We start from the raw sequence: 56209 nt of genomic DNA, 5'->3' as shown, positions 1-56209 counted from the left end.
GTTCGATCAGCGGAGCCATCGGGTACCGAGAGGAACTCCGTGGCCAGCGCCGCCGCATCCTGAAGTGGAGCGCCGGCGCCCTGCTCGGCGGGGTCACCGGCGCCGCGCTGCTGCTGGCCCTGCCCGCCTCGGCGTTCGAACGAATCGTGCCGGTCCTGGTGGGGCTCGCCCTCGTGCTGGTCGTCCTCCAACCGCTGATCAGCAGGAACCTGCGCGGTCGCCGGGCACGCGAGGGGCGGTCCGTACGTCCCGACGGCGGTCCCCTGCTGCTCATCGGACTGACCCTGGCCAGCGTCTACGGCGGCTACTTCTCCGCTGCCCAGGGCATCATCTACGTCGCCCTGATGGGCATGCTCCTCGACGACGGTCTGCAACGCCTCACCGCCGTCAAGAACGTGCTCGTCGCCGTGGTCAACTCCGTCGCCGCGCTGTTCTTCCTCGTCGTCGCGGACTTCGACTGGACGGCCGTCGCCCTCCTCGCCATCGGATCCGCGGTCGGCGGCCATCTCGGAGCCAGGACGGGCCGCCGCCTGCGTCCTTCCGTCCTGCGCGCGCTCATCGTGGTGGTCGGCACGGTGGCCATCGTCCAGTTGGTGCTGCGCTAGGCCTTGTTGGTCCTCGCCGGAGCGGGGCCCCGGGCGTGTACCGCGCGGCTCAGTCGCCGGCCCAGCAGGAGGTAGCCGATCAGGGCTCCGGTGGTGTTGAGGATGACGTCGTCGATGTCGAAGGCGCGCCCCGTCACCAGCGCACCCTGCGCGAACTCGACGAGAAGCATGACGGTCGCCGTCAGCAGAAGGACACGCAGGACGCCGCGCGTCCGTGGGGCGAGAACGGGGACCAGGATGCCGAACGGGACGCCCAGCAGCAGGTTCCCGCCGATCTGCCGGACGGCGTCGCGCAGTTCGGGCTGGTCCAGATAGGCCCGCAGGGAGCGGCCCGGATGCAGGTTGGTGTGGGTCAGGGCCGCCGAGGCGGGGGAGGGCTGGAGGGTGAGCTTCGCCAGGACGACGGCGAAGGCGACCATGAACGCGAAGGCGCACAGCATCGCCAGGAGGCGGGCGAGGAAGCGCAGGGGGTTTTGCTTGGGGCGCGGGGTGCGCCGGGGCTTGGTGGCGCGCTCGGACTTGGCGCCGCGCTCGGACTTGGCCCCGCCTGTGGGCTTCGCGCCGCCCGAGGATTTGGCGCCGCCCGCCGACTTGGCGGCGCCTGGGGTCTTGGAAGTGCCGGGGCGTATCGCGGCGCGCGAACGTGAGGTTCCACGGGCCATGCGGTCCTCCAGTCTTCAACTTCCCTTTGTAGTAGTGGGATTACCCAGGTACCCCGATGAGATGCCGCCCGCGCCGCTCCCGGTCACGGCCGCCCGCGGTTTCCCCTCATGCTGTCGGGGCACTCCGGCCGGAGACCCGCGCGTCCGCCGCGACTGTCGCCCAGGGTGGTGTTTGGATGACGCGGAACCGAAGTAACGGAAGTAGCGGACATCTGGACATCCGGCCCGCGGAGGTGGCGTATGGACCGGCGTGCGACGCTTCCCGCCGCGGCCGAGTTCCTGGCCTGGTGGGCCGCGCTCGCCCTGCTGTGGCTGGTCCTCATCAGCGCCGTCGACGCCCTGGAACTCGCGGTCGGCGCGGGCGTCGCCGGCGTAGCGGCGCTCGCGGCCGTCGCCGCACGCCGGGCGGTGACCGGACGATGAACGGCTGGCTCCTCGCGGCGACCGTCGTACTCGGCGGGGGAGTGGGCGCCGCCCTTTGGGGCATCGCCACCGGACCCCTGCGGCGCCGCGTCGTGGCCCAGAACCTGTCCACCGCCCTGGCCTGCCCCGGACTGCTCCTGCTCGCCCAGGGGTACGAGCGCCCCTCGTACGTCGATGTCGCCCTGGTCCTCGCCCTGCTGGGCCCCGTCGGCACCCTCGTCTTCGCCCGGCTGCTCGCCGCCGAACTCGCCGCCGACCCGCCGCGCGCCTGGGGCCTGACCTGGCCGGCCGCAGGCCTCGTCGCGGTGGTGGTCCTGGCGCTGTGCGTGGCGGTCGGGCCGAGCCGGGCGATGGTGAAGCTCCTGCTCACGGGCGTGCTCCTGATCGGCGGGAACGTCGTCGCCTCCCATGCGCTGTCCGGCGGTTTCGCGGGGGTGCGCGGTGGCTGACGCGGTGATCGCCGCAGCGCTGCTGCTCGTCGCCGTCTGTGCGACCGTGGCGGTGGCCGTCCGCGACCCCGTGCGCCAGGCCCTCGTGCTGGCCGTCCTCGGCGTCGTACTCGCCGACGAACACGCGCTGCACGGCCGGGCCCGGGAGCTGCGCGGTGTCGCCGTGCTGTTCGCGGTGGCCGGGCTCGCGCTCGCCGGACTCCCGCCGTTCGGGACGTCGTTCGGGAAGGCCGTCACCGAGGAGGCCGTGGGCGGTCCGCTCACCGTGCTGTACGTCGCCGCGACCGCGGTCACCGCCGGAGCGGTACTGCGGGTCGCGGCCCGGGTGTTCCTCGGGCTCGGCCCCACGCCCGAGGACGACACCGACTACGAGACGACCGGCGCCGGTGAGCGGCCCGAGACCCGGCATCGGCTCAGCCGGATCCCCGACACCATGACCGCGGTCCTCGCCCTGCTGCTCGCCGGCTCGCTCGCCGTCGGCGTGGCCCCCGGCTTCGGCGAGGTCGTGGCACACGCCGTCAACGAGGCCGGGTCCGGCGGTGCCATGGTGCCCGCACCGCACTGGAGCCCGGCCGGCGTGCTGCTCGACCTCGCCTCCACCGCGCTGGCCCTGGGCCTCGCCGCCCTGGCCGTCACCCGGCCGGGGCTCCTCACCGCCCCGGACCGGGCCCGGCCGCTGCGGCGCCTGCAGTCCGGGCACGTCGGGGACTACGTGGCCTGGGTGCTGGTCGGCGCGACCGTGCTCGGCGCGCTGGCCCTGCCGGGCCTGCTGTCGTAGGTTCGCCCAGCGTCCCAGCGTCCCAGCGTCCCAGCGTCCCAGCGTCCCAGCGTCCAAGAGGCTCAGGCCCCGTACGTCACCTTCACCTCCTTGAAGCCGAGGGAGTGGAGCAGGCCTTCGAGCATGCCGGTGGTGTTGGTCTCGGCGCGGGCGGTCAGCTCGCTCTCCTTGGCCGCGTCGCCGATGTGCCTGACCGCCAGCTGCTGCACGGCCTGTTCGCTGTTCGGGTTGTCCGAGAAGAGGTCGCCGAGGCGGTCGAGGAGACCGCGCTCCTTGGAGACGGCGTAGGAGCGGTCGGGGTCCAGGGCCGGTTTGCCGAGGGCCGCGTGCGGGAGACGGAGTGTGGCGGACGTACGGTCGTCGTTGACCGTGACGTCGTCCTCACCGACCTTCCCGAGGTCGACATAGGCGTCCACGGTGCCCGCGCCGACGTACAGCGTGCGGGTGCCGCGGATCGCGTCGGGCAGGAACTTTGCGTCCTTCTCCAGATCCACGACGATCTGGAAGTTGCCGGAGGCGGCGTCGTAGCGGCTCATGTCCTGGATGGACTGGAGCAGTGCGGGACCCGAACGGTCGTTGGTCTCCGTGCCGAACAGGTCCTTGAGGCCGGGGATCACGCTCAGCCGGATCCCGGCGAAGAAGACGACGAGCACCAGGATCAGGGCGCTCACCGCCTTCGCCCAGCCGGGCATACGCTTGTCGATGCGTTTGATGGGAGTCGTCATGGCGACGGTCCTCCTTCCCTATTCAACGAAGTACCCCCAAATCCCTTGCCGGACCTGTCCGTTGGCCGATTGCCATCCCGGTGTGGCTCGTGGCCCAGTGCGCCGAGGTGCGGCAGGTGCTCATGGACCCCCGGTTCAACCGGAGTTCGCTGCGTGCCCCGGACGCCCCGCCCCTGCTCGTCGTAAGGGACACGGAGGCGGCGACCACCGCGGCCGAACAGCTGCTGCGCACCGTCCCGCTCAGCGAGGGCCGGGTCCCGCCCGGGCTGATCCGTCGCGCCGTCGAGGACACCGAGGTGGGAGACGTGCTGATCCCGGCGGGCAGCGTGGTCGCCGTCCAGACCAACTCCGCCGGGCGCGCCCCGGACGTCTTCCCGCCCGGCGAACCCGACCTCTTCGCACCCCTGCCCTCGTGACGCGGAGCCCGCTCCGGTTGCCCGTGTCGTGGTCAGGCCATCACCACGGATGCCGTCACCACTGACGCCATCACCACTGAGGCCGTCACCGCAGGTCCTCGCCCTCGCCTGAGCCGCAACGTTTCTGCCGAGGTCAGTAGCATGAGTCCGCCACCCGTAATGATCATGCGAGGAGCGGATCGTGCGAGAGATCGCCGTGTTCAGCGGTAGTGCCCACCCCGAACTGGCGGCGGAGGTCTGCGCTCACCTGGGGGTGCCGCTCAGCCCCAGCCGTGTCAGCCGGTTCGCCAACGACTGCCTGGAGGTACAGCTCCAGGCCAACTGCCGGGAACGGGACGTCTTCCTGATCCAGCCGCTGGTCCGGCCGGTCCAGGAGCACCTGGTCGAGCTGCTGCTCATGTGCGACGCCGCGCGCGGGGCCTCCGCACGCCGGATCACCGTCGTCATGCCGCACTACTCCTACGCCCGCTCCGACAAGAAGGACGCGCCCCGCATCTCCCTCGGCGGCCGGCTCGTCGCCGACCTGATGGTGGCGGCCGGCGCGAGCCGGGTCCTCGCCATGACGCTGCACTCGCCCCAGGTGCACGGCTTCTTCACAGTGCCGGTCGACCACCTGCACGCGCTGCGCGAACTCGCCGCGCACTTCCGGCAGTACGACCTCTCGCGCACCACGGTCGTCTCGCCGGACCTCGGCAACGCCAAGGAGGCGGCCGCGTTCGCGCGGTTGATCGGCGCCGGGGTGGCGGCCGGTGCCAAGCAGCGGTTCGCGGACGACCGGGTCAGCATCAGCTCGGTCATCGGCGATGTCGCCGGGCGGGACGTCATCGTCCTGGACGACGAGATCGCCAAGGGCAGCACCGTCCTCGAACTCCTCGACCGGCTGCGCGAGTTGGGTCCCCGGTCGATCCGGGTCGCCTGTACGCACGGCCTGTTCGCGTCCGGCGCCCTGAAGCGGATCGGCGAGCAGCCCGACGTACTGGAGATCGTGTGCACCAACACCGTGCCGGTCCCGGCGGAGGAGCGCACCGAGAAGCTGCGGATCCTCTCCATCGCCCCCGCGCTCGCCGAGGCCGTGCGCCGCATTCACAACGGGGAGTCCGTCAGCGCCCTGTTCGACGCGCCGGGAACCGAATAGACAGGAGGGAGCGGAGCAACGCTCGGCATTCACCCGGATGCACGGCTCGGCATCACCGGATGCTCAGGAGGGCTCGCCATGGCGAAGGCGAAGTTCGAACGGACCGAGCCGCATGTGAACATCGGGACCATCGGGCACATCGACCACGGGAAGACCACGCTCACGGCGGCCATCACCAAGGTGCCGCACGACCGGTATCCCGATCTGAACCCGTTCACGCCGTTCGACATGATCGACAAGGCTCCTGAGGAGCGGCAGCGCGGAATCACCATCTCCATCGCACACGTCGAGTACCAGACCGAGCGCCGGCACTACGCGCACGTCGACTGCCCGGGGCACGCCGACTACATCAAGAACATGATCACCGGCGCGGCGCAGATGGACGGCGCGATCCCGGTCGTCGCCGCCACCGACGGGCCGATGCCGCAGACCAAGGAGCATGTGCTGCTCGCCCGGCAGGTGGGCGTGCCGTACATCGTTGTGGCCCTCAACAAGACCGACATGGTGGACGACGAGGAGATCCTGGAGCTCGTCGAGCTGGAGGTGCGCGAGCTGCTCACGGAGTACGAGTTGCCGGGTGACGACGTCCCGGTCGTCAAGGTCTCCGCGCTCAAGGCCCTGGAAGGGGACCCGCAGTGGTCGCAGTCGGTGCTCGACCTGCTGGAGGCCGTCGACACAGCCGTCCCGGAACCGGAGCGTGATGTCGACAGGCCGTTCCTGATGCCGATCGAGGACGTGTTCACGATCACCGGTCGCGGCACGGTCGTCACCGGCCGGATCGAGCGCGGCAAGCTGCTCGTGAACAGCGAGGTCGAGATCGTCGGCATCCACGACCGGAAGACGAAGACCACGGTCACCGGCATCGAGATGTTCCGCAAGCTCCTCGACGAGGGCCGGGCCGGCGAGAACGTCGGGCTGCTGCTGCGGGGCGTGAAGCGGGAGGACGTGGAGCGCGGTCAGGTCGTCGTCAAGCCCGGCTCGGTCACCCCGCACACGGAGTTCGAGGCGCGGGCGTACATCCTGTCGAAGGACGAGGGCGGCCGGCACACGCCGTTCTTCCAGAACTACCGTCCAGCTGATCCAGCCCATCGCCATGGAGGAGGGGCTGAAGTTCGCCATCCGCGAGGGCGGCAGGACGGTGGGGGCCGGTCAGGTGACCAAGATCCTCAAGCAGCCGCCGTCATCAGGAGGTTGAAGACCTGAGGGAGAAGGCGTCATAACGTGCCGGACGTGGTCTCGGGCTGCCCCAGGGCCGCGTCCGGCGTCGGATGCGGGGGCAGCAGCCGGGACAGCCCGGTGATCCTGAGGACGCGCAGGGTGAGCGGGTGGGTGCAGACCAGGTGCAGCTGCCCGCCGTGGTCGAGCACCCGGGCGCGGGCCCGGTACAGCAGCCGCAGCCCCGAGCAGTCGAAGAACTCGACGCTCCTGAGGTCGATCACGATCCGGGCGTCGGGGTGTGTCGTCACCCGGTCCAGGTATGGCGCGATCTCCACCGCGGCGGCGATGTCGATCTCGCCGCGGAACTCCAGCACCGTGTGGTCCCGGTGCCGGTGGACGCGCAGATGCCGACTGAACGGCGCAGGTTCCTGCTGCACGACGACATCGCCTCCAACCTGCTCACTCGCGGCGGGCTGCTCAAATCCAGTCCCTGCACGGCAAGTTACCCTCGATCGAGCGAATCTGAGCATGTTCGATTGACATATGTCTTCGATTTGCGACAGAGGTTTCGTGAGATGTCCGGGACGCGGCTACGACAGCGCGTGCCAGGCCTTCGTGAGCGCCTGGCGGAACTGCTCGGTCTGATGGGCCGTGAGGTCCCGCATCATCCGCTCCTCCAGCTCCCGCACGGCATCCTCGTGCCCTGCGAGCAGCTCACGCCCCGCGGCGGTGAGCAGGATCAGCAGCTCCCGGCGATTGCGCGGGTTGCGCTCCCGGCGGACCAGCCCACGGCTCTCCAGGCTCCGTACCAGATCGGCGATCGACTGCGCCGTGACGAACGAGTCGCGTGCCAGTTGCGCGGCCGACAGTCCGTCGTGCCGCTGCAGCACGGTGAGCGCCGTGTACTGCAGCGCGGTGATCCCGGACGGCTTGACCAGCTCGTCCAGATGGGAGCGCACGACGAGCTCCACCTGCTTCACCATGTAGAGAAGCGACGGAGGTGCCTTGGTTGCCTGGGTGTCGAGCATGAGTTCAGCCTAGAGCATTGACAGGAAACCTGTCCGTACTGAGACTGCGGACAAACAGGAATCCTGTTGGTTGAAATCTTGGCGATGAGGCTGAGGAGTGGTGATGACCACCTTCGAGATCGAACCCGGTCGGTTGTTCATCGGGGGCCAGTGGCGTGAGGCCGCCGACGGAGCGCGCACCGAGGTGGTCGACCCGTCCCGCGGTGCGGTCGTCACGACCGTCGCGGACGCCGGCGCCGCCGACGTGGACGCGGCCGTACGCGCCGCGCGGGACGCCTTCGACGACGGCGTCTGGTCCGGGCTGAGCGGCCGCGAGCGCGGCAGGGTGCTGCACCGCATCGCCGAGCTGATCCGGGAGAACGCGGACACCATCGCCGAGCTGGAGAGCCGCGACGTCGGCAAGCCGATCACGCTCGCCCACGCCGTCGACGTCACCAACGCGGCCAACGACTACGAGTACTTCGCCGCCCTCGCCCACGCCCTGGACGGCTCCGTCCGGGACACGCCCATGAACGCCCTCGCCTACGTCCGGCGCCGGCCGCTCGGCGTGGTCGCGGCGATCACCCCGTACAACTTCCCGCTGATCCTGGCCGGCTCGAAGATCGCCCCGGCGCTCGCGGCCGGCGACACGGTGGTGCACAAGCCGGCCGAGGAGACTCCGCTCAGCGCCCTGTACATGGCCGAGCTCTTCAAGCGGGCCGGTGTCCCCGACGGCGTGGTCAACGTCGTCACCGGCGGCCCGGCGGCCGGCGAGGCACTGCTGCGGCACTCCGGGGTGGACAAGGTCGCCTTCACCGGCTCGACCGGGGTGGGCCGGAAGGTCGCGGGCATCGCCGGTGAGGCGCTCAAGCCCGTCACCATGGAGCTCGGCGGCAACGCGGCCCACGTCGTCTTCGAGGACGCCGACCTGGAGAAGGCCGTCGGCGCGATCATCAAGGGGTTCGTCTTCAACACCGGCCAGTTCTGCATGGGCGGACCGCGGCTGCTGGTGGCGCGCCCCGTCTACAGCACCCTGCTCGGCATCCTCGCCGACGCCGTGCCGGGCGTACCGCTCGGCGACCCGCGCAAGCCCGAGACCGTCGTCGGCCCGATGGCGGGGGAGCGGCATCTGCGCAAGGTCGAGGAGTACGTCGAGCTGGCCCGCAAGGAGGGCGGCCGTATCGTCTGCGGCGGTGAACGGCTCGACCTCGACGGCGGCTACTACTACAAGCCCACCGTGATCGCCGACCTGCCGAACGACTCCCGCGTCATCCAGGAGGAGATCTTCGGCCCGGTCCTCACCGTCCAGCCCTTCGACTCCGAGGACGAGGCCATCGAGCTCGCCAACTCCACGCCGTACGGGCTGGCCTCCGGCGTCCAGACCGGCAACCTGGCCCGCGCCCACCGCGTCGCCGACCGGCTCCAGGCAGGCATCGTCTGGGTCAACGACTGGGCGATGCTCGACCCCGCGGTCCCCTTCGGCGGCGTCAAGGACTCCGGCTTCGGCCGCGAGTACGGGCCCGAGGCGCTCGACGCCTACACCACCACCAAGTCCGTCGTCGTCTCGCTCGACTGAGCCCACCGCCAAGGAGATTCGCCAGATGTCCATCCCCACCCGTGCCGCCGTCGTCGAGTCCGGCGGAGCACCCTTCACCCTCTCCGACGTCGAACTCGACGAGCCCGGACCGCACGAGGCCGTCGTCCGCATGGTGGCGACCGGCCTGTGTCACACGGACCTCGGCGTGGCGAGCGGCGGACTGCCCTTCCCCCTCCCCGGCGTCCTCGGCCACGAAGGCGCGGGCGTCGTCGAGGCCGTCGGCCCGTCCGTGACCGGCGTCGCGCCGGGTGACCACGTCGTGCTGTCCTTCACCTCCTGTGGTGACTGCCGAAACTGCCGGGGCGGCCACCCCGCCTACTGCGCGACCTGGCTGCCGCTGAACCTGATCGGCGGACGCCGGGCCGACGGCAGCAGCACGATCAGCCGGGGTGGCGAGGCGCTCGGCGGTCACTTCTTCGGGCAGTCCTCCTTCGCCGAGCGGGCGCTGGTGGACGAGGCCAGCCTGGTGAAGGTCGACCCGGAGGTGCCGCTCGCCTCGATCGCCCCGCTGGGCTGCGGCGTGCAGACCGGAGTCGGCGCCGTCTGGAACGTGCTGAAGCCGGTCACCGGCAGCACGGTCGTCGTCCTCGGCGCCGGAGCCGTCGGCCTGTCCGCCGTCATGGCCGCCGCCCTCACCCCCGCCACCAACATCGTCGCCGTCGACCGCGTCGCCGAACGCCTGGCGCTGGCAAAGGAGCTGGGCGCCACCCACACCGTCAACGCCGCCGAGGCCGACCTCGCCGAGGCGCTCGCCGGGATCACCGGCGGGCAGGGCGCCGACGGCGTCGTGGAGACCACGGGCAACGTCGGCGTCCTGCGCCAGGGCGTCGACGCGCTCGCCGCCCGCGGCACCCTGGTCGTCGTCGGCGCCCCGCCCTTCGGCACCGAGGTCGCCCTGGACGTCAACGGGCTGCTCGGCGGCAAGCAGGTGGTCGGCCTCACCCTCGGCGACGCCGAGACGCAGACCTTCATCCCCGCCCTGGTCCGCCTGGTGAAGGAGGGGCGGCTCCCGCTGCACCGCCTGATCAGCACCTATCCGTTCGCGGAGATCGACCAGGCGGTGGGGGACATGGGGGCGGGGAAGGCGATCAAGCCCGTGCTGACGTTCTGACTCAGTTGACGAGCAGTACCAGCTTGCCCGTCGTCCGGCCGGTGTCGCCCAGCGCATGCGCCTCGGCGGCATCGGCCAGCGGGAACGTACCGGCGATCTCGGCGCGCAACTCGCCCTTCTCGACGAGGTCCACGATCGCCCGCATGTCGGCGCGGTCGGCGTCCACGAGCATCCGCACGCCCCGAACGCCGAGCCGCTCGGCCTCCTCGTAGAACTCGTCCGACCCGAGCGGCAGGATCGAGACGACCAGGCCGCCCGGGCGCAGCACCTTCAGCGAGCGCACGGACGTCTCACCGCCCAGGGTGTCCAGTACGACGTCCACGTCCTTCACGGCTTCGGCGAAGTCCGTCTCCCGGTAGTCGATCAGCTCGTCCGCGCCGAGGCTCCGCAGGAACGCGTGCTTGCCCGCGCTCGCCGTGCCGATCACATACGCGCCCCGCGCCTTGGCGATCTGCACGGCCACGTGCCCGACCCCGCCCGCGGCCGCGTGGATCAGGACCCGCTGCCCGGGCCGGAGGTCGGCGTACTCGACCAGGGCCTGCCAGGCGGTGAGGGAGACCAGCGGCAGCGCGCCCGCCTGCGTGTGGTCGATCGAGGCCGGCTTGTGCGCGAAGGCGCGCGCCGGCGCGGTGACGTACTCGGCGTGCGAGCCGTGGCCGAACGGGTAGGACAGCATGCCGAAGACCTCGTCGCCGGGCTGGAACCGGGCGACGCCGATGCCGACCGCCTCGACCACGCCGGAGACGTCCCAGCCCAGGACGAAGGGCGGCTCGCCCAGGAAGCCGCCGGTCGCGCGGTGCTTCCAGTCGGTCGGGTTGACGCCGGCGGCGCGGACGCGGACCAGCACCTCGTTCGGGCGCGGCGCCGGGCGCTCGATTTCCACTTCCTTCAGGACCTCGGGACCGCCGAGGACGTCCTGGCTGATGGCTCGCATCGTGTTCACAGTGCTCATGGGGAAACAGCCTGCCGGGGACCGCCGCACAGGGAAATGGCACGATTGCCAAGCTTCGATAGGATCGTGCCATGAGTGGAGTGCGAAGCGGTGAACGGCATGTGGAACGGGTCGTGGTGCTGGCCCTGGACGGCGTCTACCCCTTCGAGCTGGGCATTCCGAGCCGGATCTTCGGCGCGGCCGACGGCCGGTACGAGGTGCTGACCTGCAGTATCGACGGCCGACCGGTGCGCAGCAACGCGGACTTCACGATCGGCGTGCAGCACGGCCCGGAGATCCTCGCCACGGCCGACACCGTGGTGGTCGCGTCCATGGCGGCCCCATACATCCCCGTGGAGTTGCCTGCCGAACTCGCCGACGCGCTCGCGCTGATCCGCCCGGACGCCCGCATCGTGTCGATCTGCACCGCCGCCTTCGTCCTCGCCGCGGCGGGCCTCCTCGACGGCCGCAGGGCCACCACGCACTGGCAGGTGACCGAACCGTTCCGGCGTCGGTACCCGCACGTCGACCTGGACCCGGACGTCCTCTTCGTGCACGACGGCCGCATCCTCACCTCGGCCGGCGCCGCCTCCGGCGTCGACGTCTGCCTGCACATCGTCCGTACCGACCACGGCCATGAGCTCGCCAACGCGGTGGCCCGGCGCTGCGTCGTGCCCCCTTTCCGGGACGGCGGCCAGGCCCAGTACATCGAGCAGCCGGTCCCGGAGAGCGGAGCGGCGAGCACCGCCGCCACCCGCGGCTGGGCCCTGGAGCGCCTCGACGAACCCCTCACCCTGGCCGACCTCGCCGCCCACGCCCGGATGAGCCTGCGCACCTTCGCCCGCCGCTTCAACGACGAGGTCGGCCTCAGCCCCGGCCGCTGGCTGATCCAGCAGCGCGTCGCCCGCGCCCGGCATCTGCTGGAATCCAGCGACCTGCCGGTGGACCAGATCGCCGGCCAGGTCGGCTTCGCCACGGGAGCCTCCCTGCGCCAGCACCTGCATGCCGCGATCGGGGTGTCGCCGCAGGCGTACCGGCGCACGTTCCAGGCGGCTGCCGCCAGGTAGACACGAACGTTCCCGTCCACCGCCGCGTCGAAGGATCAAGACAGCAAGGGCACAGGGGGGCAGGAATGCGCAGAGGGCTCGTGGCGGTGGCGGTGCTGGTGGCGACGGCGGCCGTGGGATGCGGTGCCGAGGAGGAGAGCGCGGTCGTCGAGGGCACACCGCCGGCCAAGCCGTACGACGGACCGCTCTACGTCCCCGTCCGGAACCTCGACGAGGACGGCCCGCGGGCGACACGCATCGAGTCGGGCGCCGCGGGCCGGGCGCTGGAGTGCGACGGGGAGGTCTACTCCGGCGGCGGCAGTGAAACGTGGAGCGAGGGGGACGGCGGATCCACGCCCGAGGAGGGCCTGACGGCGTACTTCGACATCGAGCAGCCCGATGTGCCGCGGTCCGGCTACCGCGTGGAGCGGGAGGAGAACGGCCGGGTCCTGTTCTCCTACGACGTCGACGGGCGGACGAAGGTAGCGGTCGTCGTCGCCGAGGACCGCAAGGAACGCCCCGGTTGGGGCCCGGAGACCAGCGCCTCCTGCGACCCCGCCGAACTCCCGGAGAGCTTCACGGCCACCCAGGAGTACGAGATCTGGAGCGACGGGGACAGCCGCCGCGTGCCGATCACCGAGATCAGCAGCTCCGCCGGGTCGGCCCACTGCGACTGGCAGAAGGCGCACTTCCTCGAACTCGGCACGTACCGGGACCGCAAGCTGTACGCCCGCGATCCCGACGGTGTACTCGACCCCGGCATGCTGAACGCCGCCTACGACGGCGACGTACCCATGCCCGGCGACGCGCACGACACCGGATACCGGCTCGGCGACCGGCGGTTGTGGCTGACCGACGACATGTCGACGGCGTACGTCCGCACCCCCGACGGTGTCGAGGCCTGGCCCCGGGTGAAGGACGGCGCGGGCTGCAAGTGAACCCCGCGAACCCAGGCGTCGTTTCTCCAACTGTGCAGGTCGGTAAAGTTATTTGTCGATGTTTGTACCCTTGGGCGGAGAGTGGTGGAATCCTCACTTCCGCCAAGCTGTCAGGTTGATCCTTTTGCGTTCAAACCCGATAAGCTCCCGTTCGGCGCTGCGAGTTGACTCGGTCGCGATCGATCATCTCGCGGTGCGGACTCATGAGTGCGATCGCCTTGCACACCCCCCCTTGATCGATCGTCGCCTCGAAGGATGCAGATGGAACTCGCCACTCCGCCGCCGGCGGCGCGGCCCCCTGTCGCCTGGTACAGCTGGTGGCTGATGCCGCTGGCTTTGGGAGGTGGGACGGTTGCCGCCACGTTCATGAGCTCGGAGCGAATAACCGTCGGCGTCGCGGGCATCGCGGCGACCGCGGCCGGCGCCGCGTGCGTACGCCTCCTGTTGCGCACCCGGGCCCAGCTGAGCCGGGCCGAGGTCGAATTCCGCACCTCGCAGGCCGAGCACTCGCAGCAGTGGCAGCAGCATGTGGCGGGCCTGGAGCGCAAGTTCAGCGCCGATCGCGCCGCCCTGGAGAGCCGGCTCGGTGACCAGTCGGGCGCCTACGAGGCCCAACTGGCCGAGCAGGCGCGGGCGTACGAGGAGCGGCTGGCCGAGGCGAGCGGCTCCTACGAGGAGCGGATCGCCGCCCAGGCCCAGTCCTACGAGGCCCAGCTCGCCGACCAGGCCGAGGTCTGGCAGGAGCAGCTGGCCCACCAGCTGGCCGCGGTCGCCCGGCTCGCCGACGAGCAGCTGCCCGAGGCACTGCGGCAGCTGCGCGCGGGCGACGCCATCGACGACGTCCTGCCGACCGTCAACCAGTGTGCGAAGGTCAGCGCCGAACTGCAGGCGAACCTGCGCAAGGTCCTGCGCACCGCACTGATCGGCGTCGAGGAGGAGTTCAACCGCTCGACCTCCGCCGAGCAGGCCGTGATCAGCGTCGGCAACCGCATCCACGTCCTGACCAGCAAGCTCCGCGGTCGTCTGCACGAACTGCAGGGCGAGCACGGCCGGCTGCCGGCCGTCGCCCGGGGCCTGATGGAGCTCGACCAGGCGATCGGCCCCGCCGACTGTCTCGCCGCCAGCATCAGCGTCCTCGGCGGCTCCGACCGTCCCGGTCGGCAGTGGCAGGAGCCGCAGCGCCTGCTCAGCGTGGTTCGCGGCGGCATCGGCCGGATCAAGGACTTCCACCGCATCGACGTACGCCATCTGCCCGAACTCGGCGTAGACGGCGGCCTGGTGGACCACCTCACGCTGATCTTCGCCCACCTCCTGGACAACGCGGCCCGCTACTCGCCGCCCACCGAGCCGGTGGTCGTCTCCGGCAAGGAGGTCCCGAACGGCGTCGGCATCGAGATCCAGGACTCCGGCAAGGGCCTGAGCGAGGAGAAGAAGCGCGAGGCCGAGCACGCCCTCGACGGCACCGCGCCCGGCGCGGGCCTCGGCGGCATCTCGGAGGACGCGAACATCGGCCTGCGCGTCGTCGGCATCCTCGCTCGCCGGTACGGCATCCGCGTCACCTTCGCGGACTCGCCGTGGCTCGGCACCTCGGTGGTGGTCGTGGTTCCGCACAAGTACTTCAGCCCGCTGCCCGCGGCCGCCTCCGCCACCCCGGCGGCGTCCGCCCCGACGGCACAGGCCGGCGCGCCCACCCCGGCCCGCGAGCCGGGCGCCACCGAAGTGGCTCCGGCCGACACGGCCGACGCCGTGGACACCACGCCCGGCGGCCTGCCCCGGCGCCGCGGCAAACGGCACGAGGCGGCACGCCACGAGCCGGCCGAGCACCCGGAGCGGACCGCGGAGACGACCACCGTCGCCGCCGTCCCGCCCGACGCGTCCTTCGCCGGCCTGGCCGCCTTCGCCACCGCGGGCCGCGAGCCCGGTGAGCAAGGCGCGCCGGCCGCCGGCCGCGAGTCCACCGAGCAGCACAGCACTGAAGAGAGCGACTAGTCCCCATGACGCAACAGGGAACCGACGTGAGCTGGGCGCTCCGTGACCTGGTGGAGAGCATCCAGGAGATCAACTTCGCCCTCGTGGCTTCCAGCGACGGCAAGGCCATCACCTCCTACGGCGCCGAGGACCCCGACGACGTGGACCGCTTCGCGGCCGTGGTGGCCGGACTGCAGGCGCTGGCCCAGCCGGTCGCCGAGCAGTTCCCCAGGTACGCGGGACAGCTCAGGCTGGCGATGATCGAGGTCGACGGCGGCCACCTCTTCGTCGTACGGGCCGGTGTGGAGACCTATCTCGGCGTCCTTGCCCGGGAAGGCCTCGACCAGGGCCTGCTCGGCCACCAGATGAGGGACCTGGCGCGCAGGATGGGCGAACTGCTCGGCACCACTCCGCGCCTGGAGGAGCACTCTGGATGAGTGCTCCCCGCCGGTCCACGAACCCGTCCGGTCTCGAGCGCTACTACGTCCTCACCAAAGGGCGTAGCGGACCGGGCGGTTCGGCATCGAGCCTCGACGTGGCGACCCTCATCGTCTCCCGCACCACTCCCGTACCGGGGCTGCAGTACGAGCACGAGGAGATCCTCCGGCGCTGCCGCGATCCGCTGTCGGTGGCCGAACTCGGCGCCCACCTCGGATTGCCCTTCAACATTCTCGCGGTGCTGTTGACGGATCTGCTGGAGGCAGGCCACGTCGAAGCCCGTGACCCCATCCCGGCGCATGGTGCCGGCCGCGGGCCCGACCTCGCGCTCCTTGAGGAGGTACTCAGTGGACTTGAAAGGCTTTGACCAACCCGGCGGGCCGAACGCCGGGGGCATCCGCTCGGTGAAGGTGATGATCGCCGGCGGATTCGGCACCGGGAAGACCACCATGGTCCGCTCGGTCAGCGACATCAAGCCGCTCACCACCGAGGAGACCCTCACCCAGGCCAGCGCCGACGTCGACCACCTCATCGGCGTCGCGGACAAGACGCAGACCACCGTCAGCCTGGACTTCGGCAAGATCAGCCTCAACGACAGCCTGATGCTGTACCTGTTCGGCACGCCCGGCCAGGAGCGCTTCTGGTTCCTGTGGAACGGCCTGTTCAAGGGCGCGCTCGGCGCGGTCGTCCTGGTGGACACGCGCCGGCTCGCCTCCAGCTTCCGGGCGATCGAGGAGATGGAGCGACAGAACGTCCCGTTCGTCGTCGCCCTGAACGTCTTCCCGGACTCCAAGCACTATCCGGTGGAGGAGATCCGGGACGCCCTCGACATCTCCCCGCACATCCCCGTCGTGGCCTGCGACGCCCGCGAGCGGACCTCCAGCCGTGACGTACTCGTCGCGCTCATACGTCACTTGAAGGAACGCTCTGCCGTCGCTCTGGAGTCCCGATGAACGCCCAGCCCTCAAACGATCCCGACGCACCGCGCGGCTGCCCCGTGGCCCACGGTTCGGCCGAGCTCACCCGGCTGTTCGGGCCCGATGCGGCGACCGACCCGCTCGCCATCTACGAGCGGCTGCGCAAGGAGCACGGCGCCGTGGCTCCGGTGCTGCTGGAAGGTGACGTCCCGGCCTGGCTGGTCCTGGGCTACCGCGACATCCGGCGGGTCCTCGACAACCCCCGCCAGTTCACCCGGGACGCGCGCAACTGGCGGGACTGGCGGGAGGGCCGGATCGAGGACACCCACCCCCTGATCCCCATGATCGGCTGGCGTCCCGACTGTGTGTCCCAGGACGGCGAGCCGCACCGCAGGCTGCGCGGCGCGGTCACCGACGGGCTGCACGCCGCGGCCGGCCGAGGGGTCCGGCGGCATGCGACGCACTTCGCCAACAAGCAGATCGACGCCTTCGCCGACGCCGGACAAGCCGACCTGGTGGCGGACTACGCCGAGTACCTGCCGATGCTGGTCCTCACCCGCATCCTCGGGCTGCCGCAAGGCGAGGGCCGTCAACTGGTCGAATCCAGCGCCCATGTCCTCAAGGGCGGCGAGGACGCGATCGTGCACAACGACCGCATCATGGAGATCCTCGGAGAGCTCGCCGAGCGCAAGCGCACCGAACCGGGCTCCGACTTCGCCACCGCCCTGCTGGAGCACCACGCCGGTCTCGACGAGGCCGAGGTGATCAGCCATCTGCGCCTGGTGCTGATCGCCGCGCACACCACGACCAGCAACCTGCTGGCCCGCGTCCTGGAGAAGATCCTCAGCGACGCCTCCCGGCTGTCCGGCCTCATCAGCGGTGAGCTGAACATCTCCGCGGTGGTGGAGGAGGTCATGTGGAACACCCCGCCGCTCGTGGTCCTGCCGGGGCGTTTCGCCACCGCCGACCTGGAGCTGGGCGGCCACCACATCGAGGAGGGCGACCTGCTCCTCCTCGGCCTCGCGGCCGGCAACGTCGACCCCGACGTCCGGCCGGACCCCGGGGTGTCCGTCCAGGGCAACGGCTCGCACCTGGCCTTCAGCGCCGGTCCGCACGAGTGCCCCGGGCAGAGCATCGGCATGTCCATCATCGAGATCGCGGTGGACGTCCTGCTGCACCGGCTGCCGGGCCTGCGCCTGGCCGTACCGGCGGAGGAGCTCAGCTCCACCGCCTCCACCTGGGAGTCCCGGCTGGACAGCCTCCCGGTCGAGTTCCCCGTATAGGCGCACGAACAGGCGCACAAGCGAGCCGTCCGGCCGGTTTGCTCCGGCCGGGCGGCGGCGCAGTTCCACACGCCTGGCTCACACCGCCAGCAGGTCGTCCACGGAACCCCGGCCCGACAGCTCGGCGGCGGCCGCGGGGCCGTCCTTGGCCGCGCTGTAACGGCCCGACACCAGCGCCCACTCGTAGTTGCCGTTGATCCAGTGCTGGATGGCCTCCACGCCCATCCGCACCTGCTCGCGGCCTCTGGCGTCGAGGCCCAGCTCGTCGCACATCTGCGGGACGCTCGCCTCCAGTTCGAGGTACTCGTCCAGGCACGCGACCGTCATCCGGTACGCCTCGTCGGCCGCCTCCTCCCACGAGCAGCGCCGCTCCCGGTGCAGCACGGCGATCAGGTTGTGTCCGTCGCCCCGGCGCTTCTCGCGCTCGAAGGAGTGGATGTCGTTCATGAAGCCGATGGTGTCGGCGGCGAGGTCCCGCATCCGCTCCATCAGCGGATGCGCCATCACCTGCGCGGGCACCACGAAGCGGCGACTGCGCTCACCCGCGTCGATGCTGTGGTGGATGCCGACCGTACGGCGCCGGAAGATCGCGTACTCGTCGAGCCCCAGCGTCCCCTCCAGACCGCGGGCGGCCAGGTCGACCTCCTCGCAGTGCGCCACGAGGAACCGGCCCCAGGAGGCGGCGAACCGCGTCTGCCATGTCAAGGGCATGCCGTCCGAGAGGTGCTTCCAGACCTCCGCCCAGGCCAGGGTGATCGGGCACACCACCCGGGGCCGGGTGCCCGCCGGGCGCAGCGGCGTGATGATCAGCTCACGCGCGACCTCGGCTATTCGGTCGGCGCGGTCGGGTTGGTTCGCGTCGAACTGATCGTCGAAGAGGAAGGCGAGGGAGAACCAGTTCATCAGGACGACCATGTCGTCCGCCGAGGCGTGCGGGTAGGTGCGGGCGGCGGCCTGCGGCAGGTCCCACGACTTGTACTCCTCGAACCCGGCGTGACTGCGTACCAGGCCCATGTCCCAGATCCAGCGCAGGTGGCGTGCTCGGGCGTACTCCAGGTGTTCGCTGACGGGGGTGTCGAAGGGGAGGTCGAACCTGACGTCCTGAGGCATGTGCTTCCTTTCGGGAGACGGCTGCGCAGAGTCCCCCGCCCCTGCGAACGGGCGGTCGCGACGACCGCCCGCGCACTCGAACTGGGCTTCGCGGTGCGAAAGTTGAACCGAAAAGCGGTACGAGACTGCCCAGAGCGTAAATGATCTACGCGTAACCGGACCATGATCTCCGTTACTGCTCAGGCTTGTTGAGCTGCGTATACTCGCGCGCCCCCGACGTAAGTGATAGCTGCACGAGTCTCCGCGAGCGCTCCCGACCGCACCTCGCCCGTGTCGTCGAGGTGGTGCGCATACGCCGAGCCCGCCGTGTGGGCGGGCAGCGTCAGGCTGATGTTGGACGGTGTCGCCGAGACCGGGGCGGCGGCGCTGCTGGAGCCGTACCTGACGCGGACCGTGGGCCTGCTGTAGAGCGCGGCCGGGGTGCGGCTGACGGAAATCCGGGTCGGCCGGAAGCCTGACCGGTCACACTGGAAACGTCCGTCGACCGTTGTCCCGTCAGGAGGCCGTCCCCCGATGACCCGCCCGCCCGCACGCCCCGCCAAGCAGCGCAAGCAGGACACCCTGAACCGACTGGAGCACGACGAGGACGTGTGGGTCGCCACGGCCGAGGTCGACGGGGGCGTGCCGTATCTCGTCCCGCTGTCCTACCTCTGGGACGGCTCGACCCTGCTGCTGGCCACACCGTCCAACAGCCCGACGGGCCGGAACCTGAGGACGACCGGCAGAGCGCGCCTCGGTATCGGGCCGACCCGTGACGTCGTCATGATCGAGGGCACGGTCGACACGATCGCCCCTGCTCAACTGCCCGAGGAGGTGGCCGACCGGTTCGCGGCCAGGACCGGCTTCGATCCGCGTCAACTCGCCACGCCCTGCCTGTACTTCCGCGTCCGGCCGCACCGGGTGCAGGCCTGGCGCGAGGCCGACGAGATCGCCGGGCGGGAGCTGATGCGGGACGGGGAGTGGCTGGTGGCGGACTGAAAGGTCCTGGCCGGGACACCCGTGGGGTGCAGGGCGGCGGGACAGGGACGTTCCGCGCCCCGGACCTTTCGGAGGACTCATGTCACTGGTGAAAGCGGGCTTCGTGGTGCTCGACTGTGCCGAGCCGGAGAAGCTCGCCTTGTTCTACAGGGAACTGCTGGACGGTGAGCAGACGGAGGCGACCGCCAACCGCGTGGAGATCAGGGGCGCCGACGGCACCCGGCTGGCGTTCCGCCGCGACATGAACGCGACGCCGCCGAGCTGGCCGCGCCCCGAGAACTCCCTCCAGGCCCACCTGGACTTCGTGGTGGAGGACCTGGACGAGACGGAGCGCAGGATCGTCGGGCTCGGCGGCCGCCCCTTGGAGGCGAAGGACGCGGCGGGGCCGTACGAGGAACGCGGCTACGCCGACCCGGCCGGCCACTCCTTCACCCTGCGCCGCGTCGCCCCTACGGCGCCGAAGCAGGGCTGAGCCTTCTGGAGTTCCGGCAGGTCTTGCGGGGCCTCGGATCCGGCCGGTCTTCCGGAGGTCGGTACTGGCGTGTCTTCCGGAGGGTCGGTCCGGCCGGTCTCCCGTAAGTGCTCTCAGTCCCGCCCGCCCTTCTCGCTGACCGGCCACACACCCGTCGAGCGTTCGATCGCCTTCGCGCCCGTGCGGTCCGCCAAGCTGCGCGCCACCGCGAAGAGGGCGCCCTGCACCGCGGCCGCCAGCAGGATCTCGCCCCAGCCGCGGTCCCGGTCCAGCGCGTCGGGGGCGTCCTCCTCGTGTCGTATCGCCATCCACGTCTTGCGGAAGGCGAGCCCCGCCAGCGCGCCGCTCGCCCAGCCGAGCGCGAATCCCAGGGGCTTGTAGGCAAGAGGAAGTGTCATCTTCTTCTGCTTGTTCTTCTTGGCCATGTGCGCCTGCTCCTCCTTCGTCTTCGTCGGTCAGGGCCGCCCCCGCGCCGGTACCTGCTCGGCCTCGGGAACCGGCCCGGGCGGCGTCCCCTCGCCGAACGGACTGCCGCCCAGCTCCTCACGGTGGTGCGGCGTCAGCCAACCCGACAGATCCGGTCCGAGGGGCACGATGCCGGTCGGGTTGATGCCGCTGTGCACCTGGTAGTAGTGCCGCTTGATGTGGTCGAAGTCGACGGTGTCACCGAAGCCGGGCGTCTGGTAGAGGTCGCGGGCGTACGCCCACAGGACCTGGTTCTCCGTCAACTTCCAGCGGTTGCACTTGAAGTGGCCGTGATAGACGGCGTCGAAGCGGACCAGCGTGGTGAACAGCCGGATGTCCGCCTCGGTGATCGTGTCGCCGACCAGATAGCGCTGCCCGGCCAGGCGTTCGGCGAGCAGCTCCAGCCGCCGGAAGAGACGCGTGCACGCCCCCTCGTACTCGTCCTGGCCGGTGGCGAAGCCGGTCCGGTACACACCGTTGTTGACGTCCTCGTAGACGTCCGCCATCACGGCGTCGATCTCGTCCCGTCGCGCCCTGGGATACAGATCGGGCGCCCCGTCGCGGTGCAGGGCCGTCCACTCGGTGGCGAGGTCGAGCGTGATCCGCTGATAGTCGTTGGTGACGAGCCGGCCGCTGGGGACGTCCACGACCGCGGGGACGCTGACGCCGCCCGGGTAGTCGCTCTCCCGCCTGTCGAAGGCCTCGTGGAGGAAGCGGATGCCGAGCACCGGGTCGCGGTCGTCGGGGTCGAGGGTGAAGCGCCAGCTGCGGTCGTCCTGGATCGGGTCGGCGATCGCCAGGGACAGGGCGTCCTCCAGGCCGAGCAGCCGGCGGGAGATCACCGCCCGGCTCGCCCACGGACAGGCACGGCTGACCACCAGACGATAGCGGCCCGCCTCCACCGGCCAGCCGTCCCGGCCGTCCGTGGTGATCCGGTCCGTGAAGTGGGCCTTCGACCGCTGGAACGACTTCCTCCCGTAGGCGGTGTTGCCCCCGCCGCTCATGACCGCGCTCCTCTCTGCCGCACGCCTCTGCCTAGTGGCCTTTGGCCCTGTGGCGGATACCCGTCTGCCTTGTGCCGGATTCCCGATCTCACGAGTCCTTCGATTCCGTCGAGTCCTTCGATTCCTTTGATTCGTTCGACTCCTTTGATCTCACCGAGTCCCCCGATTTCCGCCGATGGCACGGTGTGAGCCGCATCGACCGGGGGAGTCGGTGAAAAATGAGCAGGACGCCCAAGGCACCGAAGACGGATCGCAGGACCCGGGTCACGGTCCTGATTGCCCTCGCAGCCAACCTCGCCATCGCGGTCGCCAAGGCCGTCGGAGGCCTCGTCGCCCACTCGCCCGCGCTGCTGTCGGAGGCCGCGCACTCCGTGGCGGACAGCATGAACGAGGTCTTCCTGTTGGCCGCGCTGCGCCGCAGCCGCCGCCCCGCCGATGCCCGCCATCCCTTCGGCTACGGCAAGGAGCGCTTCTTCTGGTCGCTGCTCGCGGCCGTCGGCATCTTCGTGATGGGCGGCTGCTTCTCCTTCTTCCAGGGCATCGAGGCTCTGCGCGGCGGCGCCGAGGAGAAGTTCGGCGGCTATGTGGCGGGCATGATCGTGCTCGGCGTCGCCTTCGTGGCCGAGGGCTTGTCGCTGGTACGGGCGCTGTACCAGGTAGGCCGGCAGGGCGGCGTGGCGGATGGCCTGCGCGACCCCGCCCTGCGCACGGTCGTCGCCGAGGACGCCACGGCGGTGCTCGGGGTGACCCTCGCCCTCACCGGCATGGCGCTGCACATGATCACCGGGCAGGTCGTTTGGGAGGCGTCCGCCTCACTCGCGATCGGCGGGCTCCTCGTCTACGTCGCCTATCGGCTGGGACGCGACGCCCGCGACCAGCTGATCGGGCAGGCCGCAGCCCCCGAGGCCGACGCCAGGATCCGCGCACTGCTGGAGGCGCAGCCCGAGATCGACAGCGTGGAGGCGCTGTTCACGATGCAGACGGGCCTGGAAACGGCCCTGGTGGCGGCCCGCGTCGATCTGATGCCCGGCCTCGACAGCGAACGGGTCGAGGAGGTCGCCGTCCGCATCAAGCGCTCCATCGCCCACACCGTCGCCGAGGCCGACCAGATCTTCCTCGACGTGACCGAACGCTCCGCACACGAGGCACAGGGAAGCCCCGCCGCGACGGGGGAACGCGGCGGGGCCTGACGCACGTGTGCCCGGCGAACATGGGTTCATGCGTCCTGGGCGCGAAAAAATTCCCGGAGGCCAATCAGCCCCAACCGAAGCCTCAGCCGAAGCCCGAGCGGAAGCTGAGTCGAGGCCTCAGTGGGTGCCCGAGCGGAAGCCGAGTCGAAGCCTCAGCCGAAGCGCGGGCGGAAGCCCGAGTCGAGGCCCAGCGCATGGCCCAGCGCATGGCCGAGCGGAAGTCTGAGCGGCTGCCGAGCCGATGCCTGAGCGGAAGCATCAGTGGATGCCTGAGCGGATGCCTGAGCGGAAGCATCAGTGGATGCCTGAGCGGAAGCCGAGTCGAAGCCTCAGCGGATGCCAGAGCCGAAGCTGAGTCGCTGCTTCAGCCGAAGCGCGAGCGGAAGCCAGAATCGACGGCGCAGCGCATGGCCGAGCGGAAGCCTCAGCCGAAGCTTGAGTGGCTGCCGAGTCGATGCCTGAGCGGAAGCCTCAGCGGATGTCTGAGCGGAAGCTGAGTCGAGGCCTCAGTGGGTGCCCGAGCGGAAGCTGAGTCGCTGCTTCAGCCGAAGCGCGGGCGGAAGCCCGAGTCGAGGCCCAGCGCATGGCCCAGCGCATGGCCGAGCGGAAGCCTCAGCCGAAGCTTGAGTGGCTGCCGAGTCGACGCCTGAGCGGAAGCCTCAGCGGATGTCTGAGCGGAAGCTGAGTCGAGGCCTCAGTGGGTGCCCGAGCGGAAGCTGAGTCGCTGCTTCAGCCGAAGCGCGGGCGGAAGCCCGAGTCGAGGCCCAGCGCATGGCCCAGCGCATGGCCGAGCGGAAGCCTCAGCCGAAGCTTGAGTGGCTGCCGAGTCGACGCCTGAGCGGAAGCCTCAGCGGATGTCTGAGTGGAAGCCGAGTTGAAGTTTGAGCAGGATCCGCAGCTCCGCGAGGTCGTCGTCGATGCCCTCCAGCTCGCCGGGTGAGTCGACGGCCCGAATCGCGAGCGGAGGGCTCAGCCGAAGCTTGAGTGGCTGCCGAACCGATGCCCCCGCGGAAGCTGAGTCGCTGCTTCAGCCGAAGTGCGAGCGGAAGCCGAACCGATGCCCCCGCGGAAGCCGAGCCGTCTCAGCGGATGTCCGAGCCGAAGCCTCAGTCGAACCCCCAGCGGAATCCCGCGGAATCCCGAGCCGATGCCCCCGCAGAAGCCCGAGCCAATCCCCCCCCCGCAAGCCCAAGTCCCCCGAAGCCCCAGCCGCCCCGTCACTCCCCGTCGACCGGCTCCAACACGAAGACCGGGATCAGCCGTTCCGTCTTCTCCTGGTACTCGGCGTACGGCGGATACGCCGCGACCGCGCGCTCCCACCACTCGGCCTTCTCCGCGCCGGTGACCTCGCGGGCCCGCATGTCCCGCTTCACCGGCCCGTCCTGGAGCTCCACATGGGGTTCGGCCTTGATGTTGTGGTACCAGACCGGGTGTTCGGGCGCCCCGCCCTGCGAGGCCACCGCGGCATAACGCCCCTCGTGCTCGACGCGCATCAGCGGCGTCTTGCGGATCTTGCCGCTCTTGACACCCCGGGTCGTGAGCAGGATCACCGGCATCCCCGTGTTCATGAGGGTCGTGCCCTGGGTGCCGCCGGAGCTCTCGTACAACTCCACCTGGTCGCGCACCCACTTGGTCGGGCTCGGCTCGTACTCACCGTCAAGAGGCATGGCCTCGGTCCCATCGTCGTGTGCTGGTACTGACTTACGTCCCTCTTCAACAACGGCCCACGCGTGATTCATCCTGCCGCGACTACACCGGCATCCGCACGGCCAGCGCCAGGATCACGCCGCTCGACACCAGCGCCGTCACCAGACGCCCCCGCCGCCCCGTCAACACCCGCCCCAGCAGCGCCCCACCCCCGGCGAGCAGCAACTGCCAACTCGCCGACGCGCCGAACGCGGCCAGCACGAACACGCCCTGTTCCAGGGGCCGTACGGCAGCCACGGCGCGGGTACCGAGCACGAGAGCCGCGAAGTAGATCACCGTGGTCGGGTTGAGCAGGGTGATGCCGAGCAGCGCCAGGTAGGCGCGGGCCGGGCTCGGAGGAGCGGGCGTGGAGCGGCCGGCGCTGGCGAGCCGCCGGTCGCGGTGCTGTCGTACGGCGATGACGGCGCCCCGTACCGCGAGGATCGCGAGGAGCAGGGCGGAGGCCCAGCGCAGCGGCACCAGTACCGGACGCAGCGCGGCGGCCAGCGCGGAGCCGCCGAGGGTCGCCACGAGGGCGTAGAGCCCGTCGGCGGTCGCGACGCCGAGCGCGGCGCAGACCCCGGTCCGCAGGGACGTACGGGCGGTGAGGGAGACGAGGTAGGTCGCGACCGCGCCGACCGGGACGGCGATGCCGTAGCCCGCGATCAGCCCCGCGACGAGCGCCCCGGTCACGACGTGGGAAGCGTGGGCCTCCATGGACGGCCGGGCTGCTGCTGGAACCGCACCGGACGGACGGCGACGGTCAGCGGCGGAAAGGCGGTGGTCGTAGACATGGCCTGATTCTGCGGGTGGCGGATGCCTGCCCACAAGCGAATTCAGCCGGAGGACCGGACCGACCTCTCCACGACCGAAGCTCTGTACGACCATCTCCGGCCAGATTGCCCGTACGCCTGATCTGGCCGAACTTCAGGTCGCCCCATTAGATGCCCCGGGCATCTAATGAAGATCGGCACGACGCACTCTTCGTCTGCGAGGTCTTCCATGACGGACACGACGAACATGACGGATGCGACTGACGTGACGGATGTGACTGACATGACGGATGCCGCGAACATGACGGACATGACGGAATCGCACACCGTCGCCTTCCCCCAGAACCGCACCTGTCCGTACCACCCACCCACGGCATACGACCCCCTGCGCGACGCCCGCCCGCTGGCCCGCATCACCCTCTACGACGGCCGCCCGGTCTGGCTGGTCACCGGCCATGCCCTCGCCCGCACCCTGCTGGCCGACCCGCGGCTGTCCTCCGACCGCACCCGGCCCGGCTTCCCCGCGCCCAACGCCCGGTTCGCGGCGGTCCGCAACCGGAAGACCGCGCTGCTGGGCGTCGACGACCCCGAACACCGGGTCCAACGGCGGATGATGGTCCCCAGCTTCACGCTGAGGCGCGCCGCCGAGCTGCGCCCGGAGATCCAGCGGATCGTGGACGAACGGCTCGACGCGATGATCGCCCAGGGAGCCCCCGCCGAGCTGGTGAGCGCCTTCGCCCTGCCCGTCCCGTCGATGGTCATCTGCGCCCTGCTGGGTGTCCCCTACGCCGACCACGACTTCTTCGAGGAGCAGTCCCGGCGCCTGCTGCGCGGGCCCACGGCCGCCGACACCATGGACGCCCGCGACCGGATGGAGGCGTACTTCGCCGAGTTGATCGACCGGAAACAGAAACAGCCGGAGCCCGGCGACGGCGTCCTGGACGAACTCGTCCACCAGCAGCTGCGCGACGGCGAGCTGGACCACGAAGAGCTCGTCGCCCTGGCGACCATCCTGCTGGTCGCCGGCCACGAGACGACCGCCAACATGATCTCCCTCGGCACCTACACCCTCCTCCAACACCCCGACCGCCTGGCCGAGTTGCGGGCCGACCCGGCGCTGCTGCCCGACGCGGTCGAGGAACTCATGCGGATGCTGTCGATCGCCGACGGCATGCTGCGGGTCGCCGTCGAGGACATCGAGACGGACGGCGGGACGATCCGGGCGGGCGACGGCGTCGTCTTCTCGACCTCGGTCATCAACCGCGACGAGGCCGTCTACCCCGACCCCGACGCCCTGGACTGGCGCCGCCCCACCCGCCATCACGTCGCTTTCGGCTTCGGCATCCACCAGTGCCTCGGCCAGAACCTGGCCCGTGCCGAGATGGAGACAGCCCTGCGCACCCTCTTCGACCGGCTGCCGACCCTGCGCCTGGCCGTCCCCGCGGGGGAAATCCCGTTCAAACCCGGCGACACGATCCAGGGGATGCTGGCACTCCCCGTGACCTGGTAAGAGGCTCCGGTCATGGAAAACAAAACGCACGAATCACATGAAATGCACATCGCCATCGACCACGACCTCTGCGTCGGCGCCGGCCAGTGCGCCCTCGCCGCCCCGTCCGTCTTCACCCAGGACGACGACGGCTTCAGCGCCCTGCTGCCCGGCCGGGAGGACGGCGGCGGCGACCCGATGGTGCGGGAGGCCGCCCGGGCCTGCCCGGTCAGCGCCATCACCGTGTCGGAAACGGGGAGTTGACGCCGGGCGCGTCGAGCACGGCCAGGTCGAGCGCCCGCAGCCGGGCGGGGTCGGCGATCACCTCGTAGGAGTTGATCCGCCCGCCCCGCACGGTGGCCGTGACGAGGTACAGCAGCCGTCCGCGCGGGGCGACGACCAGGCCCACGTCGCCGCCCACCAGGGCCGGCACCGCGAAGCGTGCCCGGTCGCGCATGAGCACCGTGCCCTCCGCCACCGCCCGGGCACCCCGCAGCTCCGTCGCCACGCCCGGCGGCAGGGCCGCGGGGTCGGCCCGGCGGACCACGTCGGGGGCCAGCAGGCCGAGCAGTACGCCCAGGTCACCGCCCCGCGCGGCGGCCAGGAACGCCTCGACGACCTGCCGGTGCCGGTTGAGCTCGGCCTCCGGCACCGCGGGCGTGCCCCGCACCTTGTGCCGGGCCCGACTGGCGAGCTTCTTCGCCGCCGGCAGGGACCTGTCGACGACGCGGGCCACCTGGTCGAAGGGCACACCGAACAGGTCGTGCAGCACGAACGCGACCCGCTCCGCCGGTCCCAGCCGGTCGAGGACGACGAGCAGGGCGAGGCCCACCGAGTCGACCAGCACGGCCTCGTCCTCGGGAACGGCCCCGCCGACGGTCTCCGGCACTTCGTCCCCGTACGGCTCCTCGCGCCGCGCGGCGCGGGAGCGCAGCATGTCCAGGCAGATGCGGGAGACGACCGTCGTCAGCCAGCCCGCCAGATGGTCGATGCCGTCGCCACCCGTACGGCTGAGCCGAAGCCAGGCTTCCTGGACCGCGTCCTCGGCCTCGTCGAGCGAGCCCACCATCCGGTAGGCCACCGCCCGAAGCTGCCCCCGCTGGGCATCGAACCGCCGTGCCAGCTCGTCCGCGCCGTCCATCGGTCACCTTTCTCCGCCGTGCTCCGTCACCCCTACGACGAACCCGACCCGACCGAGGTGACCGCCCCATGAACCTGCTGCACATCGACTCCAGCGCCGACCTGGCCGCCGACTCCGTGACCAGGCAGCTGACCGACCTCTACGCGACGACCTGGCGTGCCGCGCACCCCGACGGCACCCACCGTCACCGCGACCTGTCCGCCGACCCGGTGCCCCCGCTGTCCCCGGCGTACACCACCCTCGGCCGCCGGGCGGAACGCGAGGGCCTCGTCCCGCCGGACAAGGTGCCGGCGCTGATCGAGAACGCCGCCGAGGAAGGGGAGTGGCGGCTCACCCTCCCTCTGCTCACCGAACTGCGGTCCGCGGACACGGTGTTGCTCGGCGTCCCGATGTACAATCTCTCCGTGCCCGCGTCCCTGAAGGCCTGGATCGACCGGGTGACCTTCCCCGGCGCGTTCACGGACCCGGACAGCGGCGAGAGCCTGCTGCGCGACACCCGTGTCGTCGTGGTCATGGCCCGCGGCGGCGGATACGGCCCCGGCACCCCGATGGAGCACTGCGACTTCCAGACGCCGTATCTTCGGGCCTACTTCGGCCGAATCGGCGTGGCGCCGGACCACCTCCACCTGGTCGCCGCCGAGCTGACCCGCATCGACGTTCTGCCCCGACTGGCCGGTCTGGAGCACCTCGCGGAGGACTCCCTCAGCCGGGCCCGCGCGGCCGTCACGGAACTCGCCGCCGGCTGACCTCAGCACGCCGCCAGCAGCGACCGCGCCGCCTCCCGGGCCTCCGCCGCCGGCCGCGTACCGCCCGTGATGCCCGCCGTGACCATGGCGCCCTCGGCCAGCAGAAACAGCGGCCCGGTCAGCGCGTCGGGCAGCCCCGCCCCGGCCACCAGCGAGGCGAGGTAGTCGCGGAACGCCCGCTTGTGCGCCCGGACCTGGTCCGCCACCCGCTCGGAGCGGGCGCCCAGCTCGCCGTGGGAGTTGATCCACGCGCACCCGCGGAAGTCCGCCTCGCCGAACCACTCCTGCAGCCAGTCGAAGACGGCGAGGATCCGCAGCTCCGGGTCGGCCTGTCGCTCCACATGGGTGGCGAGCTGCCCGCGCCAGCGCACGTCGCGCCGCTCCAGATACGCCACCACCAGCTGCTCCTTCGCCGGGAAGAGCTGGTAGAGCCGCTTGAGCGAAACCCCGGACGCGCCCCGGATGTCGTCCATGCCGACCGACTGGATGCCGCGCCCGTAGAACAGCTCCTCCGCGGCGTCCAGTGCCCGCTCCCGGGCGGTTGCGCTGTCCATGTACGACCACTCCTTGACGCGAGAACGAGCGTTCTCCTACGGTAGCAGCCACGCAGAGAACGTACGTTCTCCCTTGCTCGCACCGCCATCCCGCGCCCGGAGGACGTCATGACCGACCGCCCGCCCCTGCCGCCGTTCACCCGCGAGAGCGCCGCACAGAAAGTGCAGGCCGCCGAGGACGCCTGGAACACCCGCGACCCGCACAAGGTGGCGCTCGCCTACTCGGCGGACTCGGTGTGGCGCAACCGCGACACCTTTGTCACCGGCCGCGCCGAGATCGTCGACTTCCTCACCGCCAAGTGGGCGCGGGAGCACGAGTACGCGCTGCGCAAGGACCTGTGGGCCTTCGACGGCAACCGCATCGCGGTCCGCTTCCAGTACGAGTGCCGGGACCTCGAAGGCCGGTGGTGGCGGTCGTACGGCAACGAGCTGTGGGAGTTCGACGAGCACGGGCTGATGACCCGGCGGGAGGCGAGCATCAACGACGTACTCATCGAGGAGAAGGAACGCCGGATCCACGGCCCGCGCGGCGAGGCCGAACGAGGCCTGTCCTTCCCGCTCGAGTAGCTTGAGTAGGGTGCGCGGGTGACCGAACAGGACCAGCGACCGCCCTTCCTCTACGTCGTCGTGTGTGCCGCCGGTATCGCCGCGGACGTCGGCAAGCTGATCACCGCCGCGCAGGAGCGCCAGTGGCACGTCGGGGTCATCGCGACACCGCTCGCCATGAACGGTTTCTTCGACACCGCCGCCGTCGAGGCCCAGACCGGCCGTCCGATCCGCTCGGCCTGGCGGCGCCCCGGCGAGCCGCGGCCCTTCCCGGAACCGGACGCCGTCGTCGTCGCGCCGGCCACGTTCAACACGATCAACAAGTGGGCCGCCGGCATCGCCGACACCCTCGCCCTGGGCACCCTGTGCGAGGCGTACGGCCTCGGCGTTCCCATCGCCGCCCTGCCCTGCGTGGCCGACGCGTTGGCCGTCCATCCCGCCTACCAGGACAGCCTGATACGGCTGCGGGGGATGGGCGTGCGCTTCGGGGAGCCGTACTCCGGCGTGGTGGGGGAGGACGGCGGGCGGCCGGAGTTCGGCTGGGAGCGGGCGCTGGATCTGCTGGACCGGTGACGGAACCGGCCTCGCCTTCGTCCGACGTCGTACGCTCCCCTCGTACCCCATCCCGAAGGCAGGAGCAGCAACGATGCAGTACGTGAAGCTCGGTTCGACGGGCCTGGACGTGTCGCGGATCTGTCTGGGCTGCATGACCTACGGACTGCCCGACCGCGGCGTGCACGAGTGGACCCTCGACGAGGAGGCGTCACGACCGCTGATCCGGCAGGCGCTGGACGCCGGGATCAACTTCTTCGACACCGCCAACGTCTACTCCGACGGCACCAGCGAGGAGATCGTCGGCAAGGCGCTGCGCGAATTCGCCCGCCGCGACGAGATCGTGCTCGCGACGAAGGTGAACGGCCGGATGCGGCCCGGACCCAACGGCGCCGGCCTCTCCCGCAAGGCCGTCATGACGGAGATCGACCACAGCCTCGCCCGCCTCGGCACCGACTACGTCGACCTGTACCAGATCCACCGCTTCGACCCGCACACCCCGGTCGAGGAGACCATGGAGGCCCTGCACGACCTGGTCAAGGCCGGCAAGGTCCGCTACATCGGGGCGAGTTCGATGTACGCGTGGCAGTTCTCCAAGATGCAGTACACGGCCGAGCGGCACGGCTGGACCAAGTTCGTCTCGATGCAGAACCACTACAACCTCCTCTACCGCGAGGAGGAGCGCGAGATGCTGCCGCTCTGCGCGGACCAGGGCGTCGGCGTGCTCCCCTGGAGCCCGCTCGCGCGCGGCCGGCTCACCCGGGACTGGGGCACGGTCACCGAGCGCAGCGCCAACGACAACTTCGGCAGCGGGCTGTACGTCGACAGCGACCGCGTCGTCGTCGAGGCCGTCACCCGCGTCGCGAACGACCGCGGCGTCCCCCGCGCCCAGGTCGCCCTCGCCTGGCTGCTGCACCAGGACACGGTGGCGGCCCCGATCATCGGCGCCGCCAAGCCGCACCACATCGAGGACGCGACGGCGGCGGTGGAACTGGAGCTCACTGAAAAGGAGTTGGAGGAGCTCCAGCAGCCATACCGTCCCCATCCGATCATCGGCCACTGAAGCACCCCCTCAGGGGCGCGGGGCCGCGTCGATATGCGGCTCCGCCGCGCGGGCGCGACCAGCCACGACGCAACCCGCAAGCCGACCCACTAGTGGGGCCCGTACGGCGCGAACTCGCCACCGCACGGCCCCGCCCCTTCACTCTCGGCCAACGGCACACGATCACCGCTCATCGACAACGTCCGGTAATACGCCCCGATCCGCTCGGTCGACCGCCCCACATAGTGACCGATGAACGACCGCCGAAACCGATCCACCGTCCGGTTCGGCTGTGACCCGTGCACCAGACTTCCGTTGAAGAACAGGACATCCCCCGGCTCCATGTCAACGGGAACAGCGGCCAACCCCGCCGGAGGCGCCACGTACTCCCGCGCGAACGACACGTCGGCGTCCGCCAGTTCCGGGCAGAAAAGGTCCATCTCATGGGTGCCGGGGACGACTTCGAGGCCGCCGTTGTCCCGGTCGATCACATCGCAGGCGATCCACGCCGCCACACACGTGCCCGGCTCGACGCGCAGATAGAAGTTGTCCTGGTGCAGCGCCTGCCCCCGAGCACCCGGCGGCTTGAAGTAGAACATGCTCTGCGCGGCCAGCACCTCCTCCCCGAGCAGCACCTCCAGCACACCGCGCAGCCGAGCATCGAGGAGCACCCGCAGCGACAGTTCGTCGATCTCGTGCGGCTGCATCACTCTGGGATACGCGCACAACGGGTCGCCGTCCGACGGACGCGGCTCGAAGTGCCCGGGCACCGGCCCGGCCGCGTGCAGCGCCGCGAACCGGTCGCAGAGCAGGTCGATCTCGTCGTGCCCGAACAGCCCGCGTGCGACCGTGAAGCCGTCGTCGCGGAACTGGCGGAGCCCGGTCTCGGGCAGGATGGGAGCGCCGTCGGCGCCGATGTCCGTGGCTGTCATGTGTCCACTCCTCGGTCAGGTGTCCTCGCCCCGGCCACGCTAGGCCGATACCCGCCCCAGGAGGATGACCGTGAGCGCTGACGGATTGCCCGAGACTGCCGCGGTCGGCGATCCCGCCCCGCCGCCGGGCCTGGTGGTGGTCGGGCGCTTCGACCGGCCGCCAGGATACGGCGTCGACCGGCCGCGCGGCGCGGACAGCTGGCTGTTCACCTGGACGACCGGCGGACGGGGCCGGCTGCGGCACGGGAGCATCGAGGCGCGGGCCGGGGCGGGGGACCTGGTGGTGCTCGCGCCGGGCGTTCCGCACGGCTACGGGGTCGAACCGGGCGCTGCGCACTGGGAGTTCTGGTGGGTGCACTGCCAGGCCCGCTCCTCCTGGCGGTCCTGGCTGCGTCCGTACGACACCGGCGAGGGGATGTACGTCGTCACGCCGACGCCGGACGCGGTGCACGGCCGCGTCGAGGCGGCCTTTCGCCGGATGCTCGCCGACGCCCGCTGGACGGGGACGGGCGCGCCGCCCGCCGTGGCGCCGGGGGAGGAGCCGGTCGCGGTGGCGCACGGCACCGCGGCCCGCGAACTCGCCCTGTGCTCACTGGAAGAGGTCGTGCTGCTCACCGCCGGCACCGCGCGGACGCCTCCGTCCCACCCCGGCGTGGACGACCGGGTGCGCCGGGCCGAGGCGCTGATCGCCGCCGATCCGGGTGCCCCGCACGCGGTGCGCTCGCTCGCCGAGCACGTCGCGCTCTCGCCCTCCCGGTTCGCCCACCTCTTCACCCGGCAACTCGGGCAGTCACCGATGCGCGCGCTGCGCGAGGCGCGCCTGCGGCACGCCGCCCGGCTGCTGGAGAGCACCGGCCTGTCCGTGGAACGCGTGGCGGCCGCTTCCGGGTTCGCCAGCCCGTTTCACTTCAACCGGGTGTTCCGCGAACGGTACGGGGTGCCGCCCGGCGCGTACCGGTCGAGGGGCCCAATGGTTGGCGGATGACTTGTGAAGGCCGGGTGAAGGCGCGTGCGCCCGTATGACCAGGTAAAAACGTCTGCGCGCGGCCGTTCAATGGTTTTCGCGGGTTCCGGAAGATCGCTGATGGAATGCCATTTCCGATTGTCCCGCTTGATGGGCCGTAATGGCTGCGATCGAGTGTTGACCGATCGTCAAATCCCGATCTCCGCGTACGCAACGCGCAAAAAACTGGAATCACTTGTTCCCTGTCGCTGACCTGTGCAAAGGTGTGCTTCGCTCCCACGCGCCCCATGCTTCACAAGAGCCGCGCCCGGAGCATACCCGTTGGTATGAACCTTTAAAGCCGCATGCCCTCCGGAGGAATGCCGTCGTGCATGACGCAGGCCTGTCGAATTCTCCTCACGATGCCCGCCTCTTCGAAGTGACCGACGCTCAACTGAGCGCCGAACTGAAGAAGTGGACGGGGGCGACACCGGCGCTCCATCCCGTCGGTGAACTTCTCGACCGGCACTGGGAAGCAGGTTTCGCCTACGCACGGCTGTGCACCGCGGACGCCCGGTCCGCCGGCATGCTCACCACCGCGGCATTCACCCGGCTCTTCGGCGAGACACTGCGGCAGACCGGACCGACGGCGGCCTGGCGTCCCCAACTGCTCGTCACCGTGCGCCGTATCGCGGCGGAATGGGACACCGACCGCCGCCAGGAGCTGCTCCACCCCGAGCTGCGCACCGACCCCGGCAGCGGGGAGCGCGTCTCCGCCCGGCTGCTGCCCCCGGCCGACCGCCGGCTGCTGTCCGGGGCGTTCCAGCGGCTGCCCCAGTCCGCCCGCTGTCTGCTGTGGCACAGCGAGGTCGAGGCCGAATCCTTGGCGATACCCGCCGGACTGCTCGGCCTCGACGAGGAGGACGCCCGCGTCGAACTCGGCCGGGCCCACGAGCGTCTGCGCGAGGAGTGCCTCCAGGTCCACCGCGAACTCGCCCCGGAACAGGAGTGCCGGCGCTACCTGCGGATGCTGGACGTGACCTACCGGCGCGGCGGCGTCGACGTCGACCCCGACCTGCGCGAGCACCTGGACCGCTGCGGACACTGCAGCGACACAGCGGGCCAGCTCCGCTTCTTCAACGCCGGGCTCGGCGTCGCACTGGCCGAGGCGGTGCTCGGCTGGGGCGCGAGAGCCTACCTGGAAGCGAGAGCGAGCCAGGCCGGGAATCCGGCGGAGGCCGAGCCTGCGCCGGCAGCGGCGATCGCGGGCGAGTCCTTCTTCTCCGACGGCGGCGCCTTCGCCCCGGCCGCGGACGCCTCCGCGGACGCGGGTCCCGCGCCCGCGGCGGAGAGCTCCGCCTCGGGGAGCGAGGCTCCCGCGCCCGCTCCCGGAGCGTCCGCCCCCACGGGCCGGCCCTTCTCCGCCGCGGACGTGGTCGCCCCGCCGGCGCAGACGGGACCCCGACGGGCGCGCCGCGCCGCACGCCGGACCGCCCCGCGAACCGACGCCACCACCGCTCCCGGTCCCGGCACCGCCCGCAGCTGTTCCGGCCGCGCGGCCCTCAAGGCCGCCCGCCGTGCCGCCCGGCGCCGCAACCTCACCGCGGCCGTCGCGACCGTCAGCGCCCTGGTGGTCCTCCCGCTCGTCGTCTGGTCCGTCGTCGACTCCGGCGAGGGCTCCACTCCGACCGCGGATGACCGCCCCTCCGAAGCGTCCGGTCCGGACGCGGGCTCCGCCACCGGCAACCCGTCCTGGGCGGGCGCCGCCGAGGCCGAGAAGGGCGATCTGCGGGGCCGGCTCTACAACATCGGATCCGGGCTCTGCGTCGGCATCGAAGGCGGGAAGGCCGTCAAGAACGCGGAGACCGAGCTCGCCACCTGCTCCTCGGCGCCGGGCCAGCAGTGGTCGTACGAGACCGACGGCCTGCTGCGCAGCGGCGCGAACCCCGATCTGTGCCTCGACTCCCACCTCGGCTACTCGGTCCGGCTGGCCCCGTGCACGGGTGTCCCCGATTCCGAAACCAAGAACGTCCGCTACGACTTCACCCTCCAGGGCACCCTGGTGCCGCGCTTCAACCAGGACCTGGCCCTCAGCCCCGCCGCCACGGACGGCTCGGGGGCCATGGTCCTCAAGACCCGTGACGACGAGGGCGACGCCCAGCACTGGGTGATCGACACCTCGAAGACCGAGCTCCAGATGGAGGCGGTCAACTGGGCCACGGACGTCGGTACTTTGCAGCCGACGACTCCCAGGCCCGCGCCGACACCCACCCCCACGCCGAGGCCCAAGCAGTCGAAGACACCGACACCCACCTCGACGCCGTCCGCGACCCCGTCGACCGCGCAGCCGACGCCCACGAGCGCGTACCCGACCGACCCGTACTGCTCCTACTACCCCGCCTACTGCTCGTCGGACGGCGGGTACGGTTACGGCGGTTACGGCGGCGACGGGTACGGCGGTTCCGGAGGCTACGGCCAGGGCGGTGGCGACCGCCGCTGATCGCCGCCGGCTCGGTCGGCCGGTCTCCGGCGACTCAGCCTCCGACCACCTGGAGCGACGCCCACAGCGCCACCACGGCCGGGACCAGGGCGGCCGGCACCGCGAGGAGCCCGAGCCGGGTGAACTCCCCGACGGCGACCTCGTGCCCGTGCCGGTGCGCGATGCGCCGCCACAGCAGGGTGGCCAACGAGCCGGCGTACGTCAGGTTCGGGCCGATGTTCACCCCCAGCAGCACCGCGAGCACCGCGCCGGGCCCGGCCGGGGCGGTCAGCGGCAGCAGGACCAGCACGGCGGGCAGGTTGTTGATCAGGTTCGCCAGTACGGCGGCCAGCGCCGCGATCCCGAGCAGCGCGGCCAGGCCCGAGCCGTTCGGCAGCACCTGCCGCAGCGCGTCGGCGAGCCCGTGGTCGACCACGGCGCGCACGACGACGCCCAGCGCGAGCACGAACGCCAGGAACGCCGGTGCGGCGGCCCGCACCACCGTCAGCGGGGAGACCCGGCGCCGTACGATCGCCCGCCCGGCCAGCACCAGTGCCCCCACGAGCGCCACCCACGCCGGCCCGACGCCCACCGCCGAGGCCACGACGAACCCGGCCAGCGTGCAGCCCACGGTGACCAGCGCGAACAACGGCAGCTCCGGCGCCTTCCCGGTGTCGGGGGCGTGGACCGGCGCCCTCAGCTCGTCGGCGAACCACCGCCGGAAGACCAGGTACTCGGCGCCGATCGCGGCCAGCCAGGGCAGCGTCATCAGTGCCGCGAACCGGGTGAAGCTCAGCCCGCTCGCCTCGAACGCCAGCAGGTTCGTCAGGTTGGACACCGGCAGCAGCAGCGAGGCCGTGTTCGACAGGTGCGCGCAGGCGTAGACGTGGGGTGCGGCGCGGACGCCGGCCCGGGCGGCGGTGGCCAGCACGACCGGCGTCAGCAGCACCACCGTGGCGTCCAGGCTGAGCACGGCCGTGATCGCCGAGCCCAGCGCGAACACCGCGGTCAGCAGCCGTCCGGGAGACCCCGCCGCCCAGCGCGCCATCCACGCCCCGCAGGCCCGGAAGAGCCCCTCGACATCGCAGAAGTGGGCGAGGACCAGCACCGCGGCGAGGAAACCGACCACCGGCCCGAGCCGCTCCACCTCCGCCCACGCATGCGCCGGCGAGATCACCCCGGTCCCGATCGCCACCCCGGCGGCCGGTACCGCGACCGCGGCCTCCGGAAGGTCGAAGGGGCGCAGAACGGCTCCGAGCAGTACGGCGACGAGCAGGGCAACGGACAGTACTTCGGCGAGCGGGGTGTTCAGAGCGGGTCCTTCATGACGTGATCGAAGACGTGCCCGCACATGAAAACAGGCTGCGGTAAGAGTCCTGCGGGCACCCCTGGCCGGGACGGATCAGCCACCGGTGCCGGGCTGGACCACGGTCAGGAACACGGAGGACTCGTTTCCGGCCACGGGTACCTCACCGGCCGTCCACGCCACCTCGATCGAGTCCCGCTCGTCCGGCGGCGTCACGAGCAGCGCCTCGGGCGTGGCCGTACGGGCCCCGCTGATCTCGGGGCTGGCGAAGGACAGCCCGGCCCAGGCGCTGCGGCCGGGGGCCAGCGTGACGGTGGTGGGCGTGTCCGGGGAGCGCTTCGGGTCCGGGCCGAGCTGTTTGCCGGACGCGTCGACGAAGGCGGCACCCGGGTAGCCGCGCACGGTGCAGGTGCGGTCGGCCGTGTTGGTCAGCACGATCGGGAAGTTCCGCTGTCCGGCCCCCGGGCTGGGGCGGCCGATGGAGGCGCGCAGCTCGGAGGTGTGGCACCGCGTGGTGGAGGCGGCCGGCTCGGTCGCGGGGCTCCCGGTCCCGGCCGTGCCCGGTTCGGTCGTACGGCTGCTCGTGCCGACCGGTGTCTGGACGGCGCCTGACGAGTCGGCGCCGTTGTCGCAGGCGGCCAGCAGGGCCACCAGCGCGACGGCGCTGACCAGGGGGGTCGCTCGGTGTAAGGCGTGGAATGCCCGTGCACGTCCCATGTTGGTGACGAATCCCCGTTTTGCCGCCGAGTACTCAACGTTTTCCCGCCGGGTCCTCACTCCTCGTCGAGAAGCCCGATCTCCGCCCAGATCGTCTTGCCGTCGGCCGTGTGCCGGCTGCCCCAGCGCTGGGTCAGCTGAGCGACCAGCAGCAGCCCGCGGCCGCCCTCGTCGAAGATCTTGGCGCGGCGCAGATGCGGTGCCGTGTGGCTGGTGTCGGACACCTCGCAGATCAGCGTGGCCGCGTCGTGGATCAGCCGGAGCCGGATGCCGGGGGTGCCGTAGCGGATGGCGTTCGTCACCAGCTCGCTCACCACCAACTCGGCCGTGAACGACGCCCCCCGACGACCATCGCCACCCGCATCCCGGACAGCGGGATCACGTCGAACCAGTCGCCGCCCACCCCCGACCGTGCCGCCGGCAGATAGCGGGAGGCCGCTTCGAGCGCCGCGGTGCGCGGCAGGGAGCGGGGCAGCAGACTGCGCTGCAGGGCGAGGGCGGTCTCGCGTTCGCGGGAGTAGCGGCGGGCGTTGTCGATGCAGACGGCCGCGCGTGCCGTGATCTCCTCGGCCAGCAGCACGTCGTCGGGGGTGAAGGGGGCGGGGTTCCTGAACCGGGTGAGCACGGCGACGCCGAGGGTGGTGCCGCGGGCCCGGATCGGTACGGACATCGTGGTGTGGATGCCGTACTCCTTGATCCGCGCGGCGCGTGCCGGGTCCCAGGTGAGCCACTGGGCGAGGTCACCGGCCGACGTCGAGGCCACGATGGTGCGGGCCGCCAGCAGCGCGTCGGCCTGGGGCGACGGGGTGGGATACACCTCCACGTGGCCCAGCTCGGCCACGGCTTCGGGGTTGCCCGGGTTGACGGATCGGTGGGCGGTCCGGCGCAGGCCGATGGGGGCGGTCAGCCGGGCTGTGGGCGCGTCGCCGCCGTGCTCCGGCGGGTCCAGCAGGTCGACGCTCACGAAGTCGGCGAGCGCGGGGACACAGATGTCCGCCAGCTCCTGGGCGGTCCGGGTGACGTCCAGGGTGGTGCCGATCCGGACGCTGGCCTCGTTCACCAACTGCAGCCGCTCCTGGGCCTGGTGCTGCTCGGTGAAGTCGTGCGCGGCGACGGACACGCCGCGCACCCGCCCCTCGCCGTCGGTGATCGGGGCCATACGGGCCAGCCAGGCGAACGTGCGGTCGCCCCCGACCGGCACGTACGTCCGTACGTCGGTGCCCCGGCCGGTGGTGAGCACGCGCAGGAGGTACTGCTCGATGTCCGTGCTCTGTGCCCTGCCGGCCAGTTCGGGCGCCCGCAGCCCGCGCACCTGCTCCTCGGAGAGCCCGAGGACCTCCGCCATGACGGCGTTGATCCGCCGCAGCCGGAGCCGCTCGTCGTAGATCGCGATGGCACAGGGGGACTCGAAGAGACCGACATGGTCCAGCGGATCGTCGGTCGAACGGGGTTCGTCCCCTTCGAGCGGCGTGACCACGAGCCAGCGGCCGGGGCCGTCGTCCCTCGGCGGGACACGGTGGGCGAGCAGCCACACGGACACCGCGCCTCCGTCGCGATGGCGCAGGGTGACGGTGCCGTCCCAGCGGTCGCCCTCCGGCGCCACAGATCCGCCTGCTCCGGCACCGGCCAGCAGATCCACGGCGGGGCGGCCCACGACCTCGGCGACCCGGTGGCCCAGCAGCCGCTCGGCCCCGGCGTTCCACTCGACGAGGTTGCCGTCGTCGTCGATGACGGCGCGGGCTGTCGCGGCGTCGTCGAACGGATACTCCGGGTTCATCGCTCCAGGCTAGTGCGTCGGGTTCGCCACCATCCCGGAAGTCACGCGCGCACCCTTGACGGTATGGCGTGCCACCCCGTCAGAATCTGTTTGTTCACGATCAGTTGTGAGTACTTCTGCGCCCTGATGAGGGAGAGCCGCCCGTGACAGTCACTCGAAGATCGTTACTGCTCGCCTCCGGTGCCGCCCCGGTGGCCGGAGCGTTGCTGACCGCCCCGACGGCCCGGGCCGCCGAGGCCGTCGAATCCGCCGGCGCCGGATCCGGCCGCCGTACGGTCGCGCTGCGCGACGGCTGGCGCTTCGCCCTGGTGAACCCCGGCGGGATCACCGACCCCACGGGTGCCTACGCCGGTGCCGCCGAGCCCGGCCACGACGACTCGGGCTGGCGCGAGGTCGCGGTGCCGCACGACTGGAGCATCGAGTTCGCGCCGACCACCGAGCACGGCACCACCAGCGGCACCGGCTTCTTCCCCGGCGGCCTCGGCTGGTACCGCCTCGCCTTCACCCTGCCGCCCGGCCTCGCGGGCAAGCGGATATCGGTGGAGTTCGACGGTGTCTACATGGACTCCTACGTCTACTGCAACGGCGAGGAGGTCGGCCGTCACCCCTACGGCTACACCGGCTTCGCCTTCGATCTCACCGATCTCGTGCACACCGACGGCAGCACCGAGAACGTGCTCGCGGTCAAGGTGCAGAACCGCCTGCCCAGCAGCCGCTGGTACTCGGGCAGCGGCATCTACCGCGAGGCCCGCCTGGTGGTCACCGAGCCGGTGCACGTGGAGCGCTGGGGTACGGACGTCACGACACCGGAGATCACCGAGGAGCGGGGCGTCGTACGGGTGCGGACCTCCGTGGTGAACGCCTCCGGTACCGGCGCGGACGTCGAGGTCGTCTCGCGGGTCGTCGATCCGGGCGGTCGTACCGTGGCCCGTACGTCCTCCACCGTCCCCGTCACCGACAAGGCGACCGAGACCCACGAACTCACCGTTACCGAACCGAAGTTGTGGGACTCCGACACCCCGCACCACCGCTACACCCTCAAGACCGAACTGCGCGTCGACGGCAAGGTCACCGACACCTACCGCACCACCTTCGGCTTCCGCACCTTCCGCTTCGACCCGGACGAGGGCTTCCACCTCAACGGCGCCTACACCAAGATCAAGGGCGTCGACCTCCACCACGACCTGGGCGCCCTCGGTGCCGCCGTCAGCATCGACGCCATCCGCAGACAGATGACCCTCATGAAGTCGATGGGCGTCAACGCCTTCCGCACCTCCCACAACCCGCCCTCGCCGGAGATGATCCAGGTCTGCGAGGAGATGGGCATCGTGATGCTGGTGGAGGCCTTCGACTGCTGGCGCTCGCCCAAGACGCGCTACGACTACGGCCGCTTCTTCGACGAGTGGGCCGACAAGGACGTCACCGAGATGGTGCTGGCGGCCCGCAACTCGCCCGCCGTCCTCGCGTGGTCGATCGGCAACGAGGTCTCCGAGTTCACCTCGACCTCCGGCCTCGCCATGGCCGACCGGCTGATCGCCGCCATCAAGGCCTGCGACGACACCCGCCCGATCGTCATCGGCTCCCACCGCCACCGCAGCGTGCCCGCCCCGGGCTCGCCGGGCGATCTGATCCTGGCCAAGCTCGACGGCCTCGGCCTCAACTACAACACCGCCAAGTCGGTGGACGCCCTGCACGCCCGCTATCCCCACCTGTTCCTCTTCGAGTCCGAGTCGTCCTCCGAGACGTCCACGCGCGGCGCCTACCAGGAGCCCGAGCGCCTCAACACCGGCGAGAACCACACGCCGGGCAGGCGGTCGACCTCGTCGTACGACAACAACCTCGCCTCCTGGACCATGAGCGGCGAGTACGGGCACAAGAAGGACCGGGACCGGAAGTGGTTCGCCGGGCAGTTCCTGTGGTCGGGCATCGACTACATCGGCGAGCCCACGCCGTACGACGTCTTCCCGGTGAAGGCGTCCTTCTTCGGCGCGGTCGACACGGCCGGCTTCCCGAAGGACATGTACCACCTGTTCCGCAGCCAGTGGGTCGACGAGCCGATGGTCCACCTGCTGCCGATGACCTGGAACCACCGGGAGGGCGACACGGTCGAGGTGTGGGCGTACTCCAACGTCGACACCGTCGAGCTCTTCCTCAACGGAAAGTCCCTCGGCACGCGGACGTTCGACACCAAGAGGACCGTCGACGGCCGGGCCTACCTGGAGACGACCGAGGCGACCGGCGACGACAAGACCTTCACCGACGGTCCCTTCCCCGGCAGCTACACCAGCCCGAACGGCAGCGCGGGCAAGCTCCATCTGACCTGGAAAGTGCCATACAGGGCAGGTGAGTTGAAGGCGGTGGCGCGCAGGGACGGCAAGGTGGTCGCCACCGATGTGCTGCGCACGGCCGGCGCGCCGAAGGCCGTACGGCTCACCGCCGACCGCAAGGCCCTTGCCGCCGACGGCCGTTCGCTGGTCTTCGTGACCGCCGAGGTCATCGACGCCCGGGGTGTGGTGGTGCCCGACACCGAGGACCTGATCGCCTTCGAGGTGACGGGCGGCTCGCTCGCCGGCCTCGACAACGGCCGAGAGGAGAGCGCCGAGCGCTACCAGGCCAGTACGCGAACGGCCTTCTGCGGCAAGGCGCTGGCGATCGTACGGTCCGGTACGAAGGCGGGCTCTTTGAAGGTGACCGCACGGGCCGAGGGCCTGCGGGCGGGCAACGTGAGCGTGCGCACGACACCCGCCCGGTCGGCCGCGCTCACCCCGGCCGCGGAGTTCGAGCCCGACTGTCCGACGCCTGCGAACCACCCCTCTGCGGACGCCAGTTACTCCGGCCGCCCGGACACCCTCCCGGCCGCCATGCTCGACGGCGACCCGGCCACCGGCTGGTCCAACGGCTTTCTCAAGGCGGCCACGGCCCTGCTGCCGGCCTTCGACGGAGCCCGGCCCGAGGACTGGGTCTCCGTCGACTTCGGGCGGGCACGGACCATCGACCGGGTGGAGGTCTCCTTCACGGTGGACGCCCCGCACACTCTGCCCGCGTCGGTGGTGGCGGAGGTGTGGGACGGCCGGCGGTACGTGCCGGTGGAGGGGGCGTCCGTCGACTGGGCCACCGCCTCGGACGCGCCGAGCGTCATCACCTTCGACGCGGTACGAGGGTCCCGGTTGCGACTGATCCTGACCAGCGCCCACCCGGGGGAGCCCCGAGGGGCGATACGCATCAGCAAGCTGGAGGCGCCGGCCACCTGAGCCACGTCACGGTCCGGACGCCGGGCTCAGCCGCGCCCCTTCAGGGGGGGCGGGGCTGTTTCGATATGCGGCTACCGCCGCGTGGGCGCGACCAGCCACGACGGCGCCGCAGCCGAAAGCCGCCCGTCCGGACCGTTGACGGACTGTCATGTCGCCAACAAACATGGCTGCGTCCGCCTCTGGGAGCGCTCCCACCCCGAGCGTAACCCGCCCCCCACCCGAGGAGCCCAGACGTGAAACGACGCAGAACCACCCTGCTGACCCTGACGGCCCTGCTGGTCGCAGGCCTGACCGCCGCACCGGCCGGCGCCGAAGAGGTCGAGCAGCTGAAGAACGGCACCTTCGACACCACCACCGACCCGTGGTGGACGACCAGCAACGTCACCGCCGGCCTGTCCGACGGGCAGCTCTGCGCGAACGTCCCGGGCGGCACCACCAACCCCTGGGACGCCGGCGTCGGCCAGTACGACATCGCCCTGGTGAAGGGGGAGTCGTACCGGTTCTCCTTCACCGCGAACGGCTCGCCCGAGGGGCACGTCGTGCGGGCGATCGTCGGCCTGTCGGCGGCGCCGTACGACACCTACTTCGAGGTGACACCGGAGCTGAGCGTCTCCGGGAACTCGTATGCGTACACCTTCACCTCGCCCGTCGACACCCCGCAGGGGCAGGTCGCCTTCCAGCTCGGCGGCAGTGCGGACGCGTGGCGCTTCTGCATGGACGACGCCTCGCTGCTGGGCGGTGTCCCACCCGAGGTCTACGAGCCGGACACCGGGCCGCGGGTGCGGGTCAACCAGGTCGCCTATCTGCCCGCCGGGCCGAAGAACGCCACCCTGGTCACCGACGCCACCGAGAAGCTGCCCTGGCAGCTGAAGAACGCGTCCGGCGCCGTGGTCGCCCACGGCTGGACCGTGCCGCGCGGCATCGACGCCTCCTCCGCGCAGAACGTCCACTCCATCGACTTCGGCGCCTACCGCAAGCAGGGCGAGGACTTCACGCTGGTCACCGACGGAGAGGCGAGCCGCCCCTTCGACATCGGCACGGCCGCCTACGAGCGGCTGCGCCTCGACGCCGTGAAGTACTACTACACGCAGCGCAGCGGCATCGCGATCCGCGACGACCTGCGCCCGGGCTACGCCCGCCCCGCCGGGCACATTGACGTCGCGCCCAACCAGGGCGACGGCAACGTGCCCTGCCAGCCGGGCGTGTGCGACTACACCCTCGACGTCACCGGCGGCTGGTACGACGCCGGCGACCACGGCAAGTACGTCGTCAACGGCGGCATCTCCGTGTGGGAGCTGCTGAGCACGTACGAACGCGAACGGCTCGCCCGCACCGGGGAGTCGGAGAAGCTGGGCGACGGCACGCTCGCCATCCCGGAGAGCGGCAACAAGGTGCCGGACATCCTGGACGAGGTCCGCTGGGAGCTGGAGTTCCTGCTGAAGATGCAGGTGCCCGCGGGGCAGCCGCTGGCCGGCATGGCACACCACAAGATCCACGACGAACAGTGGACGGGCCTGCCGCTGCTGCCGAGCGACGACCCGCAAAAGCGCGAACTGCACCCGCCGTCCACCGCGGCGACCCTGAACCTGGCCGCGACGGCCGCGCAGGCGGCGCGCCTGTACCAGCCGTACGACAAGGAGTTCGCGGCGAAGACACTGGGCGCCGCCCGCAAGGCCTGGACCGCGGCGCTCGCGCATCCCGACCGGTACGCCTCCGAGAGCGACGGCATCGGCGGCGGCACCTACGCCGACGGCAACGTCACCGACGAGTTCTACTGGGCCGCGGCGGAGCTGTATCTCAGCACGGGTGAGAAGGAGTTCGCGGACCACGTCCTCAACTCACCCGTCCACACCGCCGACATCTTCGGCCCCCTCGGCTACGACTGGGCCAGGACGGCGGCAGCGGCCCGCCTGGACCTGGCGACCGTGCCGAGCCCGCTGCCCGGCCGGGACAAGGTGCGCCAGTCGGTGATCAAGGGCGCGGACGGCTATCTGGCCACCCTGAAGTCACAGCCGTACGGCATGCCCTACGCCCCGACCGGCAACCTCTACGACTGGGGCTCCAACCACCAGATCCTGCACAACGCCGTCGTCATCGCCACCGCGTACGACATCACGGGCGCCTCGAAGTACCGGGACGGCGCGCTGCAGAGCATGGACTACCTGCTGGGCCGCAACGCGCTGAACATCTCGTACGTGACCGGCTACGGCGAGGTCAACTCCCGCAACCAGCACGCCCGTTGGTACGCCCACCAGCTCGACCCCGGCCAGCCGAACCCGCCGGTCGGCACGCTCGCCGGCGGGCCGAACTCGAGCATCCAGGACCCCTACGCACAGAGCAGACTCCAGGGCTGCGTCGGCCAGTTCTGCTACATCGACGACATCCAGTCCTGGTCGACCAACGAGCACACCATCAACTGGAACTCGGCCCTGACCCGGATGGCGTCCTTCGTGGCGGGCCAAGGGTGACGCGCTGAAGCCGCTCGGGCGGCACACTGAGGGTATGAACTCGCCGGCTCCGCGGGCCGACCCGCGCCGCACGACCGTCGTGGTCGTGGGCATCGACCGCTACGAGGCGGGAGCGGGGTGGGATCTCGACGGCCCCGTGGCCGACGCGCTGCGGTTCGCGCGGTGGTTCATGTCCCGAGGTGTGCCGCCCGAGCGGATCACCGCACTGCTGTCCCCGCCGCCCGAAAACGGTCCCAAGGCGGACGACCTGCCGTACACCGTCCTGCCCGCCGACCGCGCCACCGTGCACCGCACCCTGCTGAGAACCGTCACGGCGGCGCCGAGCGACCTGCTGTGGGTCGTGTGGGGCGGCCACGGTGTGGTGGACGCCGAGGGACGCCGCCGGCTCCTCTACGCGGACGCCACCGTGCACGACCCGCTCAACCTGGACTTCGACGCCCTCCTGACGTACTACCGCTCCGCGCCGGACCATCCCCGGCAGATCTGGCTCGTCGACGCCTGCCAGAGCCTGCGCGACCCGTGGCGGACGCGGCGCCTGCTCCCGCACGAGGACTACGGAGCCGCGAGCCCGGTGACCGCACGCGACCAGGCCGTACTCTTCGCCGTACGCCCCGCGAGGCCGCCGCGAACCTGAACCCCTCCCGCACCGGCCTGTTCAGCCGTGAGGCCCTGGCCGTGCTCACCGACAGCGCCGGCTGGCCACCGGACCCCGGCGCGGTGATGGACCGCCTGCGCGACCGCTTCACCCACCTGCGCGCCGCGGGCCTGGCGCAGCAGACACCCACCTACGTCTGGTCACGCACCTGGGACGGCGACGAGGGCCAGCTCCTGTCCCTCGGCCACGCCGACGGAGGCGGCCCCGAGCAGCTCACCGACCTCACCCCGGACCGCCTGCGCACCCTGACGGACGCCCTGCTGGCGGTCGAGGAGTTCGTGCAACCGCAGGGGCGGGAGGAGATCCTGGGGCTGCTCAGGATCGGCGTCCGGGCGGCCATCCCACGGCACAGCCGCCCGCGCCTGGACACGATCAGCATCCTGCGCGTCTGTGCGCGGCGGCCCGGAGCGCTCAGGGAGTTGGCGGAGGCTGTGCTCCTGTGCGCGGGAGGCGGGCCCGAGGCCGAGCGGGTGCACGGGCTGATCGTCGAGATGGCAGGGCCGCCGCACCGGCATGGGGCCTGATGCGCGGTCACGCCGCTTATACATACCGGCTGTCGGTCCCTTAGCATCGGGCCCCCTGTACGAGCCCCGTGAAGCGGCGGAGTCCGCGAGCGTCGACTCCTGGTTGCCCCGTCTGTCCCATCTGACGCTGGAGGACCTCCCCCAGGCCAGCCACGCGGCGCTGCCCGCGGTGGACGTGCTGCTCGACAGCGTCGACCGGTCGTTCAGCACCCGGGGCGGCAGTGAGGGAGGCTGACCGCAATCCGGTCCGGGACCACGGAACCACGGGCCGGCACCTGAGCCGTCACCGACTCGATGACGACCTGCTCCGACTGCTCTGTCCCGTGGAGACCTGGTCGGCGCGGTAAGGGCCGTACGTCCAGACCGGGTTGATCGTCGCCACCGCCGCCATGAGGGCGAGGACGCCGAAGAGCAGGAAGAAGAAGCCGCCCGCCTTGGCCAGGTACACCGGCATGAACGGGGCGCCGACGACATTGCGTTCGGTGCGTCCGGGGCCCGTGAACTGGGTGTGCTTGTGGTACACGACCAGCAGCACGTGCGCCACGACCAGCGCCGCCATGATGCCGGGGATCACCAGGATGTGCAGGGAGTAGAAGGGAGTAGAAGCGGGCCACGATGTCATGGCCCGGGAACTCGCCGCCGAACAGGAACATCGACAGATACGTCCCGACGATCGGAACGGACAGCAGCGCGCCGTTCACGAACCGCAGGCCCGTCCCGGACAGCAGGTCGTCCGGCAGCGAGTAGCCGAACAGGCCCTCGAACAGGCCGAGGAACAGCAGGGACCAGCCGAACAGCCAGTTGATCTCCCGTGGCTTGCGGAACGACCCCGTGAAGAAGTGCCGCGTCATGTGCGTGAGCATCCCGGCGACGAAGACCAGCGCCGCCCAGTGGTGCAGCTGCCGCATCAGCAGCCCGCCCCGCACGTCGAAGTTGATGTCCAGCGTGGAGGCGTACGCCTCGGACATGCGGACGCCGTTGAGGGGGAGGTAACTGCCGTGGTACGTCACCTCGTTCATCGAGGGGTGGAAGAAGAAGGTGAGGTACACGCCCGTCAGGATCAGGACGACGAAGCTGTACAGGCAGACCTCGCCGAGCAGGAAGGACCAGTGGTCCGGGAAGACCTTGCGCAGATACCGCCGGCCGAGGGAGTGGATGCCGAGTCGGCCGTCGAACCAGTCCGCGACCCGCTCACCCCGGCCGGGCAGCTCACGGGCGCTCACGCCTCCCCCCCATTACCTTTTTGGTAGCCCCGCAATGGGGCGCCCGGCCTTCGGAGTTGGCATGACTTTCTCCCCCTGTCGATCGCATGTCTTGGGGGGTGGTGTCACCGGCTCCGGAGGCATCGACAGACCGCTGATTAGGGGCATGACCACCGGCTTCTTCGCAGGTCGGGAGGCTCTTCGTAATGTGGATGTGGCGATCGGTGCCGTGGGACGGCCGGGCGAGGACGACCGAAGGACGCACGTGATCGACGTCAGTGACATCGGCGCTTTCCTCGGCCTGGACGTCGGCAAGGGCGAACACCACGCCACCGCCGTCACCCCGGCCGGGAAGAAGGCCTTCGACAAGCGGCTGCCCAACAGCGAGCCGAAGCTCCGCGAAGTGTTCGGCAAACTGCAGGCCAAGCACGGGACCGTGCTCGTGGTGGTCGACCAGCCGGCCTCGATCGGGGCTCTGCCGCTGGCGGTGGCCCGGGACATGGGCTGCCCGGTCGCCTATCTGCCCGGCCTGACGATGCGGCGGATCGCCGACCTCTATCCCGGCGAGGCCAAGACAGATGCCCGCGACGCGTTCGTCATCGCAGACGCGGCCCGCGTCATGCCTCACACGCTCCGCTCGGTCGACCTCCAGGACGAGACCATCGCCGAGCTGGAGATGATCGTCGGCTTCGACGACGACCTGGCCGGCGAAGCAACCCGCATCAGCAACCGCCTGCGGGGCCTGCTCACCCAGATCCACCCGTCGCTGGAACGGATCCTGGGCCCACGCGTCCAACACCCGGCCGTGCTCAAGCTCCTCGACCAGTTCGGCTCCCCGGCCCAGATCCGCAAAGCCGGACGCCGACGGCTCATTGCGTTGATACGCCCGAAGGCACCGCGGATGGCCGAGCGGCTCGTCGAGGACATCTTCACCGCACTGGACGAACAGACCGTCGTCGTCCCGGGCACCGACGCGGCCGCTCTGATCGTCCCCAGCCTCGCCAACTCGCTCCGAGCGGTGCTTGACCAGCGGAAACTCTTGGCCACCCGGATCGAGGAACTGCTGGAGAACCACCCTCTTTCCAAGGTCCTGACGTCCATGCCGGGGATCGGCGTCAGGACCGGAGCCCGCATCCTCATCGACGTCGGCGACGGCCGTTCGTTCCCGACCGCCGCCCACCTCGCCGCCTACGCCGGCCTCGCCCCCACAACCCGCAGTTCTGGCTCCTCGATCCGCGGCGAACAACCATCCCGCCGCGGAAACAAGCAGCTCAAACGGGCCTTCTTCCTGTCCGCGTTCGCGGCTCTGGCCGACCCGGCCTCCCGGACCTACTACGACAAGAAGATCAGCCAGGGAAAACACCACACCCAAGCCCTCCTCTGCCTCGCGAGACGACGAGCCGACGTGCTCTTCGCGATGCTCCGCGACGGCACCTTCTACGACCCCCAACCCGCCCCATCAGCTTGACGAAACCCATAGGGGCACCCCCCCCGCGCACGTGCGTCAGCTTGTCGGGGTTGCTGACGACATAGACACCGGGCACCCGCTCGCCGTCCGGCGTGAGGTCCAGGACCAGGACGGCGTACGGCTCCGCGCCCTCGAACAGCACCGCCGCGTCGTCGCCGTTGACCCGCCGGTATCGCAGCTCCAGGTGGCCCGCCCCGCCGCCCCGGCTCGCGTACGAGCCGAGCGGCCGGACCGCCTTGTCCCGGCCGTGCACGGGACGCAGCCCCGCCCGCCTGCGCTTGCCGCCGGCGTCCGTCCACACCGTCACGTCCGGCGCGAGGATCTCCATCAGCGCGGCGATGTCCCCGCCCACCGCGGCCCGCACGAACCGCTCGGTCGCCTCCCGCCGCACCCGCGGATGAGCCTCGTACAGCGGCCGCCGAGCGTGCACATGCCCCCGCGCGCGATGCGCCGGCTGCCGTACGGCCGCCGGGCTGCGGTCGATGATCTCCGCGATCTCCGGGTGCGGGTACCCGAACACCTCGTGCAGCACGAACACCGCGCGCTCCAGCGGCGACAGCGACTCCAGGACGACCAGCATCGCCGGCGACACGGACTCGGCGCGCAGGGCGGGGGCGCCGGCGCCGTCGTCCTCGCTGTCCGTGACCAGCGGCTCGGGCAGCCACGGGCCGACGTACGTCTCCCAGCGGCGGCTGATCGCGGCCCGCCGCGCCAGCGCGTGGTTCACGGCGATCCGCACGAGGTACGCCCGCGGTCGGCGATCCCGTCGAGCGGCGAGCCCCCGCCTCGCACCGACCACGACAGCCAGGTCTCCCGCAGTACGTCCTCGGTGTCGGCGACGCTGCCGAGCATGTGGTAGACGAGCCGAACATCAGCTCACGGTGCTCGACGAAGACGCCGGTCGCGTCGGCGGTGACGGTCATGGGGATGTCGGACATGCGGTGGGCCTCCCGGTGCGCGCTCACTACTGCGAGGCCCGGCGGGGACCGGAATGTGACATCCCACGGTCGAAGGTGACCCACGTCTCGATGACGCCGGGCGCGGCCTCGTCTCCGACGTCCCGTTCCGCATCCCCTGGTACCGGCGTACATCACACTTGACCTGCGCGTATTTACGGTCGAGTACCCGAGCGGTACCGTGAAGGGCATGCCAGCTCTCAACGTGGAGTTCAGCGACCGCGAGCTAGAGGACCTGCGGCAGATCGCCAAGGAACGCGGTACGTCGATGAAGGCGCTCGTGCGCGAGGCCGCAGCGGCCGACATAGCGCGGCATCGGGCGCTGCAGGAGGGCGCCGAGGCGTTCCGCCGGTTCTTCGCGTCGCACGCCGACGAGTTCGCGGCCGCCTTCCCCGACGACGAACCGTCCGCCAAGGGCGAGGGACGGGCCGCCTGACCGATGGCACCCGTGATCCATATCGACGTGCCCTGGCTGCTCCAGCGTCACGAAGAGGTCCTGCCGGACCAGCCCACGATCAACGACTTCTCCGCGTTGGTCGCCGCCGTCGCCCGACATCGCGTGGACCCGCCCCGCCTGGGTGTCGACTCCGACCCGGCCTGGCGGGCCGCGGCGCTGCTGCACACCCTCGCCCTGCTCAAGCCGCTTCCCTCGGCCAACGCCCGGTTCGCCTGCGCGTCCGCGGTGGCCTACATGTTCGTCAGCGGCGTGGGCATCGACCCGCCCTATGGGGCTCTCGTCGACCTGGCCCGTGACCTGATCTCCGGCAAGGTCGATGTGTACGGCGCGGCCGACCGGCTGCGCTCCTGGCAGATCTGAGGCCGGCCGGACCGGCGTACCGACTACGCGGGGGCGCGCGCGAGTTTCACACCGGGCACATGGAATGTCGAAAGCTCGTGCCGATGTGGAGAGTCGCCGCGGTATCTGACCCTCTTTCAAAGGTGCGGATGTTGCCCAAGTGCCTTGTTGGCCATTGGTGTGCTGTGCAAGGGTGAACTACCCGTGGGGGGTGGGAAAAGGCCGGGCTCATTCGTTCCGTGGGGAACCGGGCGGATGGACGTTGGTGAAATTCGCGCTCCCCGCGCTCGCGTCGAAGAGGTACACACCAAGTCGCTCTCCTTTTCGGCGACCGGAACTTCTGAGTCATGCGCGTGGGAAGGAATCCGTTCAGTGCCCACCCCCCACCCCCCTCGCCCTCCTTACCCCCCGCCCGCCGGGGTTCCCGAGGAATCCGACGAGGGTCTCGCCGCCCGGCTGCGGGGCCGTCCGGACGGTGAGGCCGCTCCGTCCGTCGCGCTGCTCATGGCGCGGCACTGGCAACCGGTCCACGAATACGCGGTGATCTGTCTCGCCTCCCCGGCGGACATCGCCGACATGGTCACCGCTGCCGCCTTCCACCAGGTCCTCGATCGCCTGGCGCTGGGCGAACCGGCCGCCGCGCTGCGTCCCCGGCTGCTCGTGGCCGTCCGGGACGTGGTCCGGCAGTGGTCCGCCGAGGACCGAATATCGGGCGTGATGCCGGAGCTGGAGAAACCCGCGGGCGGTCGCGGTATGCGTACCGCGAAGTCCATGACGCCCGAAAATCGGAAGCTCGCCGATCGGTCATTCCAGGCGCTTCCGGGACTTGCCCGGTGTCTGCTCTGGCACACCGAGGTCGAGGCCGAGCCGTTAAGCGTCCCCGCCGGTCTGCTGGGCATGGATACCGTTACGGCCGCGGCCGCGCTCGAACAGGCGCGTGATAAATTCCGCGAAGGTTGTGTACATGCCCATCGGGAACTCGCGCCGACGAAGGATTGCCGCTTCTACAACCGCCTCCTCGACGTCCCGATTCGCCGGGGTGGGGCCCTGCTGCCGGATGTCCAGCAGCATCTGACCGGGTGCCGCTACTGCCGCAACGCCGCCGAACAACTGAGCCATTTCGAGGGCGGGTTGGGTGTGCTCATCGCCGAGGCGGTGCTCGGCTGGGGCGCGCGCCGCTATCTGGACACCAGACCCGGCCGTACCCAGGGCGACGGACCCCGCACCCAAGGCGCCGCCCGGCACGGTGCCGGACGGCGTCGGCTGCTGCCGCGGATCCCCGCACAGGTGCGCAGGGCGCCCGGCGGACCGCGCTCCCGGACGTTGCTCACGGGAGTGGGAGTGGCCTCCGTTGGGCTGATCGCGATCATGCTCGCGGCCGGGCTGCTGTCGGACGACGACGGGGCCGACCCGGCCGCCTCCGCCACGGGTGGCGGCACCGGATCCCAGGTGCCCCCCGCGGTCTCCTCTTCCCCGCCCGGCACGGCCCAGCTCCCCAACGCACCGCGGCAGACGAGGCTGCGCAACGCCGACGCCGAGCTGTGCCTCGACATCCGGGGCGAGCCGAAGGCCGGGGCCGGGACCGAGCTGGCCGAGTGCTCCTCGGACGACACCCAGCAGTGGTCGTACGAGAAGGACGGCCTGCTGCGCAGCGTGGCGGACCCCGACCTGTGCCTCGACTCGCACGTGGACGCCGGTGTGGTGATCCTCGGCAAGTGCGTCGACGACGACTCGAAGCGGGCCGACGACGTGCGCTACGACCTCACCGTGCAGGGCGAGTTGCTGCCCCGCTGGGACGAGCAGCTCGCCGTCACCTTCACCGCGGCGGACGCGGGCGCCGACATCGTCGTCAAGGTCCGCGACGGCTCCGACGAACAGCGCTGGCTGACCGATCCGGTGGCGTCGGCGAGCCCCGGGTCGCTGTCGAGCGCGCAGAGCGGGACGCCGGGGGCTCGGGCGGTGGGGTTGGCGGAGGAGGACGCGTAGGCGTAAGGCGTGGTCGCTACCGGCAGGCGGCGTGGCGGCGGGGGCCGGCTTCTTCGTGGCCGGCTTCTTCGGACCGGTCGGCGGCGACCGCTTTTGCGTGCGCTGTCGGCCGCAGCGGAGACGAAGAGGCTGCGTTACCGCCCGCCGCCACCGGCTTCCGCCGGGGTGACGGGCGGGACGGGCTCGACATGCGGGCCTCGCCTCGGCGTCCGGGAGACCCGCGACCGGCCGGGAACCCCGGCCTGGTTCACGACATCCCGCGGTGCCCCGCCCGACAGGAACGCGGTCACGTTCTGGACGGCGGCCAGGGCGATGCGGACGAGGGTCTCGCGGGTGACGCCGCCGGCGTGTGGGGAGAGCACCACGTTCGGGGCGCGGAGCAGGCGCAGGGCCGGGGTGGGCGGTTCGGGGTCGAAGACGTCGATGCCCGCCCCGGCCAGGGCACCCTTCTCCAGTGCGTCCGCGAGGGCGTCCTGGTCGATCAGGGCGCCCCGCGCGGTGTTGATCACGAACGCCGACGGCTTGAGGAGCGCCAGCCGCTCGCCGTTCAGCAGGTTCCGCGTCTCGTCGGTGAGCGGGGCGTGCAGGGAGACGTAGTCGGCGGTGCGCAGCAGTTCGTCGAGCGGGACATGGCGGGCACCGCCGAACTCGGCCTCCGTCTCCGGCGGCAGCCGGCGTCGCCCGGCGTAGACGACGCTCATGTCGAACGCGACCGCGCGGCGCGCGACCTGCCGCCCGATCTGGCCCAGGCCGACGATGCCGAGCGTCTTGCCGCACAGTTCGGTCAGCGAGTGCCGCAGCCGGGGCAGTGCCCAGTCGGCCTCGACGAGCGCGGTGTGCGCGGGGACCAGCTGCTTGGCCAGGGCGAGCATGAGGGCGAAGGTCTGCTCGGCCACGTTCTGCGCCTCGGCACCGCTGGAGCCGATGTTGCACACGCGCACTCCGCGCTCGCGCGCCGCGTCCACGTCGACGTAGTCGAAGCCGTGGCTCGCGCACTGCACCAGCTCCAACCCCGGCGCGGCGGCGAGGTGTTCGGCGGTGACCGGCGCGAGCGCGGTGATGACGACGTGCGCGGCGCGCAGGGCGGCCGGGTCCTCGTCGGCCACCTCGACGACGGTGACCTCCGCCCCCTCGGGGAAGAGCGTGGCGAGGCCGGCGCCGATGTCACGACCGCCCACATGGGGCGAGATGACGGCGAGGACGTTCTTCGTGACGGTCATGCGGATTCCTCGGTGAGGTCGGCGGGGCCGATCGTGGCGGGGGTGGCGTGCCCGGACAGGGCCAGGGTGAGGTCGAGTTCGGCGAGCAGGCAGCGGATCACGTGCTCGACGCCCGCCTGTCCGTCGAGGCCGAGCCCGTACGCGTACGGCCGCCCGACGAGCACCGCCCGCGCGCCCAGCGCGAGCGCCTTGAAGATGTCGTCGCCGGTGCGGATGCCGCTGTCGAACAGCACGGTCAGCCGGTCGCCGACCGCCTCCACGACCCGGGGCAGGGCGTCCGCCGCGCCGATGGAGCCGGCCAGCTGGCGGCCGCCGTGGTTGGAGACGACGACCCCGTCCATCCCGGCGTCGGCGGCCGCACGGGCGTCGTCCGGGTGCAGGATGCCCTTCAGGACGATCGGGCCGTCCCAGTGCTCGCGCAGGAACGCCAGGTCCGGCCAGGTCTTGGCGGGGTCCGCGAACATGCCGACGAAGTGCATCACGGCTGCGTTGGGATCCTCGTGCACCGGCTTGGCCAGGCCCGCCTGGAAGGCCGGGTCGGAGAAGTAGTTGGCGGTGCCCACGCCGTGCAGGAACGGCAGATACGCCTGGTCGAGATCGCGGGGCCGCCACGCCAGCATCGGCGTGTCCAGGGTGACGACGAGCGTGCTGAACCCGGCCGCCTTGGCCCGGTTCAGGAAACTCCGGCCCACCTCCGGGTCCTTCGGCCAGTACAGCTGGAACCAGCGCTCGGCGTCGCCCATCGCCTCCGCCACCTGCTCCATGGGTGTGCCGGCCGCCGAGGAGAGGGTGAACGGCACGCCCTGCGCCGCCGCGGCCCGGGCGGCCGCGCACTCGGCGTCCGGGTGCATGATCGACAGCACGCCGACCGGCGCCAGCGCCAGCGGAGCGGGCAGGGAGCGCCCCAACACCTCGACGGACAGGTCCCGTTCGTGCACGTCCCGCAGCATGCGCGGCACGATCCGGCGCCGCCGCAGCGCCGCCCGGTTGGCGCGGGCGGTGCTGCCGTCGCCCGCGCTGCCCGCCACATAGCCGACGGGACCGGGCCCGAGGCGCTGCTCGGTCAGCTCCTCCAGCCGGGTCAGATCGGTGGGTAGCCGGGGGACGGCCCCCGTCATCCCGTTCAGATAGATCTCGTACTGAAAGTCCGCCCAGTGCTTCGCCATGCCGTACATCCCGCCTCTCGTCGCTGAGAACGCGCAGTACGCCGACCATACCGACCAGTAGGCAGGACGGTAGGGTCAGGGTCTGGCCGCCGACTCGTGCAGGAGGCGCGCCAGTTCGCGCGGCTGGGAGAACATCGGCCAGTGGCCGGTGTCCATCTCGACCAGCTCCCACTGGTCGCTCTTGAGGAGCGCGGCCGCGGCGGGCATCGGCTCGTCGCCGTCGAGCAGGCACTTGATGTACGTCGCCGGAAGCTCGCCGAGGTCACCGGTCAGCACGGCCGGTTCGGTCGCCGTGGCGCCCGGTGCGGGGTCGAGCCGCTCACGATCCGGGCGATCTGCTCGTCCGTCAGGCCCTGTCCCGCGTAGTCGGGCGCGGTCAACGGCGGCCAGAAGCCGGTCGCGGCGATCGCCTCCCGCACCGGCTCGCTCGGCCAGCCCGAGAGGGACGACTCGCCGTCGACCGGGACCATGGCGTCGACGAACACCACACGGGTCAGCCGGTCACCGATCCGCTGGGCCGCCTGCCCGACCGGGACGCCCGCGTAGCTGTGCCCGACAAGGACGACGTCGGGCAGATCGAGGCGTTCCACCTCGGCGACGATGTCCTCGACGTGTGTCTGCTGCCCGGTCGGCACGCCCTGTTTCTCCGCGAGACCGGACAGCGTCAGCGGATGCACGCCATGCCCGGCCTCGCGCAGCTCGGCAGCCACCTCGTCCCACGCCCACGCCCCGAGCCATGTCCCTGCCACCAGTACGAAGTTGGTCATGCCCGCAACGTAGCCGATGGGTCTGACAACGACTCGTCGTCGCCCGAAGCACCCGGGCCCGTGATCGGCGGCACGGGTACCTCGACGGTACGGACCAGCCGCGCACCCTGCGGCCCGTACACCGCCCGAGGCTCGGGGAACAGCCGCAGCAGCGTCAGGAACAGCACCGCCGCCGCGACCAGCGACAACGGCAGGCTGATGTCGACGCCGCCCGCGAGATCGCCCAGCGGCCCGACGAACTGCCCCGGGATGTTGGTGAAC

Annotated in this window: 53 protein-coding genes and 6 pseudogenes (2 of these 59 running past the window's edge); 37 read left to right on the top strand and 22 right to left on the bottom strand. The window is 71.1% G+C overall.

Translation table 11 applies throughout. The annotated features are described in order from the left end of the window. Window positions 1-605, top strand: partial view of a sulfite exporter TauE/SafE family protein gene (locus tag QQM39_RS01895; protein WP_301994814.1) — the 3' portion only. It extends 172 nt beyond the left edge of the window; the window shows 605 of its 777 coding nt (coding positions 173-777); the start codon falls outside the window, past its left edge; the stop codon is at window positions 603-605. Here QQM39_RS01895 and QQM39_RS01890 read toward each other — a convergent pair. After that, a complete protein-coding gene (locus tag QQM39_RS01890; RefSeq protein ID WP_301994813.1) occupies window positions 602-1267 on the bottom strand; it encodes a VanZ family protein in 666 nt (221 codons plus the stop codon). The genes QQM39_RS01895 and QQM39_RS01890 overlap by 4 nt on opposite strands. Before the next feature lie 240 nt (window positions 1268-1507). On the opposite strand from QQM39_RS01890, the gene QQM39_RS01885 reads away from it, so the two are divergent. The 3 genes and pseudogenes from QQM39_RS01885 to QQM39_RS01875 all read left to right on the top strand — a co-directional run. Continuing rightward, on the top strand, window positions 1508-1690 hold the full coding sequence (locus QQM39_RS01885) for a hypothetical protein (RefSeq protein ID WP_301994812.1): 183 nt from the start codon (window positions 1508-1510) through the stop codon (window positions 1688-1690). Next, complete coding sequence (locus QQM39_RS01880) at window positions 1687-2139, top strand: monovalent cation/H+ antiporter complex subunit F (protein WP_301994811.1); 453 nt, start codon at window positions 1687-1689, stop codon at window positions 2137-2139. The genes QQM39_RS01885 and QQM39_RS01880 overlap by 4 nt, the downstream gene beginning before the upstream one ends. Before the next feature lie 115 nt (window positions 2140-2254). Then, window positions 2255-2917 (top strand): annotated as a pseudogene (locus QQM39_RS01875) (NADH-quinone oxidoreductase subunit D); the annotation flags it as partial. A 62-nt stretch (window positions 2918-2979) separates the two neighbouring features. Here the strand turns inward: QQM39_RS01875 and QQM39_RS01870 are convergent. Then, the gene (locus QQM39_RS01870) at window positions 2980-3642 is read right to left on the bottom strand and encodes a DUF4230 domain-containing protein (protein WP_301994810.1); all 663 of its coding nucleotides are present in this window, start codon (window positions 3640-3642) and stop codon (window positions 2980-2982) included. An 89-nt stretch (window positions 3643-3731) separates the two neighbouring features. Between QQM39_RS01870 and QQM39_RS01865 the strand changes: the two genes are divergently transcribed. From QQM39_RS01865 to tuf, 3 genes and pseudogenes are all read left to right on the top strand, one after another. Beyond that, the gene (locus QQM39_RS01865; RefSeq protein ID WP_301994809.1) at window positions 3732-4058 is read left to right on the top strand and encodes a cytochrome P450; all 327 of its coding nucleotides are present in this window, start codon (window positions 3732-3734) and stop codon (window positions 4056-4058) included. A gap of 181 nt (window positions 4059-4239) precedes the next feature. Next, a complete protein-coding gene (locus QQM39_RS01860) occupies window positions 4240-5193 on the top strand; it encodes a ribose-phosphate pyrophosphokinase (RefSeq protein WP_301994808.1) in 954 nt (317 codons plus the stop codon). Window positions 5194-5271: 78 nt separating this feature from the next. Further along, window positions 5272-6388: pseudogene (gene tuf, locus QQM39_RS01855) on the top strand (elongation factor Tu). Window positions 6389-6407: 19 nt separating this feature from the next. On the opposite strand, the gene QQM39_RS01850 reads toward tuf, so the two are convergent. Beyond that, on the bottom strand, window positions 6408-6788 hold the full coding sequence (locus QQM39_RS01850; RefSeq protein ID WP_301994807.1) for an anti-sigma factor antagonist: 381 nt from the start codon (window positions 6786-6788) through the stop codon (window positions 6408-6410). A 153-nt stretch (window positions 6789-6941) separates the two neighbouring features. Continuing rightward, complete coding sequence (locus tag QQM39_RS01845) at window positions 6942-7379, bottom strand: MarR family winged helix-turn-helix transcriptional regulator (protein ID WP_301994806.1); 438 nt, start codon at window positions 7377-7379, stop codon at window positions 6942-6944. Between the two features lie 103 nt (window positions 7380-7482). Here QQM39_RS01845 and QQM39_RS01840 point away from each other — a divergent pair, with 103 nt between their 5' ends. Continuing rightward, window positions 7483-8934 (top strand): aldehyde dehydrogenase, encoded by a 1452-nt coding sequence (locus QQM39_RS01840; RefSeq protein ID WP_301994805.1) that lies wholly within the window; start codon window positions 7483-7485, stop codon window positions 8932-8934. A 25-nt stretch (window positions 8935-8959) separates the two neighbouring features. Next, window positions 8960-10066, top strand: coding sequence for an NAD(P)-dependent alcohol dehydrogenase (locus QQM39_RS01835; RefSeq protein WP_301994804.1), 1107 nt, complete (start codon window positions 8960-8962; stop codon window positions 10064-10066). 1 nt (window position 10067) lies between these two features. On the opposite strand, the gene QQM39_RS01830 is transcribed toward QQM39_RS01835, so the two are convergent. Further along, window positions 10068-11018 (bottom strand): NADP-dependent oxidoreductase, encoded by a 951-nt coding sequence (locus QQM39_RS01830; RefSeq protein ID WP_301994803.1) that lies wholly within the window; start codon window positions 11016-11018, stop codon window positions 10068-10070. 71 nt (window positions 11019-11089) lie between these two features. Between QQM39_RS01830 and QQM39_RS01825 the strand changes: the two genes are divergently transcribed. The 7 genes from QQM39_RS01825 (at window position 11090) to QQM39_RS01795 (ending at window position 17587) form a co-directional block, all read left to right on the top strand. Next, window positions 11090-12064, top strand: a complete 975-nt coding sequence (locus tag QQM39_RS01825; protein ID WP_301994802.1) for a GlxA family transcriptional regulator — start codon at window positions 11090-11092, stop codon at window positions 12062-12064. A 65-nt stretch (window positions 12065-12129) separates the two neighbouring features. Next, entirely contained in the window at window positions 12130-12981 is an 852-nt protein-coding gene (locus QQM39_RS01820; RefSeq protein WP_301994801.1) for a hypothetical protein, read from the top strand. Between the two features lie 261 nt (window positions 12982-13242). Next, complete coding sequence (locus QQM39_RS01815; RefSeq protein WP_301994800.1) at window positions 13243-14970, top strand: ATP-binding protein; 1728 nt, start codon at window positions 13243-13245, stop codon at window positions 14968-14970. A 5-nt stretch (window positions 14971-14975) separates the two neighbouring features. After that, on the top strand, window positions 14976-15386 hold the full coding sequence (locus tag QQM39_RS01810; RefSeq protein WP_301994799.1) for a roadblock/LC7 domain-containing protein: 411 nt from the start codon (window positions 14976-14978) through the stop codon (window positions 15384-15386). Then, window positions 15383-15754: a DUF742 domain-containing protein gene (locus QQM39_RS01805; RefSeq protein ID WP_301994798.1), complete on the top strand. Its 372-nt coding sequence runs from the start codon at window positions 15383-15385 to the stop codon at window positions 15752-15754. Before QQM39_RS01810 ends, QQM39_RS01805 begins: the two co-directional genes overlap by 4 nt. Next, window positions 15735-16340, top strand: coding sequence for an ATP/GTP-binding protein (locus QQM39_RS01800; RefSeq protein ID WP_301994797.1), 606 nt, complete (start codon window positions 15735-15737; stop codon window positions 16338-16340). Before QQM39_RS01805 ends, QQM39_RS01800 begins: the two co-directional genes overlap by 20 nt. After that, window positions 16337-17587, top strand: a complete 1251-nt coding sequence (locus tag QQM39_RS01795; RefSeq protein WP_301994796.1) for a cytochrome P450 — start codon at window positions 16337-16339, stop codon at window positions 17585-17587. Before QQM39_RS01800 ends, QQM39_RS01795 begins: the two co-directional genes overlap by 4 nt. Before the next feature lie 78 nt (window positions 17588-17665). Here the strand turns inward: QQM39_RS01795 and QQM39_RS01790 are convergent, their stop codons facing one another. Next, window positions 17666-18697 carry a 7-epi-alpha-eudesmol synthase gene (locus tag QQM39_RS01790; protein WP_301994795.1) on the bottom strand — a complete coding sequence of 344 codons (1032 nt, stop codon included), beginning with the start codon at window positions 18695-18697 and terminating at the stop codon, window positions 17666-17668. Between the two features lie 222 nt (window positions 18698-18919). On the opposite strand from QQM39_RS01790, the gene QQM39_RS01785 reads away from it, so the two are divergent. The 3 genes from QQM39_RS01785 (at window position 18920) to QQM39_RS01775 (ending at window position 20147) form a co-directional block, all read left to right on the top strand. Next, window positions 18920-19105 (top strand): hypothetical protein, encoded by a 186-nt coding sequence (locus QQM39_RS01785; protein ID WP_301994794.1) that lies wholly within the window; start codon window positions 18920-18922, stop codon window positions 19103-19105. Window positions 19106-19210: 105 nt separating this feature from the next. Then, on the top strand, window positions 19211-19675 hold the full coding sequence (locus QQM39_RS01780) for a pyridoxamine 5'-phosphate oxidase family protein (protein WP_301994792.1): 465 nt from the start codon (window positions 19211-19213) through the stop codon (window positions 19673-19675). Between the two features lie 79 nt (window positions 19676-19754). Continuing rightward, window positions 19755-20147, top strand: coding sequence for a VOC family protein (locus QQM39_RS01775; RefSeq protein ID WP_301994791.1), 393 nt, complete (start codon window positions 19755-19757; stop codon window positions 20145-20147). A gap of 113 nt (window positions 20148-20260) precedes the next feature. Here QQM39_RS01775 and QQM39_RS01770 read toward each other — a convergent pair whose 3' ends face one another. Both QQM39_RS01770 and QQM39_RS01765 read right to left on the bottom strand, forming a co-directional pair. Then, window positions 20261-20572: a DUF4235 domain-containing protein gene (locus QQM39_RS01770; RefSeq protein ID WP_301994790.1), complete on the bottom strand. Its 312-nt coding sequence runs from the start codon at window positions 20570-20572 to the stop codon at window positions 20261-20263. A gap of 30 nt (window positions 20573-20602) precedes the next feature. After that, window positions 20603-21616: a glutathione S-transferase family protein gene (locus QQM39_RS01765; protein WP_301994789.1), complete on the bottom strand. Its 1014-nt coding sequence runs from the start codon at window positions 21614-21616 to the stop codon at window positions 20603-20605. A gap of 218 nt (window positions 21617-21834) precedes the next feature. Between QQM39_RS01765 and QQM39_RS01760 the strand changes: the two genes are divergently transcribed. Next, window positions 21835-22806: a cation diffusion facilitator family transporter gene (locus QQM39_RS01760; RefSeq protein WP_301994788.1), complete on the top strand. Its 972-nt coding sequence runs from the start codon at window positions 21835-21837 to the stop codon at window positions 22804-22806. A gap of 1217 nt (window positions 22807-24023) precedes the next feature. Here the strand turns inward: QQM39_RS01760 and QQM39_RS01755 are convergent. Then, window positions 24024-24473: a nitroreductase family deazaflavin-dependent oxidoreductase gene (locus QQM39_RS01755; protein WP_301994787.1), complete on the bottom strand. Its 450-nt coding sequence runs from the start codon at window positions 24471-24473 to the stop codon at window positions 24024-24026. 82 nt (window positions 24474-24555) lie between these two features. After that, entirely contained in the window at window positions 24556-25185 is a 630-nt protein-coding gene (locus QQM39_RS01750) for a LysE family transporter (protein WP_301994786.1), read from the bottom strand. A 381-nt stretch (window positions 25186-25566) separates the two neighbouring features. On the opposite strand from QQM39_RS01750, the gene QQM39_RS01745 reads away from it, so the two are divergent. Beyond that, window positions 25567-26775: a cytochrome P450 gene (locus tag QQM39_RS01745; RefSeq protein WP_302003444.1), complete on the top strand. Its 1209-nt coding sequence runs from the start codon at window positions 25567-25569 to the stop codon at window positions 26773-26775. A 42-nt stretch (window positions 26776-26817) separates the two neighbouring features. Next, window positions 26818-27018 carry a ferredoxin gene (locus QQM39_RS01740; RefSeq protein WP_302003443.1) on the top strand — a complete coding sequence of 67 codons (201 nt, stop codon included), beginning with the start codon at window positions 26818-26820 and terminating at the stop codon, window positions 27016-27018. Here QQM39_RS01740 and QQM39_RS01735 read toward each other — a convergent pair. Further along, the gene (locus QQM39_RS01735) at window positions 26993-27895 is read right to left on the bottom strand and encodes a sigma-70 family RNA polymerase sigma factor (RefSeq protein ID WP_301994785.1); all 903 of its coding nucleotides are present in this window, start codon (window positions 27893-27895) and stop codon (window positions 26993-26995) included. The two genes, QQM39_RS01740 and QQM39_RS01735, sit on opposite strands and share 26 nt — an antisense overlap. 68 nt (window positions 27896-27963) lie before the next feature. Here QQM39_RS01735 and QQM39_RS01730 point away from each other — a divergent pair, with 68 nt between their 5' ends. Beyond that, window positions 27964-28641: an FMN-dependent NADH-azoreductase gene (locus tag QQM39_RS01730; RefSeq protein WP_301994784.1), complete on the top strand. Its 678-nt coding sequence runs from the start codon at window positions 27964-27966 to the stop codon at window positions 28639-28641. A 2-nt stretch (window positions 28642-28643) separates the two neighbouring features. Here QQM39_RS01730 and QQM39_RS01725 read toward each other — a convergent pair whose 3' ends face one another. Beyond that, on the bottom strand, window positions 28644-29195 hold the full coding sequence (locus QQM39_RS01725; protein ID WP_301994783.1) for a TetR/AcrR family transcriptional regulator: 552 nt from the start codon (window positions 29193-29195) through the stop codon (window positions 28644-28646). Window positions 29196-29303: 108 nt separating this feature from the next. On the opposite strand from QQM39_RS01725, the gene QQM39_RS01720 reads away from it, so the two are divergent. The 3 genes from QQM39_RS01720 to QQM39_RS01710 all read left to right on the top strand — a co-directional run bounded on the left by QQM39_RS01720 (window position 29304) and on the right by QQM39_RS01710 (window position 31356). Further along, a complete protein-coding gene (locus QQM39_RS01720; protein ID WP_301994782.1) occupies window positions 29304-29762 on the top strand; it encodes a nuclear transport factor 2 family protein in 459 nt (152 codons plus the stop codon). Window positions 29763-29780: 18 nt separating this feature from the next. Beyond that, window positions 29781-30314, top strand: coding sequence for a flavoprotein (locus tag QQM39_RS01715; RefSeq protein WP_301994781.1), 534 nt, complete (start codon window positions 29781-29783; stop codon window positions 30312-30314). 73 nt (window positions 30315-30387) lie between these two features. Further along, window positions 30388-31356 (top strand): aldo/keto reductase, encoded by a 969-nt coding sequence (locus tag QQM39_RS01710; protein ID WP_301994780.1) that lies wholly within the window; start codon window positions 30388-30390, stop codon window positions 31354-31356. Between the two features lie 89 nt (window positions 31357-31445). On the opposite strand, the gene QQM39_RS01705 is transcribed toward QQM39_RS01710, so the two are convergent. Continuing rightward, window positions 31446-32267: a phytanoyl-CoA dioxygenase family protein gene (locus tag QQM39_RS01705; protein ID WP_301994779.1), complete on the bottom strand. Its 822-nt coding sequence runs from the start codon at window positions 32265-32267 to the stop codon at window positions 31446-31448. Window positions 32268-32331: 64 nt separating this feature from the next. Here QQM39_RS01705 and QQM39_RS01700 point away from each other — a divergent pair, with 64 nt between their 5' ends. Together QQM39_RS01700 and QQM39_RS01695 are read left to right on the top strand one after the other, a co-directional pair. After that, window positions 32332-33252 (top strand): helix-turn-helix domain-containing protein, encoded by a 921-nt coding sequence (locus tag QQM39_RS01700; RefSeq protein WP_301994778.1) that lies wholly within the window; start codon window positions 32332-32334, stop codon window positions 33250-33252. Window positions 33253-33649: 397 nt separating this feature from the next. Continuing rightward, entirely contained in the window at window positions 33650-35710 is a 2061-nt protein-coding gene (locus tag QQM39_RS01695) for an RICIN domain-containing protein (protein WP_301994777.1), read from the top strand. A gap of 34 nt (window positions 35711-35744) precedes the next feature. Here the strand turns inward: QQM39_RS01695 and QQM39_RS01690 are convergent, their stop codons facing one another. From QQM39_RS01690 to QQM39_RS01680, 3 genes and pseudogenes are all read right to left on the bottom strand, one after another. Then, window positions 35745-37040: an arsenic transporter gene (locus tag QQM39_RS01690; protein WP_301994776.1), complete on the bottom strand. Its 1296-nt coding sequence runs from the start codon at window positions 37038-37040 to the stop codon at window positions 35745-35747. 51 nt (window positions 37041-37091) lie between these two features. Beyond that, window positions 37092-37712, bottom strand: a complete 621-nt coding sequence (locus QQM39_RS01685; protein ID WP_301994775.1) for a DUF4232 domain-containing protein — start codon at window positions 37710-37712, stop codon at window positions 37092-37094. Between the two features lie 56 nt (window positions 37713-37768). Further along, window positions 37769-39489, bottom strand: a pseudogene (locus QQM39_RS01680) (PAS domain-containing protein). A gap of 143 nt (window positions 39490-39632) precedes the next feature. On the opposite strand from QQM39_RS01680, the gene QQM39_RS01675 reads away from it, so the two are divergent. The 5 genes from QQM39_RS01675 (at window position 39633) to QQM39_RS01655 (ending at window position 46622) form a co-directional block, all read left to right on the top strand. Continuing rightward, window positions 39633-42740 (top strand): glycoside hydrolase family 2 TIM barrel-domain containing protein, encoded by a 3108-nt coding sequence (locus QQM39_RS01675; RefSeq protein WP_301994774.1) that lies wholly within the window; start codon window positions 39633-39635, stop codon window positions 42738-42740. A gap of 233 nt (window positions 42741-42973) precedes the next feature. After that, window positions 42974-45208, top strand: a complete 2235-nt coding sequence (locus QQM39_RS01670; RefSeq protein ID WP_301994773.1) for a glycoside hydrolase family 9 protein — start codon at window positions 42974-42976, stop codon at window positions 45206-45208. 34 nt (window positions 45209-45242) lie between these two features. Then, window positions 45243-45842 (top strand): caspase family protein, encoded by a 600-nt coding sequence (locus QQM39_RS01665; protein WP_301994772.1) that lies wholly within the window; start codon window positions 45243-45245, stop codon window positions 45840-45842. Window positions 45843-45883: 41 nt separating this feature from the next. Then, a complete protein-coding gene (locus QQM39_RS01660) occupies window positions 45884-46387 on the top strand; it encodes a hypothetical protein (protein ID WP_301994771.1) in 504 nt (167 codons plus the stop codon). Window positions 46388-46490: 103 nt separating this feature from the next. After that, window positions 46491-46622, top strand: coding sequence for a hypothetical protein (locus tag QQM39_RS01655; RefSeq protein WP_301994770.1), 132 nt, complete (start codon window positions 46491-46493; stop codon window positions 46620-46622). Window positions 46623-46706: 84 nt separating this feature from the next. Here the strand turns inward: QQM39_RS01655 and QQM39_RS01650 are convergent. Next, window positions 46707-47610: pseudogene (locus QQM39_RS01650) on the bottom strand (cytochrome bc complex cytochrome b subunit); the annotation flags it as partial. Between the two features lie 244 nt (window positions 47611-47854). Here QQM39_RS01650 and QQM39_RS01645 point away from each other — a divergent pair. Beyond that, the gene (locus QQM39_RS01645; protein WP_302003442.1) at window positions 47855-49057 is read left to right on the top strand and encodes an IS110 family transposase; all 1203 of its coding nucleotides are present in this window, start codon (window positions 47855-47857) and stop codon (window positions 49055-49057) included. 28 nt (window positions 49058-49085) lie between these two features. Here QQM39_RS01645 and QQM39_RS01640 read toward each other — a convergent pair. Continuing rightward, window positions 49086-49995, bottom strand: a pseudogene (locus tag QQM39_RS01640) (sigma factor-like helix-turn-helix DNA-binding protein); the annotation flags it as partial. Window positions 49996-50203: 208 nt separating this feature from the next. Between QQM39_RS01640 and QQM39_RS01635 the strand changes: the two are divergent. The 3 genes from QQM39_RS01635 to QQM39_RS01625 all read left to right on the top strand — a co-directional run bounded on the left by QQM39_RS01635 (window position 50204) and on the right by QQM39_RS01625 (window position 52795). Further along, window positions 50204-50449, top strand: a complete 246-nt coding sequence (locus QQM39_RS01635; RefSeq protein WP_048578995.1) for a hypothetical protein — start codon at window positions 50204-50206, stop codon at window positions 50447-50449. A gap of 3 nt (window positions 50450-50452) precedes the next feature. Then, window positions 50453-50830 (top strand): toxin Doc, encoded by a 378-nt coding sequence (locus QQM39_RS01630; RefSeq protein ID WP_128435748.1) that lies wholly within the window; start codon window positions 50453-50455, stop codon window positions 50828-50830. Window positions 50831-51181: 351 nt separating this feature from the next. Next, on the top strand, window positions 51182-52795 hold the full coding sequence (locus QQM39_RS01625) for an RICIN domain-containing protein (RefSeq protein ID WP_301994769.1): 1614 nt from the start codon (window positions 51182-51184) through the stop codon (window positions 52793-52795). Between the two features lie 134 nt (window positions 52796-52929). Here QQM39_RS01625 and QQM39_RS01620 read toward each other — a convergent pair whose 3' ends face one another. The 4 genes and pseudogenes from QQM39_RS01620 to QQM39_RS01605 all read right to left on the bottom strand — a co-directional run. Beyond that, window positions 52930-54015 carry a 2-hydroxyacid dehydrogenase gene (locus tag QQM39_RS01620; protein ID WP_301994768.1) on the bottom strand — a complete coding sequence of 362 codons (1086 nt, stop codon included), beginning with the start codon at window positions 54013-54015 and terminating at the stop codon, window positions 52930-52932. Then, window positions 54012-55181 (bottom strand): lactate 2-monooxygenase, encoded by a 1170-nt coding sequence (locus QQM39_RS01615; RefSeq protein WP_301994767.1) that lies wholly within the window; start codon window positions 55179-55181, stop codon window positions 54012-54014. The genes QQM39_RS01620 and QQM39_RS01615 overlap by 4 nt, the downstream gene beginning before the upstream one ends. Window positions 55182-55256: 75 nt before the next feature. Next, window positions 55257-55948, bottom strand: a pseudogene (locus tag QQM39_RS01610) (alpha/beta fold hydrolase). Beyond that, window positions 55945-56209, bottom strand: the 3' end of a protein-coding gene (locus tag QQM39_RS01605) for a cytosine permease (RefSeq protein WP_301994766.1). Its footprint extends 1289 nt past the window's final position; only the last 265 of its 1554 coding nucleotides appear in the window; its start codon lies off the right edge, out of view — the gene reads right to left on this strand; its stop codon occupies window positions 55945-55947. The pseudogene QQM39_RS01610 and the gene QQM39_RS01605 overlap by 4 nt, the downstream one beginning before the upstream one ends.

It is taken from the genome of Streptomyces sp. DT2A-34 (assembly GCF_030499515.1).
Lineage (GTDB): Bacteria > Actinomycetota > Actinomycetes > Streptomycetales > Streptomycetaceae > Streptomyces.
The sequence above is the reverse complement of the archived record's forward strand: the minus strand, read 5'-3'. Positions and strand labels throughout refer to the sequence as shown.

Bases quoted from the DNA above. Each gene is read 5' to 3' on its own strand.
- QQM39_RS01685 (WP_301994775.1), bottom strand. From the start codon at position 37,712: ATGGGACGTGCACGGGCATTCCACGCCTTACACCGAGCGACCCCCCTG.
- QQM39_RS01775 (WP_301994791.1), top strand. From the start codon at position 19,755: ATGTCACTGGTGAAAGCGGGCTTCGTGGTGCTCGACTGTGCCGAGCCG.
- QQM39_RS01755 (WP_301994787.1), bottom strand. From the start codon at position 24,473: ATGCCTCTTGACGGTGAGTACGAGCCGAGCCCGACCAAGTGGGTGCGC.
- QQM39_RS01700 (WP_301994778.1), top strand. From the start codon at position 32,332: ATGACCGTGAGCGCTGACGGATTGCCCGAGACTGCCGCGGTCGGCGAT.
- QQM39_RS01790 (WP_301994795.1), bottom strand. From the start codon at position 18,697: ATGCCTCAGGACGTCAGGTTCGACCTCCCCTTCGACACCCCCGTCAGC.
- QQM39_RS01825 (WP_301994802.1), top strand. From the start codon at position 11,090: ATGAGTGGAGTGCGAAGCGGTGAACGGCATGTGGAACGGGTCGTGGTG.
- QQM39_RS01635 (WP_048578995.1), top strand. From the start codon at position 50,204: ATGCCAGCTCTCAACGTGGAGTTCAGCGACCGCGAGCTAGAGGACCTG.
- QQM39_RS01760 (WP_301994788.1), top strand. From the start codon at position 21,835: ATGAGCAGGACGCCCAAGGCACCGAAGACGGATCGCAGGACCCGGGTC.
- QQM39_RS01870 (WP_301994810.1), bottom strand. From the start codon at position 3,642: ATGACGACTCCCATCAAACGCATCGACAAGCGTATGCCCGGCTGGGCG.
- QQM39_RS01835 (WP_301994804.1), top strand. From the start codon at position 8,960: ATGTCCATCCCCACCCGTGCCGCCGTCGTCGAGTCCGGCGGAGCACCC.
- QQM39_RS01720 (WP_301994782.1), top strand. From the start codon at position 29,304: ATGACCGACCGCCCGCCCCTGCCGCCGTTCACCCGCGAGAGCGCCGCA.
- QQM39_RS01735 (WP_301994785.1), bottom strand. From the start codon at position 27,895: ATGGACGGCGCGGACGAGCTGGCACGGCGGTTCGATGCCCAGCGGGGG.
- QQM39_RS01665 (WP_301994772.1), top strand. From the start codon at position 45,243: ATGAACTCGCCGGCTCCGCGGGCCGACCCGCGCCGCACGACCGTCGTG.
- QQM39_RS01725 (WP_301994783.1), bottom strand. From the start codon at position 29,195: ATGGACAGCGCAACCGCCCGGGAGCGGGCACTGGACGCCGCGGAGGAG.
- QQM39_RS01880 (WP_301994811.1), top strand. From the start codon at position 1,687: ATGAACGGCTGGCTCCTCGCGGCGACCGTCGTACTCGGCGGGGGAGTG.
- QQM39_RS01710 (WP_301994780.1), top strand. From the start codon at position 30,388: ATGCAGTACGTGAAGCTCGGTTCGACGGGCCTGGACGTGTCGCGGATC.
- QQM39_RS01805 (WP_301994798.1), top strand. From the start codon at position 15,383: ATGAGTGCTCCCCGCCGGTCCACGAACCCGTCCGGTCTCGAGCGCTAC.
- QQM39_RS01885 (WP_301994812.1), top strand. From the start codon at position 1,508: ATGGACCGGCGTGCGACGCTTCCCGCCGCGGCCGAGTTCCTGGCCTGG.
- QQM39_RS01840 (WP_301994805.1), top strand. From the start codon at position 7,483: ATGACCACCTTCGAGATCGAACCCGGTCGGTTGTTCATCGGGGGCCAG.
- QQM39_RS01770 (WP_301994790.1), bottom strand. From the start codon at position 20,572: ATGGCCAAGAAGAACAAGCAGAAGAAGATGACACTTCCTCTTGCCTAC.
- QQM39_RS01890 (WP_301994813.1), bottom strand. From the start codon at position 1,267: ATGGCCCGTGGAACCTCACGTTCGCGCGCCGCGATACGCCCCGGCACT.
- QQM39_RS01830 (WP_301994803.1), bottom strand. From the start codon at position 11,018: ATGAGCACTGTGAACACGATGCGAGCCATCAGCCAGGACGTCCTCGGC.
- QQM39_RS01745 (WP_302003444.1), top strand. From the start codon at position 25,567: ATGACGGACATGACGGAATCGCACACCGTCGCCTTCCCCCAGAACCGC.
- QQM39_RS01845 (WP_301994806.1), bottom strand. From the start codon at position 7,379: ATGCTCGACACCCAGGCAACCAAGGCACCTCCGTCGCTTCTCTACATG.
- QQM39_RS01630 (WP_128435748.1), top strand. From the start codon at position 50,453: ATGGCACCCGTGATCCATATCGACGTGCCCTGGCTGCTCCAGCGTCAC.
- QQM39_RS01765 (WP_301994789.1), bottom strand. From the start codon at position 21,616: ATGAGCGGCGGGGGCAACACCGCCTACGGGAGGAAGTCGTTCCAGCGG.
- QQM39_RS01810 (WP_301994799.1), top strand. From the start codon at position 14,976: ATGACGCAACAGGGAACCGACGTGAGCTGGGCGCTCCGTGACCTGGTG.
- QQM39_RS01740 (WP_302003443.1), top strand. From the start codon at position 26,818: ATGCACATCGCCATCGACCACGACCTCTGCGTCGGCGCCGGCCAGTGC.
- QQM39_RS01820 (WP_301994801.1), top strand. From the start codon at position 12,130: ATGCGCAGAGGGCTCGTGGCGGTGGCGGTGCTGGTGGCGACGGCGGCC.
- QQM39_RS01705 (WP_301994779.1), bottom strand. From the start codon at position 32,267: ATGACAGCCACGGACATCGGCGCCGACGGCGCTCCCATCCTGCCCGAG.
- QQM39_RS01795 (WP_301994796.1), top strand. From the start codon at position 16,337: ATGAACGCCCAGCCCTCAAACGATCCCGACGCACCGCGCGGCTGCCCC.
- QQM39_RS01815 (WP_301994800.1), top strand. From the start codon at position 13,243: ATGGAACTCGCCACTCCGCCGCCGGCGGCGCGGCCCCCTGTCGCCTGG.
- QQM39_RS01780 (WP_301994792.1), top strand. From the start codon at position 19,211: ATGACCCGCCCGCCCGCACGCCCCGCCAAGCAGCGCAAGCAGGACACC.
- QQM39_RS01615 (WP_301994767.1), bottom strand. From the start codon at position 55,181: ATGGCGAAGCACTGGGCGGACTTTCAGTACGAGATCTATCTGAACGGG.
- QQM39_RS01620 (WP_301994768.1), bottom strand. From the start codon at position 54,015: ATGACCGTCACGAAGAACGTCCTCGCCGTCATCTCGCCCCATGTGGGC.
- QQM39_RS01730 (WP_301994784.1), top strand. From the start codon at position 27,964: ATGAACCTGCTGCACATCGACTCCAGCGCCGACCTGGCCGCCGACTCC.